We start from the raw sequence: 55,565 nt of genomic DNA, 5'->3' as shown, positions 1-55,565 counted from the left end.
GCCCTTGTTATCCACGCCGACCCAGACCGTCTTCGCCGCGCTGAGGCTGGCTTCCAGGCCTTGCAGCGACGACTGGCTGCGCCAGGCGTCGGCCTGGAAAGGTTGCGGCACGCCTTTGGTCTGACGGCCCATCGGGGTGCCGAGTTTCTTCTTCAATGTGTCGAGAGCAGTGACCTGGACCCGCAGCAGATCGGCGATCGCTTCGTGGGAGTCGGCGTAGCGCTGGTTCGGGAACTTGCTCATCTGGGCGAGCATGCCGTCGTTGGTGTTCCAGCGCGACAGGATCTCTTCGGCCAGTTGCTTCTGACGTTCACCGATGGCCATCAGCAGTGGGCAATACTTGGCTTTCTGCGCGCTGTCGGCCATGTCGATCTTGGCGTCGAACAGCAGGTATTCGTAGGCCGAGAGGCCTTGGACCACGACGCTGGATTTGGCCAGGGCGGCGGCGTCGATCTGTGGCTGGCTTTCGACCAGTTGCTCGACCTGACGGCCCACCAGGTTTTTCTTGTCCGGCCAGAACTGTACCTGCCAGGCGCGGTTGCCCTCGGCCAGCGGACCGATCAGCAGCGGTTGTAGCTCGGCCCAGGCCTTTTGTGCCTTGAGGAAGTCGGCGCGGGCGGTGTCCAGGTTTTCCTTGCCTTGGCAGAACGCCAGGGCGCTGCTCGCCAGTTGCCGGTCGGCATCGACCCAACGGCTGTAGGTCGGCAGGATCACTTGCTTGGCGATGGCGGCCGACGTGAGGGCTTGCGGGTCCTGCGGCGAGCAGGCGCCGAGGGCGATGGCGGCGAGGCTGGTGAACAACAGCTTGGGACGGAACATGTCGGACTCCCGTTTCGGAAAATTGTTTAAAGGGAATTCAGGAAAGCCAGCAACGCGGCGCGTTGCTCTGCATTGAATGCTAAAACCTGGCGCTGTGCCGCTTGCGCTTCACCGCCATGCCACAGCACGGCTTCGAGCAGGTTGCGGGCGCGCCCGTCGTGCAGGAATTGGGTGTGGCCGCTGACGGTTTCGGTCAAGCCGATACCCCACAGCGGCGGGGTCCGCCAGTCACGGCCACCGGCCTTGAATTCGCTGCGGTTGTCGGCCAGGCCTTCGCCCATGTCGTGCAACAACAGGTCGGTGTAAGGACGGATGACCTGGTTCGCCAGCTCCGGCTCGGCGGCGTTCGGGGACGTGGTGTATTTCGGTGTATGGCAGGACTGGCAACCGACCTGGAAAAACAGATTCTTGCCGGCCAGCACCTGGGGTGAACCCACGTCCCGGCGCGCCGGTACGGCCAGGTTGCGACTATAGAACAGCACCAGCCGCAGGATGTTGTCGCTCACCTCTGGTTCGCCGTCCGGGCCGTTGCCATTGGGCGCGCGCTTGCAATCGACCTGGGCCTCGGTGCAGTCGTCGAACGGCCGCAGGCTTGTCGTCAGGCCCATGTCGCCGGAGAACGCGTGGACGTTCTGCTGGTTGAGGTTGGGTTGTCCGGCTTTCCAACCGAAACGTCCCATGACGGTTTTCTGCTGGGCATCGTCCCAGACCTGGTTCGGTCGACCGGCAATGCCGTTCTTCTCCCGCGCCTGGGCCTCGGCGTTCGCCAGGATGGCTTCATCGGGAATGGCTTCCAGCAATCCCAGGCCGATCATCGGCGGCGCGACCCGGGCGGATAATCGTGTGTCAGGGTGCATCGGACCGTAGCCCAACTGGCTGATCTGCAGGCTCGGCTTGCGCAGTTCCACCACCGTGCCGTCGTTGAAACGCACCGGGACAGGCGCGTAGTCAACCCGCACCTTGCCTTCCGGGGCGACGCCGGGGACGGACATATCCTGTAGCTGCCCGCCGTAGACCGGCTCCGGCACCACGCCCAGGTGCTCGATGATCTTGGCGTAGGGCGGCGCATCGGGGATCGACAGGCGCACCAGCATCGACACCGCATTGGCCGCGTCCGGCGTTGGAGGATGGCCGCGACCGTCCTTGATATGGCAGTTCTGGCAGGCATTGGTATTGAACAGCGGCCCGAGGCCATCCCGGGCGGTGGTGGTCGACGGTGCGATCACCCAGGGGCTGCGGAAAAAACTGTTGCCGACGCTGAAGTCCACGCGCCGCGAGGGCGGCAGGTTGGCAGAAGGCAGGGAGAATGCGTTCTGGTCGGCCTTGCGTACTGTCGCGGCGCCGCCAGACCGGGCTTCACCGGGCTCGGCCTGGGTAAAGCGCGGCGCGTCGTCGCAGGCACTCAGGCCCATGGCCGTGGCCAGTGCCATGAACAGCGCGCATAGAAGAGGCAACGACGGCATCGAGCATCCCGGAAGACGAGTGAAACGAGGGCGCAAAGTCTAACAGGATGGGGGACTTTGAATAAGAGGAATTATCGTTTGGTTTTGGGGCGGCAGTCCTGTCGCCACAATCCCTGTGGGAGCGAGCCTGCTCGCGAGACGATGGTTCAGTCGATGATGATGTTGACTGACACGACCCTTTCGCGAGCAGGCTCGCTCCCACAATTGTTTTGCGGTGACTGCGGGCATGGGCTTAAGGCTGGACAACGGCCCCCGGCACCAACGGCAGTTCCAGGCTTGCGATGAACCCGCCCCCGGGATGATTGGCCAGTATCAACGTACCACCGTGGCGTTCGGCGGCACGGCGCGCAATGGCCAGGCCCAGGCCATGACCGGCGGCAGTCTGGCCCGGCGCACGATAGAACGGTTCGCCCAATTGGCCCAAGTGTTCGGCTTCCACGCCCGGGCCATGGTCGCGCACACTCACCATGACTCGTTCGCCCTGGCGCACCGCGCGCATCTCGATGGGTTGTCCGGCGGGATTGAAGCGCTGGGCGTTGCGCAGCAGGTTGTCTACTGCTCGCTCGATCATGGTCGGCCAGCCCTTTAGGGTCAGGTTCGGCTCGGCGTTCAGTTGTACGCTTTGCTCGGGAGAGGCCAATTGCGCATCTTTTTGCAGGGTGACCAGCAAGCCATTGAGGTCCACGTCTTCGGCGCTGGCGTTGTCGGCATCGACCCGGGCCAGTACCAGGATTTCACTGATCAACGCTTCCAGGCGATCGCATTCGCGGGTCAGGCGCGGCCATAGCGCTTCGCGCTCCTGTGGGCCGGCCCGCTCCGCCAATGCCAGGGCGATGCGCAGGCGGGCCAGGGGCGAGCGCAGTTCATGGGACACGTCCCGCAGCAACTGTCGCTGGCTGCCGATCAGGCTTTGCAAGCGCGCGCCCATGCGGTTGAAGTCTGTCGCCAGTACACCGAATTCGTCGCGGCGGTTGGCCAGTTTGGCGAGGCTGTTCTGCTGGTAGGTGGTCTGTCCCAGGTCATGCACGGCGCCGCGCAGTCGGTTCAACGGGCGAGTGATGGAGAGGGTCACCAGCAGACTGAACACGGTCAGTACCACCAGGGCGATCCCCAGGGCACTGAGGGGCCAGAGCAGGCTGTCACGGTGCCAGGCGTCCAGCTCGGGATGGGGGATGCGGTAGATGAACAGGTAAGTGTCGCCGGTCTTGGCGCTGGTGAACTCGTCGGTCAGGCGCCGCCAGGGCAGGCGTCGGTCGTCGTTGTTCTGTCGTGCCTCGAAGGCGGCCGCGCGATGGGGAAACGTGCCGCGCACCACCGGGTCGCCACTCTCGTTGAACACCTGAACGTCGATGTGATACTGGCGTTTGCGCTGCTGCAGAATATCCTGGGCGGCGTCTTCGCCCTGGCTTTCGTAGGTTTGCGTCCACTCTTCGGGCAGGGTGTTGAGCCCCGGATGGCGGCTGAGAATCCAGGCGTCCTGGTTCAGCATGTGCCCCAGCAGGATGGAGAGCCCAGCAACCAGCGTGATGGCCAGCCAGAAACTGGCCAGGATGCGCCAGAACAATGAACGCACGGTAAATCCTCGAAAACAGGGAAAGCCCAGCGGCGCGCAGCCGCTGGGCTGGGGGGTATCAGCGCATTATTGCGCTTTTTGCGGCTGTTGCGCCTTCCAGGCCTTGAACTCCGCCCACTCGGCGCGACGCTCGGCCTGTTTCTTCTGGATCGCGTCGAACTCTTTTTGCTGCTCGGGTTTCAACAGACCACGGATCTGGGCGTCGACTTTCTGATGGCGGGCTTCCATTTCATCCTGCATGGCCTTCTGGTCGGCCGGCGACAGTTTCGCCAGGTATTTTTCTACCAGCTCCTGACGTTCATGGCGCTGTTCGCCCATGATCCTGCGGATCTGCTGACGTTGTTCGTGGGTCAGGTCCAGTTGGCTGTACGGGCCTCTGTCGTGCATCTGGCCGCCGTGACGCGGGCCGTCCATCGGCCCCATCGGACCAGCGCCTTCCGGCATGGCCATGGCCACGGTTGGCAGGGCGGCAGCGAACATCAGAGCGGTAAGGGTCTTGCGCATGGTGTGTCTCCTTGTCTCGTTCCCGGTCATTCCGGATGTGTGCAGATTACGGAGATCAAGGTCAGCGGCGGTCAGGGGTGGGTAAAGCTTGGGTAAAGAGGTTTTGGCGCGATCCTGACAAAAAGTCAGTGAAGTGAATGGTTTCTTTGCGGCGAGGGGATTTAGCGAAACGTCGCACCGCCCCGTTGGGGTGCGAAGCGCCCCCAAGTCTGTCTGCCACCGCGTGACATCAGATAGATCTTAAGGGGGCTGCTGCGCACCCCAGCGGGGATAAATCCCCTCGCCACAGGGGGTTAGAGGCTGTAGTAGTAACCCCGGCTGCGCAACGCCACGATGCGCGGGCGGCCGTCGGGATGGGGGCCGATTTTCTTGCGCAGGTTGCTCACGTGCATATCGAGGCTGCGGTCGTACAAGGTCAGCTTGCGGCCCAGGGCGATCTGCGCCAGCTCCTGCTTGTCCAGCGGCTCGCCCGGCTGCTTGAGCAGCGCTTCGAGCAGGCGGCTCTCGGACACGGTGAGGGTCTGTTCCTGTTCATCGATGCTGACCACGCCACGTACCGGGCTGAAGGTCAGGTCGCCCAGTTCGATCTGGCTGGACACCGCCGTCGGATGACTGCGGCGCAGCACGGCGCGCAGGCGGGCGGTCAGTTCCCGTGGGTCGCAGGGTTTGGCCAGGTAGTCGTCGGCGCCCAGTTCCAGGCCAAGGATGCGGTCCAGCGGCTCGCCGCGGGCCGACAGCATCACCACCGGCAGTTCCGGATGGTCGTTGCGCAATTGCTTGAGCAATTCCAGGCCACTGCCGTCGGGCAGCATCACATCCAGCACCACCGCCGCCGGAGCGGTTTCGGTCAGGGCTTTGCGGGCACTTTGGCCATCGTGGCAGGCCCGTACCTGGAAACCTTCCTGACCCAGCCAACTGCCGAGGAGCTCACACAGCTCCTGGTCATCATCAATCAGTAACAGCTCGCTCATGAATCACTCAATTTAGCCATTGCCGACGCTGTCTACGTCCACCGCTGGCAAAGATACCGCAGAGTAGGGCCAATAGCGCTACCCCGGCGCCAATGACGAACCATTGCTGTTGATCAGTCAACAGGCGCGGCAGCGGGCTTGACTGGGCTTCCTTGAGTTGCAGCTTCAGGCGCTGGTTCTCCTGGCGCAACCGGCTCACCAGTGCGGTTTCACGCTCGCCGTTGGCGTTCTGCAATTGTTGGGTCAGTTCTTCGCGCAGGCGTTCGCTGTCTTTCAAACGTTGCTGCAGCTCGGTGATCTGGCCGCCTGCGCTCAGGGACAAGGGGGTCGAATGACTGCCCTCGGTGCTTTCTTCGCCATGGGCAGGTGCCCCGATCGACAACATGACCCATAACAGGCACAACGGACCTTTGCGCATTGTCACTCCTGAATTCCAATCGAGACTAAACAGATTAGACAGGTTGTCGGCAGGCAAACGGGAACAATGAGCAGTTGAGAGCAATGAGCCATGAAGGCTCATTGCTCCGCGGGTTACGGCAGGACTTGCTTGAACGGCTTGACCACGACATTGGCGTAGACGCCGGCGGTCACGAACGGATCGGCCTCGGCCCAGGCTTGTGCGGCGCCCAGGGAGTCGAACTCGGCGACGATCAGGCTGCCGCTGAACCCTGCGGCGCCAGGGTCATTGCTGTCCACCGCAGGGTGCGGGCCGGCCAGCACGATACGGCCTTCGGCCTTGAGCTGCTGCAGGCGCGCCAGGTGTTCGGGGCGGGCGGCCAGGCGTTTTTCCAGGGAGTTGGCGACGTCGGTGGCAATGATTGCGTAGAGCATGTCAGTCCTCGGTTTTTTGCGTGGGGGTGTCGGCATCGTGCAGATGACGGGACAGGTAGATGCCCTGGCCGATCAGGAACAGCAGCGTCATGCCCAGGCTGCCGAAGACCTTGAAGTCGACCCAGTAGTCCTGGAACGTGAACGCGACGAACAGGTTGGCGCCGCCGCAGAACAGGAAAAAAGCGATCCAGGCGATGTTCAGGCGGGTCCAGATCACGTCCGGCAGACTGACGGCATGACCCATGATGCGCTTGATCAGCAGGCTGTCGCCGATGAAATGACTGCCGATAAAGGCCAGGGCGAACAGCCAGTTGACCACCGGCGCTTTCCATTTGAGGAAGGTGTCGCTGTGGAAGGCCAGGGTCAGGCTGCCGAACACAAGGCAGGCAATCAGGGTCAGCCACTGGCTTTTTTCCAGCTTGCGCTGGGAGATGAACAACGCGCCGTAGACCACCAGGGAACTGATGATGAGCACCGCGGTGGCGCTGTAGATACCACCTACTGTGAGGGTCTGACCGGCAATGTCGACGGTGCGAGGGTCAAGTTTATAGGTGATGAAAAACAGCAGAAGCGGGATGAAGTCGATGAATTGTTTCACAATGGCAGCCAGAAGCAGGATGTGACGGCATAATAACAAACATCCCAGGCCGCGATAGGGCCAGCTGATTTGAGGTAACAAACCCCCGTGAATGTTGATTTGCACTGCCATAGCACGGCCTCCGATGGCGCCCTGGCGCCTGCAATTGTGGTGGCGCGGGCGTTCGAGCACGGCGTGCGAGTCCTGGCCCTGACCGATCACGACACCCTTGAAGGCCTCGACGAGGCCCGCTGCGCGGCGACGGCGTTGGGCGTGCAACTGGTCAACGGGGTCGAGTTGTCCTGCACTTGGGGTGGGGCAACCATCCATGTGCTGGGCTACGGTTTCGATGTCGATGCGCCGCCGCTGGTCCAGGCCATCGCCGAATTGCGCGACGGTCGCTGGCTGCGTGCCGAGGAAATCAGCCGCAAGCTGGCCCTCAAGGGCATGCCCGGTGCGCTGGAGGGCGCCCGGCAGATCCAGCAGGAGCTGGGAGACAGCGGCAATGCGCCGGCCCGGCCGCACTTCGCCGACTGGATGGTGCGCGAAGGTTTCGTCAAGGACCGTGCTGAAGCGTTTCGCAAATGGCTGGGGGCCGGCAAGCTGGGGGACGTCAAGCAGCATTGGCCTACGCTGGAGCAGACGGTTGAAACCCTGCGGGCCGCCGGGGCCTGGGTCAGCCTGGCGCATCCGTGGCACTATGATTTCACCCGCAGCAAACGTCGCCGCCTGATAGCCGACTATATTCAAGCAGGGGGCCACGCCATTGAGGTGGTCAATGGCCATCAGCCGGCCGAGCAGGTCGGCAGCCTGGCGATTCTGGCCCGGGAGTTTGGCCTGCTGGTCACGGCCGGCAGTGATTTCCATGGCCCTGGAGGCTGGTCCGAGATCGGCGAGTACCGCCCGTTGCCCGAAGATCTGCCACCGCTTTGGTGTAGATTCAAACATGATCTTGTTACCGACGCCGTCTGAACAGGTAGAACACGTGAGTCAATTTTTCCAGATTCATCCGGAAAACCCGCAAGCGCGCCTGATCAAACAGGCGGTGGAAATCATTCGAGGTGGTGGTGTGGTGGTCTATCCCACCGACTCCTCCTACGCCATCGGCTGCCAGATCGGCGACAAGAATGCCGTGGAGCGGGTCAGGCGCCTGCGCCAGTTGGACGACAAGCACAACTTCGCGCTGATCTGCAGTGACCTGTCGCAACTGGGCCTGTTCGCCAAGATCGACACCGGCACCTTCCGGCTGCTCAAGGCCCATTTGCCGGGCCCCTACACCTTTATTCTCAACGCCACCCGCGAAGTGCCGCGACTGTTGCTGCACCCGAAGAAACGCACCATCGGCCTGCGGGTGCCGAGCCATCCGATTGCCCTGGCGCTGTTGGCGGAACTGGGTGAGCCACTGATGAGCGTGACGCTGATCATGCCCGGTGAAACCGATCCCCTGACCGATCCCTACGAAATGCGTCAGTTGCTCGAACATCAAGTCGACCTGATCATCGATGGTGGTTACGGCGGTATGAAGGCCTCCACCGTGATCAACCTGGCCGACGGCGAACCGCAGGTGGTGCGCGTCGGTTGCGGCGATCCGGCGCCGTTCCTGGTCGAGGCCTGAATGTCCGCCGTGGAAACCGTGGTGGACAGTGTGGACAGTCAGGCCGGCGCCCAGCAGGAGCTGCCGTTCGCCATGGTCTATGGCCAGGCGGTCACCGAAATGCCCCTGGACCTGTACATTCCGCCGGACGCCCTGGAAGTGTTCCTCGAAGCTTTCGAGGGCCCGCTCGACCTGCTGCTGTACCTGATCCGCAAGCAGAACATCAATATCCTCGACATCCCCGTGGCGGAAATCACCCGTCAGTACATGGGCTATGTCGAGCTGATGCAGTCGGTGCGCCTTGAGCTGGCGGCCGAATACCTGGTGATGGCGGCCATGCTGGCCGAGATCAAGTCACGGATGCTGTTGCCGCGTTCGGCCGAGGTCGAGGCGGAAGAGGACGATCCCCGCGCCGAACTGATCCGTCGCTTGCAGGAGTACGAGCGCTTCAAGGGTGCTGCCGAAGGCATCGATGGCTTGAGCCGGGTCGGGCGCGACGTGGTGGTGCCCAAGCTCGATGCTCCCGAGGCTCGGGCACGCAAGTTGCTGCCGGACGTGAGCCTGGAAGAGTTGCTGATGTCCATGGCTGAAGTCCTGCGCCGGGGCGACATGTTCGAAAGCCATCAGGTCAGCCGCGAAGCGCTGTCCACCCGCGAGCGCATGAGCGATGTGCTGGAACGGCTCAAGGGCGGCGGTTTTGTACCGTTCGTCGAGCTGTTCACCGCCGAGGAAGGGCGGTTGGGGGTGGTCGTCACGTTTATGGCGATCCTGGAGCTGGTCAAGGAATCCTTGGTCGAGCTGGTGCAGAATGAGCCGTTCGCAGCGATTCACGTGCGGGCACGAGCCGAATAACGAGCAAATCAATGAATCTGACTGAACCCCGCGAGCTGGCCCCCTTGCTTGAAGCTTTCCTGTTGGCCTCGGGAAAGCCGCAATCGATGGAGCGTCTGTTCGAGCTTTTCGAAGAAGGCGAGCGGCCGGAGCCGGCCGTGTTCAAGAAAGCCCTGACCCTATTGGGTAAGTCCTGCGAGGGGCGGGCTTTCGAACTCAAGGAAGTGGCTTCCGGTTATCGCCTGCAGATCCGCGAGAAATTCGCGCCCTGGGTCGGGCGTCTGTGGGAAGAGCGGCCCCAGCGTTACTCCCGCGCCATGCTCGAAACCATGGCCTTGATTGCCTACCGCCAACCGATCACCCGTGGCGAGATCGAGGACGTGCGGGGCGTGGCGGTGAACAGCCACATCGTCAAGACGTTGCTGGAGCGCGAGTGGATCCGAGTCGTCGGCTACCGCGACGTGCCGGGTAAACCGGCGATGTTCGCCACCACCAAGGCTTTCCTCGATCATTTCAACCTGAAAAACCTCGATGACCTGCCGCCGCTGGCCGAACTGCGGGAGTTGGAGCCCGAGCCGATGCTCGAGTTCGACGACGCCCCGGTGCCCCAGGGGTTGCAAGACCTGGCCGACGCCAGTGCCGAACCGGAGGAGCCCAAGGAAGAAACCAGTTTTCATTCGTTGCTGCTGGAACTGGACACCATGGAGGAGGGGCTCAAGACCGATTTCGACGACTTGCTGCGTGACGGTCCGGAACCTGAAGGCGAGGCGCCTGATCATGCAGTTGAACCCGCGGCCGAGGCTGAACCCGAAGAGGACATTCTCGGGGTTGCCGAAGCCCGGGAAAAACTGTTGGCTGCTGTTGCTGCCCTTGAGCCGCACGTACCCGAGCCTGAGTTGAGCGACGAAGAAGCCGAAGCCCGGGCGCTGGCTGAAGCGATCGAAAACGAACGTCGCCAGTTTGAGGATTGATCCAGCTGACATCGCCCCCCATGTGGGAGCGAGCCTGCTCGCGATTGCGGTCGTTAAGCTTGCATCAACGTTGGACATGCAGCCGCCAGCGCGAGCAGGCTCGCTCCCACAGGAGAATGCAGGGACGGTAGACCACCGATCGGCGGAAAAACCACTGAGCACCCATCGATCAACTAGTCTCTGATGCGCAAACCCCTCAACGGGCGTATGATTCGCGACCCTTTGGCGAACCCTTCGCCAAACGACCCTTTTCAAGACCACACCGGGAGGTGCCCAGCATGAAAGACCAAGACCAGAACGACAGCCACGAAATCGGCCCCGCAGGCGAGAAACTGCAGAAAGTCCTCGCCCGTATCGGCGTCGGCTCGCGCCGTGACGTGGAAGCCTGGATCACTCAGGGCCGGATCAAGGTCAACGGCAAAGATGCCACCTTGGGCCTGCGCGTCGACATGCACGACGCCATCACCATCGATGGCAAGGTGATCAAGCGCGAAGAGGCCGCCGAAACGGTGCGCCGCGTGATCATGTACAACAAGCCCGATGGCGAGATCTGCACCCGTGACGACCCGGAAGGCCGTCCGACCGTGTTCGACAAGATGCCGCGTCCGAAAGAAGGTCGCTGGATCAACATCGGTCGCCTGGACATCAACACCACCGGTCTGCTGATGTTCACCACCGACGGTGAACTGGCCAACCGCCTGATGCACCCGTCCTACGAGATGGACCGTGAGTACGCCGTGCGTGTACGCGGTGAAGTCGACGACGAGATGATCGAGCGCCTGAAGGCCGGCGTCGTGCTGGAAGACGGCCCGGCGCGTTTCACCGACATCAAGCAGGCGCCGGGTGGTGAAGGTTTCAACCACTGGTACCACTGCGTGGTGATGGAAGGCCGTAACCGTGAAGTGCGTCGTCTGTGGGAATCCCAGGGGTTGGTGGTCAGCCGTCTGAAGCGCGTGCGTTTCGGCCCGGTGTTCCTCAACTCCGACCTGCCGATGGGCCGCTGGCGCGAAATGAGCCAGCAGGAAGTCGACATTCTGTCGGCCGAGGTGGGCCTTACGCCTGTGGCAATGCCGCAGATGACCGCCAAGAGCAAGGACAAGCTGGAGCGGATGCAGCGTAAATCCTCGCGTCCGATGGGCAAGACCGAGCGCGTGCGGACTTTGCGTCCAGCGGCTGAGGGCGCGGCGCCTGGTCCACGAGCTCCCCGCCAGCCGCAGATCGAAGGCGAACGTCCGGCCCGCAAGCCGGGCCCACGTCAGGATGGCGAACGCGGCCCAAGCACGCCACGCCCGGCCAACGGCCGGACTGAGCGTGGCGACGGTCGCGGTACGCCGGTGGCTGAACGTCCGGCCGACGTCAAGCGTCCGGCCAAGCCGACCTCGAAGAAACGCCCGGCCATTACCTTGGTGGATCGTGATGCGCCGTCGGGCAAGCGTCGTGGTGCACCGGCGGGCTCGGGGCAGCGTCCGGGGTTTGGTCGTCGTAAGCCGGAATGAGGCCGCTTTGAGTTTCTAGCGGCAAGCGGCAAGAAAAAACGCCAACCCTAGGGTTGGCGTTTTTTTTGGTCTGGCTTTAGTGATGGGGTGTAGCTGAGACCGCCATCGCGAGCAGGCTCGCTCCCACAGGGGAATGGTGACGAGCACAAGTTTTCCATTCAGTTGTGGGAGCGAGCCTGCTCGCGAAGAGGCCGGCATCACCAACCACAATCCCCAGCGGACTAAAGCACAAACCGCCCATCAAACATCGGCTCATTATCCAGCGCCAGCACACCGCTCTCGAAAATCAGATCCAGGTGATGACTGCCCTTGGCGCCGCCACCCAGTCCCAGGTGCAGGCCGCAATGGCGCTCCTCGAACCCGGCGTTTCGCGCATACAGGCTCTTGACCCCTTCGTTGGTGCCAATCCCCAACTCCTCGATGCGCCGGTTGGATGGGTTGGCGTCCAGGTATCGGTTGAAGTCATGTTCCAGGCCCGGCACTTCGGTGGCGATTTTCTGGATGGTGGAGTCTTCGATCCACAGTTCCAGCGGCGACTGCAGCACGCCATATTTGCGGGCGAACGGGATGGTGCTCAGGAATGTGCCGACGAAACTCACCCGACCATTGATGGTGTCGCTGTGGGTCGCGATTTCGCCGGGGGCCAGGTCGTAGTTGCCGAGGCCGTTGATGTCGGTCCATTTCTTGACGCTGTCCAGGGACGTGTCGAAGTACGAGCCGTGCTGGTCCTGGAAGCTCAATGTGCTGGCTTGGGACATGCGCTGGATGAGATGGCTGTTGAGCCCGGCGATACGTTGCGGGATGACGCTGAAGGTATCGTAGAAATAATCGCCGTAGTCCTTGAACAGCAGCGATTTCTTCCAGTTGTCCGCCATCACGCCTTGCAGGGCGCGGACAAAGTCCGGGCCGTCAGGCCGTGGATTAGGCAGGGTGGAAGAGTCGTAGAAGAAAATATACAGATCGCTGTCGGCGATGGCCTTGGACAAGCGCTCGGTGGGTTCAAGGTCCAGGCGCATGGCGCTGAACCGGAAGGGCGAGCCGCTGCCTGCCTGTTCGGCGATGGCGCCGGTCAGTGCTTCGTAGTCGGCGGTATGGCCGAGCAGTACCTTGGCGGGCTGGATACCGGCCAGGGCAGGGTGGTGTTCGAGGTAGTAAAGGAAATGAGAGATGGCTCGTTGTGTGTCCATACTTGTTTTCTTCCCTGATCGATTAGCGTCCCGGACAACCTGCTAAAAGTGGCGGAGCCGACCGGCCGGATCAACTCCGCCGGGTTGCGCTTACAGAGGCCACATCGCCGTGCCGAATGGAACGACGGCATCGGCTTGCATCATTTCTACGGCGGCTTCATGGGTTGGCGCTTCAAACCATTCGTCCAGTTGCAGTTCGGTTTCCAAGTCTTTGTCCAGTGCTTGCATAGTGAATCTCCTAGATGACTTTACGGAAAGTTGCGGGCAATCCGGTGAGTGAAAGCTGACCGTAGATAGCACCGCAGAGGCTTGCCGGCACGATGCCTGGGCAAGTCGCTAAAACCTAGTCGACGGGTTTTTGGAATGCAAAAAATAATTTTATTTTTTTGATATGAACTTTTTGTTCTATTTTTCGCGGATTTTTTTACCTATTTAAAACAGCCACCTGCAAGGTTTATTGAATAGGAAGCTTCCTACCGTCAATTTGCAGACGGCTTACAGAAAATTCCTACATGGAAAAAATTCGTTACGCATCGTAAAGAAAAGCTGACGAAAAAGAGGCGGGCGCCCGGTTAGAAATTCTCCTTCATGTGAATGTAAGAAAAACCTTCCAGCCGGCCTTCCACGCGTTGTGTCAGAGGGTGTTGGCCGGCTTGTTTCCAATCGATGAGGAGGGTCAGATGCGCCTCATACCTTGTCAGGGTGTCTAGTGGCCTGTGTGGCTAATTCGTGTACTCAACTTCGGCGCCAGGACTTGCCAGGCTGCGTTGCCATTCCTCGCCGTAGCGGGCTACGGCTCGTCATGGCGTCTTGCCTGGCGAGCCCTGGCACTCGAATTTGAGCACTCGAATTAGCCGTACAGGCCACTACAGCCAAGGGTCGGCGGTGTACAATGCGCCGCGTTTTACTGTGACCCTTCGCGTACCCACGCACCTTCAAGGTTATCCGCCTTGCTCATTCCGCCACGTCACAAGCGTGTCGGGTTCGATTTCGTCACAGATAAAAACAAACAGGTGACGCATGACCGGTGTAAATACAGGCGAGCTGAAACGCGGCCTGAAAAATCGACATATTCAATTGATCGCCCTCGGCGGCGCGATCGGTACCGGCCTTTTCCTGGGCTCGGCAGGGGTGCTGAAATCAGCCGGCCCGTCGATGATCCTGGGCTACGCCATCTGCGGTTTCATCGCCTTCATGATCATGCGCCAGTTGGGCGAAATGATCGTCGAAGAGCCGGTGGCCGGTTCTTTCAGCCATTTTGCCCACAAGTACTGGGGCGGTTTCGCCGGGTTCCTGTCGGGTTGGAATTGCTGGATTCTGTATATCCTGGTGGGCATGTCCGAGCTGACGGCGGTGGGCAAGTACATCCATTACTGGGCGCCGGACATTCCGAGCTGGGCTTCGGCGGCGGCGTTTTTCATCCTGATCAACGCCATCAACCTGGCCAACGTCAAAGTCTTCGGTGAAGCCGAGTTCTGGTTCGCGATCATCAAGGTCGTGGCGATTGTCGGCATGATTGCCTTGGGTAGCTACCTGCTGGTCAGTGGTCACGGCGGCCCGCAAGCGTCGTTGACCAACCTGTGGTCCCATGGCGGGTTCTTCCCCAATGGCGTGAGCGGCCTGGTGATGGCGATGGCGATCATCATGTTCTCCTTTGGTGGTCTGGAAATGCTCGGCTTCACCGCCGCCGAGGCCGACAAGCCGAAAACCGTGATCCCCAAGGCCATCAACCAGGTGATCTACCGGATCCTGATTTTCTACATCGGTGCCTTGGTGGTGCTGTTGTCCCTGACTCCTTGGGACAGCCTGCTGGCCACCCTCAATGCCTCCGGCGATGCCTACAGCGGCAGTCCGTTCGTGCAGGTGTTCTCGATGCTGGGTAGCAACACGGCGGCGCACATCCTCAACTTCGTGGTGCTGACCGCCGCGCTGTCGGTGTACAACAGCGGTACCTACTGCAACAGCCGCATGCTGCTGGGCATGGCCGAGCAGGGCGATGCGCCCAAGGCCCTGGCCCGGATCGACAAGCGTGGCGTGCCGGTGCGTTCGATCCTCGCTTCGGCGGCGGTGACGCTGGTGGCGGTCTTGCTGAACTACCTGATCCCGCAACATGCGCTGGAGCTGTTGATGTCGCTGGTGGTCGCGACCCTGGTGATCAACTGGGCGATGATCAGCTACTCGCATTTCAAGTTCCGCCAGCACATGAACCAGACGCGCCAGGTGCCGCTGTTCAAGGCGCTGTGGTACCCCTATGGCAACTACATCTGCCTGGCGTTCGTGGTGTTCATCCTGGGCGTGATGTTGATGATTCCCGGCATCCAGGTTTCGGTTTACGCGATTCCGGTGTGGCTGGTGTTCATGTGGGTGTGCTACGTGATCAAGAACAAGCGCAGTGCCCAGCATGAGTTGGCCGTGGCGGCTGCCAAGTAAGCATCCTTGAAATACCCCAAACCCGGCCGAGTGCCGGGTTTGTTTTTTCTGATTCACCCTCTGTGGGAGCGAGCCTGCTCGCGATGGCGTCGGGTCATAAGCGTCAATGGTGGCTGGCACACCGCAATCGCGAGCAGGCTCGCTCCCACAGGGATTGAGCGTTGTCCCTGGGATTCGGAGTATTCTGTGGGGCCTGATACCGGACACTTTTCATGCTGGCGATTTCCAACAACGTGCACATCCCCGATGCCGAGATCGAGCTGACGGCCATCCGCGCCCAGGGTGCCGGGGGGCAGAATGTCAACAAGGTGTCCAGCGCCGTGCACCTGCGCTTCGACATCCCGGCTTCGTCATTGCCCGAGTTCTATAAGGAGCGGTTGCTGGCCCTGCGTGACAGCCGCATCACCAGCGACGGCGTGTTGATCATCAAGGCCCAGCAGTATCGGACACAGGAACAGAACCGGGCCGATGCATTGGAGCGCCTGGTCGAACTGATCCTCAGTGCCACCAAGGTCGAGAAGAAGCGCCGCCCGACCAAACCGACCCTGGGGTCGAAGACGCGTCGCCTGGAATCCAAGAGCAAGCGTGGCTCGATCAAGGCCGGGCGGGGCAAAGTAGACTTCTAGTGGCCTGTGTGGCTGATTCGCGTACTCGAATTAACCGTACAGGCCGCTAGTTTCTGCTCCTTTCCTCGCGATACCTCGGCGCCTGCCGGTACAGGTAGATGCTCAACCCCAAGCCGCCGGTCGCTGCCAAGGCCGCGAACAGGAAGATCGAGGCAAAGCCAAACCCTGCCGCAATCGCACCGGCCAACGGTCCGGTGATCCCCAGCGACAAATCAATGAACAGCGAATAGGCGCCCACCGCCGCCCCACGGCTGGAAGCCGGCACAAGGTTGACGGCCTCGACACCCAGTGCCGGGAATACCAGCGAAAAACCGAAGCCACTCAACGCTGCGCCCGCCAATGCCCACTGCGCATCCGGTGCCAGCCATAAGAGCAACAAGCCAAGGGTTTCCACCGACAGGCAGGCAATCGCGACCCGAAAGCCCCCCAGGCGATTGATCAGATTGCCGAACAGCAAGCGGGCGCCGATGAAGCAGGCACCGAACAGGCTCAGGCACAGCACCGCGTTGTCCCAATGCCGGGTCGCGTAGTACAGGGTAATGAAGGTGGCGATGGTGCCGAAACCGATAGAGCCCAAAGCCAGGCCGCAGCCATGGGGCAGGACGCGCCCCAGCACATGCATGAATGGCAGGCGTTCGCCGACGACGATGGGGGCGGCGGTTTTTGGCCAGGCCAGCGCGACCCCCAGCACGGCCAGCAGGATGATGCTGACGCCCATGCTCCATAGTCCCAGAGACTTGACCAGCCATACCCCCAGCGGCGCGCCAATCGCCAGCGCGCCGTAACTGGCAATGCCGTTCCAGGAAATCACCTTGGCCGTATTCGCTGCGCCGACCCGGCCAATGCCCCAGCCAATCGAACCCGAACCCACCAGGCTTTCAGCGCTGCCCAGCACCAGGCGACCGATCAGCAGGCTGATCAGGCTCAGGGTCGGCAGCTCATGGGTCCAGGCGGACGCCAGCATGAACACGCCGCTCAACCCACATCCGGCGAGGCCGAAGATGACGGCGCGCTTGCTGCCCAGGTTGTCGATGATCTTGCCTGCGTAAGGGCGGCTGAGGAGGGTGGCCAGGTACTGGACGCTGATCACCAGCCCGGCGATCACCGCGCCAAAACCCAATTCGCCGTGGACGAACCCGGGCAGCACGGCCAGGGGGATGCCGATATTCAGGTAGCCGATGAAGGTGAAGAGGACGATGGAAACGACTTGCAGCGTGACCGCCAGGGGGCGCTGGGAATCTGACATGGGAAAAGGTCCACGGAGCAGCAGGATAGATAGGCTGCTTATGATAACGGCGCGCGCGGGGATGAGGCGTGGGAAAGTAAAACTATTTGCCGGTCAGCCGTCGTTTTGCCCAGCGACCAGGTGTGTGGTGACCAGCGCGGCGAGGGCATTTTCCTCGGTGCCGAAACGGGCGAGCAGCGCGGCTTGTTTCTCGGGTGAAAGGCGCATCCAGATCTCGACCATTTTTTCAGTGGTGCCGATCAGCACACTGGCCTGGGCTTCGCTGAAGTTGGAGGTGTCATCGGTCATGGTCGGGGCTCGGGATTCAGGCAGTGTGGAAAGCGCATCTTAGGCTCTGTACGAAAAGTCTTGAGACGAAGGTCAGGCAAGGCGAAAACAGCCGAGGAAGCGCAGTGTACTGGAGTACATGAGCATTCCGAGGCTGTTTTCAACGCAGCATGAACGAGTATCAAGGCTTTTCGTCCAGAGCCTGCGCTTTCCACACGGTCTGGTGGTGCGGGTGGATCAGTCTTCGCTGTCGGCCTGGCGGCGTTCAGTGGCTTCTTTGGGCTCGGGCTGCCGGGCGTCTGGTTGCCCTCCGGCCTGTAGCGTGGTCGTCTGCTCAGTGTCGTGCAGGCTTGGGAAGGGGAGATTAGGAATCTCGTGCATATCGCGCTCCTCGCAAAGTCTGTTGGTAGATCTGGTAGATCCTCGCTTTTGTAAAGCCCGGGCAGGATACCGCAGGAGAGATGACAAAAAGACTTTTAAATCCCGTTGCACCGACAAATGGGATTGTCTGGACAGGTCAAGGCAAGCTCATCGATGGCCCTGCGAAAGCTGTCGATAATCGGATAAACGGCGCTCGCGAAGGCTCAAGAACGGGGCCAGCAGGCCGATGCGAAAGACAGTATTCCCGCATGCATGCCGTGACGCCGGTTGCTTGAGACATGGACGGTCTAGACGTACTGGGCCGTGGGCCCGGCTTTATCATTCCCGGAGATTTACTTCCATGTTCCTGCAAAAATCCCTGAGAGCCCAGATCCTGGCTTTGCTAGGTGGCAGCCTGTTGGCGATGCTGCTGATCGCCCTGGCCTCCTTTCATTTCCTTTCCAATGGCCTGCAGGACTATCGGCGCCTGATCGATGGGCCTTTGCATGCCTCGCAGTTGATCGACGAAGCCAACCTGCAATTCAAGGTGCAGGTCCAGGAGTGGAAAAACGTCCTGCTTCGCGGCAAGCAACCGGCGGATCTGGAGAAATACTGGAAGCAGTTCGAGGAGCGCCAGCGTGAAGTCCAGGGCATCCTGGGTACATTGATCGCGCGTGAAGGTGTCCCCGCGAACATCAGGACGCGTATCGAGCAACTGCGCAACGAACATCTTCAACTGGGGGCGGCCTACCAGAAAGGACGTGATGCATTCGTGGCGGCAGGCGGCGATGCCTCGGTGGGCGATGCGGCGGTCAAGGGTGTGGACCGCGCGGCCAGCGACCAGATGAGCGAGCTGGTGGTGGAGTTGCACAAGTTGGGCAACGAGCAATCGGTGCTGATCAGTGCCGGTGCCGATCGTACGATTCTGTTGGGCATCGCGGTCATGCTGGTTTCTGGCCTGTTGATTGGGTTGCTCAGCCTTTGGCTGGTCAACCGCAATCTGGTGCAGCCGATCCGCAGCCTGATCGAATACGTTACCCAGCTGAGTCGCGGGCGTTTCGCCGATCGTGTGGTGAGCAACCGCCGGGACGAGTTGGGTGACCTGGCCCTCGCGGCCAATACCCTGCGTGACTTTCTGGCCGAGACTTTCACTCGCCTGCAACGCAGTGCCACGGAACTGGACAGCGCCAGCGGTGAACTCAATGCCATCGCCAGCCTGATGAGCCAGGGCACCCACGAGCAGTTCGAACGGACCGATCAAGTGGCGACGGCGATGAACGAAATGTCCGCCACGGCCCAGGAAGTCGCTCGCCATGCCGCCGATGCGGCGCGGGCGGCCGACGATGCCGACCAGTCGGCACAACAGGGTGAGAAGGTCATGCAGGGAACCATCCACACCATCACCCGGATGCGGGGGGAAATCGCTAACACGGCCACGGTGATTCGCCGTCTGGAAGCCGACAGCGGACGCATCGGCAAGGTGCTGGAAGTCATCCGCGGAATCGCCGAGCAGACCAACCTGTTGGCCCTCAACGCTGCCATTGAAGCGGCTCGTGCCGGTGAGGCCGGACGCGGTTTCGCAGTGGTTGCCGATGAAGTGCGCAGCCTGGCCCAGCGCACGGCCTCGTCCATCATCGAGATCAACCAGATCATCCAGACGGTGCAAACCGGTGCAGTGGACGCGGCCCAGGCCATCGAGAGCGGGCAGTCGCGCAGCGAAGAGAGCGTGGAGCAGGTGACCCAGGCCGGCGCGATGCTCGAACGCATCACCCAGGCAGTCGAGGCGATCCGGGACATGAACCGCCAGATCGCGACGGCGGCGGAAGAACAGACGTCGGTGGTTGAAGACATTTCGCGCAATCTGACTGAAATCACCTGTATCGCCAGCACCAATCAGGACAACGTGCAACGCACCGAAGCGGCCAGCGGGAACTTGCACAGCCTGTCGGGGCAGTTGAATGAAGTGACGGCGCGGCTGAGTGCCTGATGCATCATGGCGAGGGTGCTTGCTCCCTCGCCACAGGCTCAATAATCGCGTCGCTTGCGAAATGCCCAGCGGCCGGCGATCAGGGTGAAGGTCGCCACCAGGGCCACGAGGATCCAGAAACCCTCGGGATCAGTGGCCAATGGTACGCCGCCGACGTTCATGCCAAAGAAACCGGCAATGATGTTGATGGGCAAGGCCAGTACCGTGACCACCGTCAGGGTGAACAAGGTGCGGTTGGTCTGTTCGTTGAGGTTGGCGGCGATTTCTTCCTGCAACAGCTTGATCCGTTCGCCCAGCGCGGTCAGGTCGTTGATGATCAGAGCGAATTCCTCGGTGGATTTGCGCAACTCCTTGACGTCCTCTTTTTGCAGCCATTGCGGCGGGCGGTTGAGCAGACGCAGTAATGAGCCCGGCTCCAGCGCCAACAGGCGTTGCAGGCGCACCAGCACCCGACGTTGGGCGCCGAGCTCGGCGCGATTGGTGGACAGTCGCGAAGAGAGCAACTGATCCTCGATCTGGTCGACGCTGAGGCTGGTCTTGCGCACGATCTGGGTCAGCACTTCCCCTTGGTCGCGCAGCAGATGGACGAGCAATTCCAATGGGGAGCGAAAGCACTCGCCGGCCTTGACCGATGAGCGCAGCTTGTCGACCGAGTGCAGGGGTTGCAGCCGTGCGCTGACAATCAATCGACTGTGGACGCAGACCCATAAGGTGGAGACGTCTGAGGAGACCATGTTGCTCAGGTTGAACACGACATCGTTCACCACCGCCAGCAATGCCGAGTCCACATGCTCGATGCGGGTCGAACGCGAGCCTTCGTGCAGTGCTTCGAAAAACTCCTGTGGCAAGGCCAGCTGACTTTTCATCCAGCGCTCGCAGGCGGCATGGGCCAGATTCAAGTGGAGCCAGAGAAATTCATCTTCATCTTGCGGCTGTTGCAGGCGTCGCAAGGCCTGGGCTGAATCGAGCTCCTGTCCACGCTCGCCAGGACGGAAGCGAAATCCGTAGAGCAGGCCGAACAGGTCCGGGTCGCGGTGGCTTTGGTCAATGCTGTGGTTCATGCAGTCTCGCTGGCGGGAAGTGCCTGTCGCGGCTACAGGTTCACTTGAGTGGCATCATCGCAAGCTTTCTTGATGGTTTTGTGACAGTTGTGGGTGGCCAGCGGATTTCTTCCAGGTAAAAAAAGAGCCGCGCAACGAGAAAGTTGCGCGGCTCTTTTTTGGCCGATGAATCAAGTATCCTGCTTGTTGCTCAGGACTTTACCGGTGGTGGCGTCGAAGTCGACATCGAACTCTTTGCCGTCAGCGGTCTTCAGTTCAACTTCATACTCATAACCGTTGAAGTGATTGTCCAGGTCGGTATCGGTGATGGTCGCGCCCGGGTGCAACTTCAGGGCTTCTGCATTCATCGACTCAAGGGATTTGATTTTGCCTTCCTTGACCAACTGGGGAATCTGGTCGATCCGCACATCGGCTTGGGCAAGGCTGGCAGTCAGGGTCAGGGCGGCGGCGGTAAACAGGGCAGTCAAAGTTTTCATAAGGTCTTTCCTTGGGTGTGTCGTTTAAGTGGGACCAGATTAACTGTGGCAACTTAATTCACCCTTAATTCGAAAAAACCTTTGCCCGGGACTGCTGAAGCAAGGTTCGTTGGGACAAGAACAGTGAACGCCTGTGGGAGCAAAGCTTGCTCGCGACGAACGATAATGCGGTTGTACTGAAACCGCACCGCCCGTATCGCGAGCAAGCATTGCTCCCACAGTTGATCAATAACCGTTCTTTTCCAGCAACTGCGTCACACTGCCAGTTTCGGGACGCTTGAAGTACTTGAGCAATTCACTGGCCCGGTTGGTGAAAATGCCATCCACGCCGGCATCCATCACTTTCTTGAAGTCCACCGGCTCATCCACAGTGTAGACATGCACCAGCAAACCCTGGTCGTGGGTGTACTGGTTCATCCATGGCTGCACCAGGTCTGCATAGCTCTGGCTGCCGCCATGGGTCAGCGCGGCGGACGGTCCGGTGCCGATGGCGCCCTGGGCCTTGGCGTACTGGACCCATTTCTCGAACTCGGCGCGGTCCTTGGGTTGCTGCTTGGCGTAGTAGGCCGCCTTGTCGGTTTCTCCGGACTCGGCAAATGTCACCTTGGACTTGGGCTCGATGTTGCCTTCGCCCACCCACAACAGCAGGACCTTTGGCACCTTCGGCATTTCTTTGTGCAGCAGTTCCAGGCTGCTCTTCTCGAAGGTCTGCAAGACCACTTTGCCCTTGCCTTGGCCTACGCCGGTAGCGCTTTTGGCCAACTTGGAACCGGCCGGACTCAGCCAGCCGCGGTCCTGCAATTTGTCCTTGAGGTCGCGTTCGATGCCGGGGAACAGTTTCGGCTCCTTGGTTTCGATGTACAGGCCCGGTTTGTGTTGCGGATTACTCTCGGCGATGTCGATGACTTCATCGAGGGTCAGGATCTTCAGCCCCGCGAACCCGGGGCGCGCGCGGTCCGGGTAGGCGGTGTTGAACCAGCTGCCGGCATCGAGGGTCTTGAGCTCGGCCATGGTGAATGCGTTGGCGCTGCTGTCCTTGCGCTCGGGGAACTTGGTCGCGACGTCCGTGGTACGCAGCAGGCTGTCATCGTGCAGGACGAACAGCACACCGTCCTTGCTGCGTTGAAGGTCCAACTCCAGGTAATCGGCGCCGAGGTCTCGGGCCAGCTTGTAGGACGCGGCGGTGGATTCCGGTGCATCGAACGAAGCACCACGGTGAGCGATCACCGCCGGATGGGGGATACCTTGGCGGGCGGCCAAGGCCTTGGGGTTCGGCGCCTCGGCGGCCTGTGTCTGACCGAAGCCGAGCAACAGGCTCAGCATCAACGCGCTACGGGTGAAGGTGACGGGCATGCTCGAGATCCTTTCGTCGTTGTGTAAAACCTATCTTTTAACAACTGAATGCTCTGAGCGCTATCGCCAAACCGATATAAAACCGTGGGAAACAGATTTTTCCCACGCCTTTGCGGGCAGGTTTGCAGTACCCTTGGTCGTAGCAGTTTCCCCGGCAGAGGGAAACCGGAACCAACATTTGCCTGCCCTGCGTGTAAACCATCGATCAGACGTCCCGCGGGACGCATCCATGAGGTTTACCATGCGCACCACTTCAACCTTCATCTGCCAGGCCGCCGACCAACTCAAGGGTTTTGTCGGCCTGAACCGCAAGACCGGCCAATACATCGTGCGCTTCAGCGAAGACGCCTTCGGCATGGACGTGGCCGACGACGGCATCATTCCTACCTGCGAATTCGTCTGGACGCCCGCCACGGACGGCACCATGACCCTCAAGCGCGAGCGAATCCAGCTGCTGCTGGACCAGAACATCGACGACCGCATCAACCTCACCGAACCTCTGCGGGTATACATGGCACGCAGCGACCTGCCGGAAATCGTGGCGATGCGGCAATTGGTCGAGGGCTGACTCCTTGCCGCAAATCCTGTGGGAGCGAGCCTGCTCGCGATGGCGTCAGTACCATCGGCATGGATGCAGGCAGGCCCACCGCTATCGCGAGCAAGCTCGCTCCCACAGGGGATGTGTGGCGGGGCATGATTCGGGTGCACGACGCTGGAAAAAAGTGTGGGAGCGAGCCTGCTCGCGATGGCGTCGGCACAGTCGGCATGGATGCAGGCAGGCCCACCGCTATCGCGAGCAGGCTCGCTCCCACAGGGGATTTGTGGTGGATGTCAGGGCTGGCGTTGGAACGCGTAGTCCCGTTCGACCTTGCACACCCGTGTATGGCAATAGGCATACCAGGTAGAACGGCCACGCTCGCGGATTGCGCTGTGTTCGGGATGTTGCTTCCAGGCCAGAATCGCCGCCTCGCTGCTCCAGTACGACACGGTAATACCCAGGCCTTCTTCGCCCCGGGCCGATTCGATGCCGAGAAATCCTGGCTGCTCTCTCGCCAGCGCCACCATGCGCTCGGACGCTTCGGCATACCCCTGATCTCCCGCAGTACGCAGGGAGGTGAAAATCACGGCGTAATACTGACCGTTCATGGCATCTCCCTCGCACATGCCTGGACAAAGGCTTTGACCAGCGGCGGTACGCGATCTTCCAGCGCTGCGCGTTCGGGCTGGAACAGGGTTGCGACAAAGAATGGATGATCCCGCAGTTCCACGGCCCGCAGCTCGCCGGCTGAGTCCCGGGCGACGGCATGCAGGCGGTCGCTCAGCAGATCCCGCTCAAACGCCGGGTTGACCCCAAAGCGGCACCGGTAACCTTCGAACACTGTCCGGCGGCCATAGGCTTCGGCCATCAACGACTGCGCATCCAGCTGAAGGCTGTCGATGGTTTCGACCAAGGCACAACTCAGCGGCGTCAGCAGCGCCCGTTCTGCCTCGGGGGAGGTTTCGCCGTGAGCGGCATCGGTCCAGCCCATCACGTGGCGCGCGTATTCCAGCACGGCGTGCTGAAACCCACCGCAGGTGCCGAGGAACGGACGGCGCTGTTCGCGGGCAAAGCGAATGGCGTGCAAGGCGCCATGTTCGTTTCGGTAGGGGCTGCCGGGTACGCACCAAATGCCGTCGAAGTCGTCCAGAGAGGTAGCGTCGGTGATCAGATCCGTTGCCAACCATTGAAGGCCAATGTCATGGCCGGTTTGCCTACTGGCTAGCTCAAGTGCAATGGGGATAGCCCGATGGGCCGTTATCTGCGGATCGTAGTCGCCGATCAGGGCGATGTGCAAAGGACGCTGGATTTTCATGGAGGGCTCGCCGCTTGTTGATTCCTGGCCGCCACTATAGATTGGCGTTCGTGCACTCAATATTGGCGTGTAACCAAGTGATCAATGCAGCGACGCACTATCGTCTGGACTATCCCGATCTCTCCCTGATCCTGGCGTTGGTCCGTGGCGGCTCGCTGGCTCGGGCGGCGCGGTTGCTGAGCGTGGATGTGTCTACGGTGTTCCGCTCGGTGCGCCGGCTTGAGGCGGCCCTGGGCCAACCCTTGTTCGAAAAAAGCCGTGCCGGGTATTTGCCCACGAGCCTGGCCCAGACGCTGTCCGAACAGGCCGAGCGCGCCGAACAGGCTCTGGAGGCGGCACGTATCGGTGTGGAGCAGGGCGGTGAGGTGGTCACTGGCACCGTGCGCCTGACCTGTACCGATTCGGTCCTGCAAGCGTTGCTGCTGCCCGCGCTGGCGCGGTTCATGCCGGCCTATCCAGCATTGACCCTCGAATTGAGTACCTCGAACGACTTCGCCAACCTGAGTCGCCGCGATGCCGACATCGCCTTGCGCCTGACGCGTACGCCGCCGGAACATTTGGTGGGTCGGCACCTGGGCGATGTCGTCTACCGAGTCTGCGGGAGTCCGGCCTACCTGCCCGGCGCGAATCTGGATGACTTGGCGTCCCTGACCTGGATCGCGCCGGACGACTTCCTCCCCGATCACCCCACCGTGGCCTGGCGCCGACAACATCTACCCGCGGTGATGCCAGCCTATCGCTGCAACAGCATGCTCTCAGTCGCCGAGTTGGCGCGGGCCGGTTTGGGTGTCGCCGCGTTGCCGGACTTTCTGATCGGTGAAGACCAGGGCCTGATCCCCTTCGGCGAACCGCTGGAGGGATATGACACGGCGCTCTGGCTGCTGACACGTCCAGACTGCCGCGCCTTGCGTTCGGTGGTGACACTGTTCGACGAGTTGGGGCGTAGTTTGCGGCAGCGCTGATGTTTCAACAGCGGAGCGCGCTGGGTTAGATGATGATCGTCCAGCGGTTATAGTGCCTTTAGCACCAGTCCCAGGCGGAGAACATCATGGCGACCCCTTACCAACCCACCCCCACAGCTCCCGTTGATCACTTGCGTTTTCATCGGCCTCACGCGCATCTGGGACCCACCTTCGGGAATGATCGTTTTGCGTTGCGAGCGGAGGCGTTCGCGCGTTTTTTCGGCACGCCGATGTTCCTCGGCGCACAAACCCTGATCGTGCTGATCTGGATAGGCTTGAACCTGTCGGGCGTCGTGCATTTCGACGCTTACCCGTTCATCTTGCTCAATCTGGCGTTCAGTCTGCAGTCGGCCTACGCCGCCCCGCTGATCCTGCTGGCGCAAACCCGCCAGGCCGCTCGGGACAAAGCCCAGGCGGAAGCCGATGCACAACACCGTGAAGCCCTGGCCATTGCCAACACTGAGCGTCAAGCCCAGGCCGCGCACAATACGGCGCAACTACTCGAATTGTTGGAGCAGAACACCCGCCTGACGGAAATGACCAAGGCACTGACCGAGCGTATCGACAGCCTGACCACAGAAATGCACCAGAAATTTGTCAACACGCCCCCGGGGCGGTAATCCTCATACCGCGTTCGTGGCGGGGCGTTCAAGCCTGGTAACAAATCAGGAACATATCGAGAGCCGACTCGATAACCTGCACTTGTTCATCCAGGCTCAGGCTCGGTTGCCCCATGGAGATCTGTGGCCAGAATGCGAACGTCTTGATCAACCCGTGCATTTGCTGGGCAGCAAATATCGGCTCCACGGGCTTCAGTCGTCCATCGACCTGGGCTTGGCGAATCCAGGTGGTGAGGCCTTCTTCACGCTGCCCCATACGCGAAACCATGTTCTGGGCCCGCTCGGGAGAATGTATGGTCGCAGCGATGGCGATTCGTGCCAGATCGAGGAAGTTCTCGTCCGACATCAGCCGCAGCTTGGCTTGCAGTAACCGGCGCAATTGCTCACGCAAAGGCTCCAACGGGTTGTACGCCATCTCCTGCTCAGCGGTAATGCTGTTCCATAGACGATTCAGGATTTCGGCGAACAACTCTTCCTTGCTGGGAAAGTGGTTGTACACCGTACGCTTCGACACACCGGCGGTCGCCGCGATCCTGTCCATACTGGTGATCTCGAAACCGCTGCTGCGAAACTCGGCAATCGCGGCCTGGAGAATGGCCTCGCGTTTTCGTTCGGTAAGGCGTTGCGGTACGGTCATGGGCATTCGTCGGTTGAAAAGGGGGAGTTACACTCGGTAGTTTACTTGCCTCCAGGATTCATGCAATCTAGAAACTACACCGAGTGGTGTAGATTTAGTGTGAGCGGCTGAGCGTAAACCTCGCAGCCACCCATGTCCCGCAACGGCGAAGCGCACTTTCGGCGACGCCCTTGGAGTTATCGCACCATGAGCATTCCTGCTTCCTCGACCGACAGTACGGCTGCCAGCCCTGCCTCCCGACACGAACAAGGGAAGTATCGCAATCACGCCCATACCCCGCGAGAAGGGTTCGGCCAGATGCTGCGTATCATCTGGAACATGCTGCTCCACAAACCGCGCACCACCCGTCCGGCGGGCGCCATCACCGTTCAGCCGCTGACACGCGCCGAGTTGCTGGCAGCACCGAACCAGAGTGTGTTCCGTCTTGGCCATTCCACGGTTCTGCTCAAGCTGCGCGACAAATTCTGGATCACCGACCCGGTTTTCTCTGACCGTGCGTCGCCCGTGCAATGGGCCGGTCCCAAGCGTTTCCATCAACCGCCCATCAGCCTGGAGGATCTACCGCCGATCGAGGCGGTGATCCTTTCCCATGACCATTACGATCACCTCGACCACCAGGCCATCCTCAAGCTTGCCGCCAAGACCCGGCACTTCCTGACGCCCCTTGGCGTGGGTGACACCCTGGTCAAATGGGGCATCGAGGCCAGCAAGGTTCGTCAGCTGGATTGGTGGCAAGGTACCGAAGTGGACGGCATCGAGTTCATAGCCACGCCGTCGCAGCATTTTTCCGGTCGCGGTCTGTTCGATGGCAACAGCACGCTGTGGGCGTCATGGGTGATGATCGACGGCGGCACGCGGATCTTCTTCAGCGGCGACACGGGTTATTTCGACGGTTTCAAACGCATCGGCGAGCGATACGGTCCCTTTGACCTGACGCTGATGGAAACCGGCGCCTATAACGTCGATTGGCCCCATGTCCACATGCAGCCGGAGCAGACCCTCCAGGCTCATATCGACCTCAGGGGCCGTTGGCTGTTGCCGATCCACAATGGCACCTTCGACCTGGCGATGCATGCCTGGTTTGAACCCTTCGACCGCATCCTGGCCCTGGCCTGGGAGCGCAACGTGTCCATTACCACGCCGCAAATGGGCGAAGCCTTCACCCTGACCCATCCCCAACGCGGCTGTGCCTGGTGGCTGGATGTGGAGACCTCGGCCTATGAAAGCCAGGCTGACGCGGCCTGATACCTGATGCAACGATCCCGCTATTCGATCATCGCGTAGTCGGGCCGTCCCGCCGGATCCGGTGTGGCGCCCTTGATGTTCATGCCACGCCCCGGTGCAAAGCCGGGGAAGAACACCAGGCCTTCGGCTTCAAGGCAGAACGCGAGCGCCAGGCGTGTCACATCGAGCAATTCGCCTCCCGCTTCGAAGCGCCGGATAGCCTTGACCGAAACCCCGGACTGCCGGGACAGTTCCTCGACGCTCCAGCCGAGCATGGCTCGGGCCTGTGCGCTGTGGGCAGGAGTGAATTGATAGACAGCGATGCGTTCCAGGGTGGTTTTGATTGCGAGAGAGGCCATGGGATACTCCAAAGCAGTGGATTCAAAAATACTGTGTTTTTGTACAGTTGTTTTGAGGCCGGATCAATCTCATTTTTTTGATGGGTGACCAGTGGCCTGCTCCAGCCAAGCGCTCGGTGTACCCTGGTGTCTAGCGAAGGAGGGTGGTATGTCGATTTCCGACAGTGACTGGAAAAATTACAATGAGCTTTACAAGCTGGCACTGGACCGCTTCTGCCAAGGGGTTCTTGCTGATGCCCAGACGATCGCTCAGAACGAAGCTCTATCGGCCCACGCTCGATACGCAACGCTGTATGGCCTCATACGCAATCGAGACAAGGACCTGGCGATGGCCTTCAACGGGCGTCGACGCAAAGAAGTTTCGCTATCTTTGAGGCTGATGGTCGCCTATGACCTGCTGAGCGATCAGGAGCTGATGGTTCTGAGCGACGAGTTACGAGAACGGATTTCCGACGCTGTTCGTCAGCCCTATGAAATCGAATGGGTCACAGACGCATAGTCCTTTTCAAGCAGAGAACAGCATGTTGATCTTCAATTGCACCGAAGCGGCTTGTAACTTCTTTAGCCGCGTGCACAAAGGCAAGAAAATCACTCCCATGGAGAAGCCACCGTCACCCGTTATCGAGGACGATGAGGTGGTTGAATTCGCCGAACAGTGGCTGGTCCATGCCATCACTGTGCAACGCAAGCACGTATTGTTCGTCATCCACGTGCATACACGTTATTGCATGATCTTCGCTGACGCCAAAAAAGCTGACGTGGAAGGTTTTATTCATCGGTTTTCCGAGCGTTGGATCAATGGCTTGATGCGCCACGCCGGGCAATATGACCTTTTGCACTGGATCGATGACGAGCCAATGATGGCCCGCTTCCAGGAAAGTTGTCATGAGTACGTTTTTTACAAGCGCGGCCATCGCGGTGCGCAAAAGCACATCAACGAAATCTCCTGGGTTTTCGAGGACTGCGCCGCAGAGTGGGGAACGTTGCCTTCTGATGAATTCTCCGCAGGCCGCTTTGATGGTGATATGAACAACACGCCGAGAAGCAGCAAGGGGCACAAGGACTATTACTTCCCCGATGAGGAAATGATCATTCACTGGTTGCGGCGTTATGGTGGCCTGGATGAGCCCAGCCTCCAGAAAGCCTGTGCACGACGTATGGAAGTGAAACGGGAAATGTGGGCATTCGAGCGGCAACTTGCCCAAGATGCACTATGAACAGAATACCGACGCGTGCAGGGTTGCTGTCAGCCCAAGGCGAGATCAGCTATCGGCCAACCCCGGCGCTTCACGAATGATGAAGTGATCCAGGTTCTCGATCTGGGCGCTGAACACCCCGAACGTCTGTTCGGGGTTTTTCTTGCTTGGCACCTGTTTCAGCTCCGGCGTCACGCCATAGAAGAAGCAGTACAGATCCCGCTCGCTCTCGGCGGCATGCTTGATCTCTTCCAGAAACGCTTTGCGCTTACGGTACTGATCGATCAGCTTCTTGCTCAGGTAAACGTTGACCGAATAGGGCCGCTTCTTCGCTTCGCCCGGTAACTTGACCCAGACCTTTTGCTCGAAGTCGACACGAAAACTGGCGCTGTGATAATCCTCGATCTTCTTGATCTTGCCCCAGTAGATCAGCCCCTTGTTGTCCAGCAGGTATTCGATCTTCTTGAAGAACGATGCATAGGGCGCCGTGTGCTTGCCAATCTTCAGCGGCCTGCGCTTGAGCAGGTCCTTGTCCGCGAAGTTCGATACAAAGCACTCCACCGGATGGGCGAAGACACTGGTCTTGTCCGGCGCCGAATCACGGCTGGTGTGCTCGCCATGTCTGGCGGCTGAAGGCACTCGCTCATCGCGCGTCACGTCCGCCGCCACTGCCGGTCTGGAAGGCTTGCGCACATACTCGCGCCCGGTCAGTAACAGCTCCGAAGGAAAGTGTTCCTCCCGACCGTCATCCGCTTCCGACGCGTCCGTCTCCAGGCTTGTCGGAGTTTTCAGGCTGGCATAAGGACAACCCTCGACATGCCGCGTACTGGGGGTGTTCTTGAAGTGCGGTGTGCGCACGTAATTCACATTCTTGGCGTTGAACGTCACCAGCACATTCGCCGCATCGAACGCCGCTCGACAGGCATCGTTGGGACATTGGAATTGTTCCTTCGCCGAATCGAAATTCACCGTTTCGTCAAAATTCAAATCGCGCACGTCATAGATCGACAACTTGTCGTCGAGGCTGCGGCAGTAGGCGAGGTCGAATTTCATGGCGGGCTCGGGTCCTTGAGTAGAGGAGGGTATTAATAGCGGGTGGAGAGGTGGGTTGCACTGAATGTTTTCAATTCAAAATCGCAGCTATTCACCCACCAGTGGCCAGGGCGTGTAGGACAGAATGCAAAAAACCCCGTTTTCACGGGGTTTTTAGTAAGGCGTCAGCCGACAGGTCAGCTTGGGATTTTTCTCTCGACATCAATCCCAGCTAAGCGCACCACCGGTCTGATACTCAATCACCCGCGTCTCAAAGAAATTCTTCTCTTTCTTCAAGTCCATGATCTCGCTCATCCAAGGGAACGGGTTAGTCGTGCCTGGATACTCTTCTTTCAGACCAATCTGCGACAGACGACGGTTAGCGATGAACTTCAGATAGTCTTCCATCATCGCCGCGTTCATGCCCAATACGCCGCGAGGCATGGTGTCACGGGCGTATTCGATCTCCAACTGAGTCCCTTGCAGGATCATCTGGGTCGCTTCTTCCTTCATCTCGGCATCCCACAGGTGCGGGTTTTCGATCTTGATCTGGTTGATCACGTCGATGCCGAAGTTCAGGTGCATGGATTCGTCGCGCAGGATGTACTGGAACTGCTCGGCGACGCCGGTCATTTTGTTGCGACGGCCCATGGAGAGGATCTGGGTGAAGCCGCAATAGAAGAAGATGCCTTCCAGGACGCAGTAGTAGGCGATCAGGTTGCGCAGCAACTCTTTGTCGGTTTCCGGGGTGCCGGTTTCGAATTTCGGATCGGAGATCGAACGGGTGTACTTCAGGCCCCAGGCGGCTTTCTTCGCGACCGATGGGATCTCGTGGTACATGTTGAAGATTTCGCCTTCATCCATGGCCAGCGATTCGATGCAGTACTGGTAGGCGTGGGTATGGATCGCCTCTTCGAACGCCTGGCGCAGGATGTACTGGCGGCATTCCGGGTTGGTGATCAGGCGGTATACGGCCAGGACCAGGTTGTTGGCGACCAGGGAGTCTGCGGTGGAGAAGAAGCCCAGGTTGCGCATTACGATGCGGCGCTCGTCGTCGGTCAGGCCTTCCGGGTTTTTCCAGAGGGCGATGTCGGCGGTCATGTTGACTTCTTGCGGCATCCAGTGGTTTGCGCAACCGTCCAGGTACTTCTGCCAGGCCCAGTCGTATTTGAACGGCACGAGCTGGTTGAGGTCGGCGCGGCAGTTGATCATGCGCTTTTCATCGACGGCGACACGGGCGGAGGCGCCTTCGAGTTCGGCGAGGCCTTCGGCAACGTCGAGTTTATCGAGGGCGGCCTTGGCGCGAATGATCGCGGCCGAGTCGCTGGCCGTCACGGCGCGGGCTTCGAGCGCGGCGGCACCGCCGGCGCTGTCGAGGCGGTCCATGTTGGCTTCAGAAGCGTGGCCGGCATTGGCGCCTTTTACAGCGACTTCGCCGTCTTCTTTGTCGAATTCGTCCCAGCTCAGCATGACGTGTCGTCTCCTGCGTGAGGGCCAGAAGCCTGGTGAAGGCCTGCTGGCGGCGGTGGATCTTGGAAAATCGTTTCTTGCAGCTGACGCAGGCAATAAACAGAAAAATGTACGGGTCATGCTGAAGCGGCTGTGAACGCGAAGAGGCGAGGGGCCTTTGCGTGGGCTTCAGGCTGGCTTGATCCCCTGTAAGGGAATATTGCAGGCCCGTTTAAGGCGGCATTATAAGGACTTTTTTGCCTACGTGGTGCGGCGAAATCGCCCACGGAGGGCGCGGTGGGGGGCTGATTCGCGTTGGAGCGAGGGTTTACAAGGCTTTGGCGGTTATAGATTTTTTTTGCATGAATCGGATGGCGTGTTTTTTTGATCAAAAAACGACCTGTTTTTGCGTTTTTACACTACATGTTGTGTTTGGGGAGGGTTTTCTTCGGTTCCAGACACAACCAGGCCCGACCGGAGTCGGGCCATGGAAACTGCCAATAATGATCAATCGGTATGGGCCGAGCCGGAGCGGTCGCTGCCATCGGCGGCGACGGTCCTCGGATCGGTAGGGGCGTGGTGGTCGGTATCGACCGTGGCGGCGTTGGCGAGGTCGTGACGGTTCATTGCGGCGGCTGAACCGGTGTGATCGAAGCCGTCGGCGGCGAAGCTATTGGCGGCCAGTACGGACAGGGCCAAGGCGCAGAACAGTTTGTATTTCAAAGTGGATAACTCCTGGTTCGTTCACACACTGGTTAGCCGTTGGAGCAACCGTTGCCCATGACGCTGTAGCGCAGGATATGGAGTTGGCCCTTGGAGTCTTGGTATTCCATTTTTGCCGGGACCACTTCGCAGACATCCGGGACCGCGCTCATGGAAATGACTTTGGCGATGTCCAGGTGGGTGGAGTAGGTGTATTCCTCAATGGCAGGTTTTTGCTGAGCGACATCGGTCGGGGCCTCGTCTGCCATCGCCATTGCGCTGAGGCTGCCGAGGACCAGAACCCATAAAGCTTTCATCTGATTTCACCTTTTCTGAGGTCGAGTGGGGGCACGCAACCTTTTTGGGGTTGCGTGTGGAGCAGGTTTGGGAAGTTTGATTAACGGCCTTCGTGGGGGCTGTGTTGCGTCAATTGTATTTGCCGGTTGGCGAGGTGGATTCTAGGGAGTGGGGGTGGATGCAAACAGACCGGGTTTTGATAAAGACTTTTGGTGGATTTGGTAATAATCGCCAGGAGTCGAAGACTTCCTGTTGGATCTGTTTTGGATTGGCTGGCGTCATCGCGAGCAGGCTCGCTCCCATGGGGGATCTATGTTGGTGACAAAAACAGGTATTCACTGAAATTCATGTGTGGATGGGTCTTGCACGTTAGTACCGACATTTTGTAGGGACTTGTTACTACCATCGTCGAATGGTTCTATAGGCCCGCCCCGGGCTACAACGGGACCATACAAAAACAACTATGTCACCGAGGTAAGAAACATGAGTGCGGCTTCTGTGTATCCCGTTCGTCCCGAGGTAGCAGCCAATACGCTGACTGACGAGGCGACCTACAAGGCCATGTACCAACAGTCGGTGGTCAACCCGGATGGTTTCTGGCGCGAGCAGGCCAAGCGCCTCGACTGGATCAAGCCGTTCACCACGGTGAAGCAGACGTCCTTCGACGATCACCATGTCGATATCAAGTGGTTTGCCGACGGCACCTTGAACGTTTCCTACAACTGCCTCGACCGTCACCTGGCCGAGCGTGGCGATCAGGTCGCGATTATCTGGGAGGGCGATGACCCGGCCGAGAGTCGCAAGATCACTTATCGCGAACTGCACGAAGAAGTCTGCAAGTTTGCCAACGCCCTGCGCGGCCAGGACGTGCATCGTGGCGACGTGGTGACGATCTATATGCCGATGATCCCGGAGGCTGTGGTCGCCATGCTGGCCTGTGCCCGGATCGGCGCGATTCACTCGGTGGTGTTCGGTGGTTTCTCGCCTGAAGCACTGGCCGGTCGCATCATCGACTGCAAATCCAAAGTGGTGATCACCGCCGACGAAGGCGTTCGCGCAGGCAAGAAGATTCCCCTCAAGGCCAACGTCGACGACGCGCTGACCAACCCGGAAACCAGCAGCATCCAGAAAGTCATCGTGTGCAAGCGCACCGCGGGCAACATCAAGTGGAACCAGCACCGCGATATCTGGTACGAAGACCTGATGAAAGTCGCCGGTACCGTTTGCGCGCCGAAGGAAATGGGTGCTGAAGAGGCGCTGTTCATCCTCTACACCTCCGGTTCCACCGGCAAGCCAAAGGGCGTACAACACACCACGGCCGGCTACCTGCTGTACGCAGCCCTGACCCATGAGCGCGTGTTCGACTACAAGCCGGGCGAGATCTACTGGTGCACCGCCGACGTCGGCTGGGTCACCGGCCACAGCTACATCGTCTACGGTCCGCTGGCGAACGGCGCGACCACGCTGCTGTTCGAAGGCGTGCCGAACTACCCGGACATCACCCGGGTGGCCCAGGTCATCGACAAGCACAAGGTCAATATCCTCTACACCGCACCAACCGCTATCCGCGCGATGATGGCCTCGGGCACCGCCGCCGTCGAAGGCGCCGATGGCAGCAGCCTGCGGCTCTTGGGTTCGGTGGGTGAGCCGATCAACCCGGAAGCCTGGGACTGGTACTACAAGAACGTCGGCAAGGAGCGTTGCCCGATCGTCGACACCTGGTGGCAGACCGAAACCGGTGGCGTGCTGATCAGTCCGCTGCCAGGTGCCACGGCGCTGAAACCGGGTTCGGCCACGCGTCCGTTCTTCGGCGTGGTGCCGGCCCTGGTGGACAACCTCGGCAACCTGATCGAAGGCGCGGCCGAAGGCAACCTGGTGATCCTCGATTCGTGGCCAGGCCAGGCGCGGACGCTGTACGGCGACCATGACCGTTTCGTCGACACCTACTTCAAGACCTTCAGCGGCATGTATTTTACCGGCGACGGCGCGCGCCGCGATGCCGATGGCTACTACTGGATCACCGGTCGGGTGGATGACGTGCTCAACGTGTCCGGCCACCGCATGGGTACCGCCGAGATCGAAAGTGCCATGGTCGCCCACCCGAAAGTCGCCGAAGCGGCGGTGGTCGGTGTGCCGCACGACATCAAGGGGCAGGGCATCTATGTCTACGTCACCCTCAATGCCGGCGAAGAAACCAGCGAAGCCCTGCGCCTGGAGTTGAAAAACTGGGTGCGCAAAGAGATCGGGCCGATTGCTTCGCCGGATGTCATCCAGTGGGCACCCGGTTTGCCGAAGACCCGTTCCGGCAAGATCATGCGCCGCATCCTGCGCAAGATCGCCACGGCGGAATACGACGGGTTGGGTGATATCTCCACGTTGGCCGATCCGGGTGTGGTGGCGCATTTGATCGAGACGCACAAGACCATGAACGTCGCCTGACGACGGTTTGTGATCCCTGAAAGCCCCGCCCGGTAAATGCCCGGCGGGGCTTTTTCTTGGGAGCTGACTGACGTTCCCACGCTCCGCGTGGGAATGCCTCTACGGACGCTCCGCGTTCGGCTCTCAGGGACGCAGAGCGTCCTTGGCTGCATTCCCACGCGGAGCGTGGGAACGATCAGTGTGGAAAGGTCTACGAATAAATATCGACGTTCCGCGTCAGATCTTTCGAAGCGTTACCGATGTTTCTAAATGTGTAACCAAAGGCACCCTACCGAGGCGATGGGAAACGCCAGGCCCCGTTTCAGGGCGTTCGCAGCCTCTCGATAAAATTTGCCGACACGCTGTGCTTGCCGGATTAGAAGGGTTTGCGAATAATGGGCCCGCAATTTGCAACGTGTATTGGTTTCCTTTCTTTCGCTCTTGCATGAATTTGCTGGGCTGTCAATGTGCTCGAACTGCTTTCTCGGTGCTTCTGTAATTTGTTGTCGCATTGAAGAAATATCGGCTTCGGGCCTGTCGTTAGAATGCCGATCACTCGCTCGTCGTGGCCTGCGTTGATAAAAACGCCCGCTTCCTAGGACGCAGCACCTACGTTCGTTTCACCCATTCGCATATTGGGCTGTTGCTCACTCTGCCGTTTTGCCCTTTACCGATGGAGTCCCAAGATGAAGAAACTTGTGCTGCTTGGCGCCCTGGCACTGTCCGTGCTGTCCCTGCCGACATTCGCCGATGAAAAGCCCCTGAAGATCGGTATCGAAGCGGCTTACCCTCCGTTTGCATCCAAAGCCCCGGACGGCAGCATCGTCGGTTTCGACTACGACATCGGCAACGCGCTGTGCGAAGAGATGAAGGTCAAGTGCGTGTGGGTCGAGCAGGAATTCGACGGCCTGATCCCGGCGCTCAAGGTGCGCAAGATCGACGCGATCCTGTCCTCCATGTCGATCACCGAAGATCGCAAGAAGTCCGTGGACTTCACCAACAAGTACTACAACACCCCGGCGCGTCTGGTGATGAAGGCCGGTACCCAGGTCAGCGATGGCCTGACCGAGCTCAAGGGCAAGAACATCGGCGTGCAGCGCGGTTCGATCCACGAGCGTTTTGCCCGTGAAGTCCTCGCCCCGCTGGGTGCCGAGATCAAGCCATACGGTTCGCAGAACGAAATCTACCTGGACGTCTCCGCCGGTCGTCTTGATGGCACTGTGGCAGACGCTACCCTGCTGGATGACGGTTTCCTGAAGACCGACGCCGGCAAAGGCTTCGCGTTCGTGGGCCCGGCCTTCACCGACGTCAAATACTTCGGCGACGGCGTAGGGATCGCGGTTCGCAAAGGCGATGCCTTGAAAGACAAGATCAACGGCGCAATCGCCGCGATTCGCGAGAACGGCAAATACAAGCAGATCCAGGACAAGTACTTCGCCTTCGACATCTACGGCAAGTAATACCGTCCCGCCACTCGTGCGAAATGGCGCAAGCAACAGGCTCCCTGCGGTTTGCGCCATTTTTTCATCCCACTTTCGAGGACCTGAATCATGTTGAAAGGCTACGGGGCTGTCATCCTCGATGGCGCATGGTTGACGCTTCAGCTCGCCTTGTCGTCCATGGCCCTGGCCATCGTCCTGGGACTGATCGGTGTCGCGTTGCGCCTCTCGCCAGTGCGCTGGCTGGCGTGGCTGGGTGACCTGTATTCCACGGTCATCCGCGGTATTCCCGACCTGGTGCTGATCCTGCTGATTTTCTACGGCGGCCAGGACCTGCTCAACCGCGTGGCGCCGATGCTCGGTTATGACGACTACATCGATCTCAACCCCCTGGCGGCCGGCATCGGCACCCTGGGCTTCATCTTCGGCGCCTACCTGTCGGAAACCTTTCGTGGCGCGTTCATGGCGATCCCCAAGGGGCAGGCCGAGGCGGGCATGGCGTATGGCATGAGCGGGTTCCAGGTGTTCTTCCGGGTGCTGGTGCCACAGATGATTCGCCTGGCGATTCCGGGCTTCACCAACAACTGGTTGGTGTTGACCAAGGCGACCGCGCTGATTTCGGTGGTGGGTCTGCAAGACATGATGTTCAAGGCCAAGCAGGCGGCGGATGCCACCCGCGAGCCTTTCACCTTCTTCCTGGCAGTGGCGGCGATGTACCTGGTGATCACCAGCGTCTCGTTGCTGGCATTGCGTCACCTTGAGAAGCGCTACTCGGTAGGCGTAAGGGCGGCTGATCTATGATCTTCGACTACAACGTCATCTATGAAGCCTTGCCGCTGTACTTCGGCGGTCTGCTGACCACCTTGAAGTTGCTGGCACTGTCGCTGTTCTTCGGTCTGCTGGCGGCGCTGCCCCTGGGGCTGATGCGGGTGTCCAAGCAGCCGGTCGTGAACATGACGGCCTGGCTCTACACTTACGTGATTCGCGGCACGCCGATGCTGGTGCAGCTGTTCCTGATCTACTACGGGCTGGCGCAGTTCGAGTTCGTGCGCGAGAGCTTCCTCTGGCCGTGGCTGTCCAGCGCGACATTCTGTGCGTGTCTCGCGTTCGCCATCAACACCAGTGCCTACACCGCTGAGATCATCGCCGGCAGCCTGCGGGCCACGCCCAATGGCGAGATCGAGGCGGCCAAGGCCATGGGGATGTCGCGCTTCACGCTGTACCGCCGGATCCTGCTGCCGTCGGCCCTGCGCCGGGCACTGCCGCAATACAGCAACGAAGTGATCATGATGCTGCAGACCACCAGCCTGGCCTCCATCGTGACCCTGATCGACATCACCGGTGCCGCGCGCACGGTAAACGCCCAGTATTACCTGCCGTTCGAGGCCTACATCACGGCCGGCGTGTTCTACCTGTGCCTGACCTTCATCCTGGTGCGCCTGTTCAAGCTGGCCGAGCGTCGCTGGCTGAGTTACCTGGCCCCGCGCAAGCACTGATAACGCGTCGACCCGATCGACTGCCCAACGACTGACGTTTTGTGAGAACCGACCGCATGTACAAGCTCGAAGTCCAAGACCTGCATAAACGCTATGGCAGTCACGAAGTGCTCAAGGGTGTGTCCCTGAAAGCTGCCGCCGGCGATGTGATCAGCATCATCGGTTCCAGCGGCTCCGGCAAAAGTACCTTCCTGCGTTGCATCAACCTGCTTGAGCAACCTCATGCCGGCAAGATCCTGCTCAACAACGAAGAGCTGAAGCTGGTGGCCGGCAAAGACGGCGCGTTGAAGGCCGCGGACCCCAAGCAGCTGCAACGCATGCGTTCGCGGCTGTCGATGGTGTTCCAGCATTTCAACCTGTGGTCCCACATGACTGCGCTGGAAAACATCATGGAAGCGCCGGTGCATGTCCTGGGCGTCGCCAAGGCCGAGGCTCGCGAGAAGGCCGAGCATTATCTGAACAAAGTGGGCGTGGCCCATCGCAAGGACGCCTATCCGGGCCACATGTCCGGCGGCGAGCAGCAGCGCGTGGCGATTGCCCGGGCGCTGGCGATGGAGCCGGAAGTCATGTTGTTCGACGAGCCGACCTCGGCCCTCGACCCTGAGTTGGTGGGCGATGTGCTCAAGGTGATGCAGGCCCTGGCCCTGGAAGGCCGGACCATGGTGGTGGTGACCCACGAAATGGGCTTTGCCCGCGAAGTGTCGAACCAGCTGGTGTTCCTGCACAAAGGCATCGTCGAAGAAAGCGGCAACCCGCGTGAAGTGCTGGTCAATCCGCAATCGGAGCGCCTGCAACAATTTCTTTCGGGCAGCCTCAAGTAATTGCTCCCGTTACGCACCTGATTTGGGTCATGCTGCGCACCACGTGCCAGATGGTCTAATTTGGTTGCAGCCGCTTTTGGCTTTAACACTGTTTTCGTTTCGGATCGCCCGCCATGACTGCCCATCGAATTGGTTTCCTGATTTGGCCCAGCACTAAAGCCTTGACGCTGGCGCTGGCTGAGGAGGCCTTGCGTGTCGCTCAGCGGGTGCATCCGGAAGTGGTCTACGAATTGTCGTTCCTGCAGGCCGAACCGGCGGGCGAGGGGGCCTGGCAGTTACCCGGCGAACCCTGGGCGGGCAAGCTCGAAGGTCTCCAGAAGCTTTTCCTGGTGGCCGATGAGCCCCCGGCTGCGCTGGCCTCCAACCTGAGTAGCGCGCTCAAGCAACTGGTGCGTGCCGGTTGTGTGATTGGTGGCTTGTCGGCAGGGGTCTATCCCCTGGCTCAATTGGGCTTGCTCGACGGTTACCGCGCCGCCGTGCACTGGCGCTGGCAGGATGATTTCTCCGAGCGCTTCCCCAAGGTCATCGCCACCAGCCATTTGTTCGACTGGGATCGCGACCGTCTTACGGCCTGCGGTGGCATGTCGGTGCTCGACCTGCTGCTGGCGGTGCTGTCGCGTGATCACGGTGCGGAACTGGCTGGGGCGGTGTCGGAAGAGCTGGTGGTCGAGCGCATCCGTGAGGGCGGCGAGCGCCAGCGCATTCCGCTGCAGAATCGTCTCGGCTCCAGCCATCCGAAGCTCACCCAGGCGGTGCTGCTGATGGAGGCCAACATTGAAGAACCGTTGACCACTGACGAAATCGCCCAGCATGTGTGCGTATCCCGCCGGCAACTGGAGCGGATCTTCAAGCAATACCTCAACCGCGTGCCGAGCCAGTACTACCTGGAACTGCGCCTGAACAAGGCCCGGCAGATGCTGATGCAGACCAGCAAATCCATCATCCAGATCGGCTTGTCCTGTGGTTTCTCCTCGGGGCCGCACTTCTCCAGCGCCTACCGCAACTTCTTCGGCGCCACGCCGCGGGAAGATCGCAACCAGCGACGCAGCAGCAGCCCGTTCGAATTGTCGTCGGTGCCGGCCGAGCGCGGTTAGGCAGCTCCCGCCGGAGGGCAGGGGGCGCAAAAGTAGGGCGGTCTACGCAAAACACCTGTGGGAGCGAGCCTGCTCGCGATGGCGTCGGTTCAGTTGGCATCGATGTCGACTGACAATGCGCTAACGCGAGCAGGCTCGCTCCCACAGGTGATCTGTGTCTGGCAATGGAAATGTGGACGTCGACGCCTAAAGTCCCCCGACAACGTTTAAACTGCGCCTTTGCGACGCTATTTGTCGCATTGCCATAAACCCAATGAAAACGGGGGTTGGCGCTATAAGAAGTTGTCGCTTGGCGGCAAGGCCGGGCTGAAAACTGTCCTTACAATCCTCACCAAGCTCGCCATTTCCAGGCGAGTGTTTCTCTTCAGGAGACTCCGATGTCCGTTGAGCAAGCCGCGGTACAACGCGCCGATTTCGACCAGGTAATGGTCCCCAACTATGCGCCTGCTGCCTTCATCCCCGTGCGTGGCGCCGGTTCCCGTGTGTGGGACCAGTCCGGCCGCGAGTTGATCGATTTCGCCGGCGGTATCGCAGTCAACGTGTTGGGCCACGCCCACCCGGCGCTGGTTGGCGCGCTCACCGAGCAGGCCAACAAACTGTGGCATGTCTCCAACGTATTCACCAACGAACCAGCGCTGCGCCTGGCCCATAAACTGGTCAACGCGACATTCGCCGAGCGTGCGTTCTTCTGCAACTCCGGCGCCGAAGCCAACGAGGCCGCCTTCAAGCTGGCCCGTCGTGTTGCGTTCGATCGTTTCGGCACGGAAAAGTACGAAATCATCGCCGCGCTCAACAGTTTCCACGGCCGCACGCTGTTCACCGTCAATGTCGGCGGGCAGTCGAAATATTCCGATGGCTTCGGTCCCAAGATCACCGGCATCACCCACGTTCCCTATAACGACCTGGCAGCCCTGAAAGCGGCCATTTCGGACAAGACCTGCGCCGTGGTGCTGGAACCGATCCAGGGCGAAGGCGGCGTGCTGCCGGCCGAGCAAGCCTACCTGCAAGGCGCCCGCGACCTGTGCGATGCGCACAATGCGCTGCTGGTGTTCGACGAAGTACAGACCGGCATGGGCCGCAGCGGCAAACTGTTCGCCTATATGCATTACGGCGTGGTTCCGGACATCCTCACCAGCGCCAAGAGCCTGGGCGGTGGTTTCCCGATCGCGGCGATGCTCACCACCGAAGCGCTGGCCAAGCACCTGGTGGTCGGTACCCACGGCACCACCTACGGCGGCAACCCGCTGGCGTGCGCGGTGGCCGAGGCAGTGATCGATGTGGTCAACACCCCCGAGGTGCTCGACGGCGTCAAGGCCAAGCATCACAAGTTCAAGGCCCGCCTGGAGCAGATCGGCGAGAAGTACGGCCTGTTCACCCAGGTACGCGGTCTGGGCCTGTTGATCGGCTGCGTGCTGAGCGACGCCTGGAAAGGCAAGGCCAAGGACATTTTCAACGCCGCCGAACAGGAAGGCCTGATGATCCTGCAAGCCGGCCCGGACGTGATCCGTTTCGCCCCGAGCCTGGTGGTGGAAGACGCCGACATCGACGCCGGCCTGGACCGTTTCGAGAAGGCCGCGGCGAAGCTGACCCAAGCCTGATTCTGAAAGCTGGCTCCATGGGAGCCAGGTTCCTGTGGGAGCTGAGCTTGCTCGCGATGGGATCGCCTCGTTGTGAAAGGTGAAGCCCAGTGTCTGCATCGCGAGCAAGCTTTGCTCCCACATGAAGTCGTTTTTTTCTTTGTGTCGACCTTTTGGTCGAACCCTTTATTTCAAGTTAAGGAGTGACACCATGCTGGTGATGCGCCCCGCGCAAATGGCGGATCTGGGCGAGGTACAGCGTCTGGCTGCGGACAGTCCGATCGGTGTCACTTCCTTGCCGGATGACGTGGAACGCTTGAGCGACAAGATCGCCGCGAGTGAAGCCTCGTTTGCCGCCGAAGTCAGTTTCAACGGTGAAGAAAGCTATTTCTTCGTCCTTGAAGACACGGCCACCGGCAAGCTGGTGGGCTGTTCGGCCATCGTCGCGTCGGCCGGTTATTCCGAGCCGTTCTACAGTTTTCGCAACGAGACGTTCGTCCATGCCTCCCGTGAGCTGAAGATCCACAACAAGATCCACGTGCTTTCCCAGTGCCACGACCTGACCGGCAACAGCCTGCTGACCAGTTTCTATGTGGTCCGGGACCTGGTGGGAACGCCGTGGGCGGAACTCAATTCCCGCGGGCGCCTGCTGTTCGTCGCCAGCCATCCGGAGCGGTTCGCCGATTCGGTGGTGACCGAGATCGTCGGCTACAGCGATGAAAATGGCGACTCGCCGTTCTGGGACGCCATCGGCCGCAATTTCTTCGACCTCAACTACGCCGCCGCCGAGCGCCTGTGTGGGTTGAAGAGCCGTACCTTCCTTGCCGAATTGATGCCCCATTACCCGATCTACGTACCACTGCTGCCGGACGCCGCTCAGGAAGCCATGGGGCAGGTCCATCCGCGTGCGCAGATCACCTTCGACATCCTGATGCGCGAAGGCTTCGAGACTGATCATTACATCGACATCTTCGATGGCGGCCCGACCCTGCATGCCCGCGTCTCGGGGATTCGCTCGATTGCCCAGAGCCGCGTGGTGCCGGTCAAGCTCGGCGAGCCGGTCAAGGGTGCCGGTCGGCAATACCTGGTGGCCAATGCCCAGTTGCAGGATTACCGCGCGGTGTTGCTCGAGCTCGATTACGCGCCGGGTAAACCGGTGACCCTGGACATGGAAGCGGCCGAGGCCCTGGGCGTTGGCGAAGGCGCCAGCGTGCGCCTGGTGGCGGTTTAAGTCTGAGTTTCGCGGGTGGCATGAGCGGCCCGTCTGAGGAGATAGCATGATCGTTCGTCCCGTACGCAGCAGCGATTTACCCGCTCTGATCGCCCTGGCCCGCAGCACCGGCACCGGCCTGACCACCTTGCCGGCCAACGAAGAGCGCCTGGCCCATCGGGTTGGCTGGGCCGAGAAGACCTTTCGCGGCGAAGCCGGGCGTGGCGATGCGGACTACCTGTTCGTGCTCGAAAACGATGATGGCCAAGTGGTAGGCATCTCCGCCATCGCTGGCGCCGTGGGCCTGCGTGAGCCCTGGTACAACTTCCGCGTGGGCCTGACGGTGAGCGCTTCCCAGGAGCTGAACATCTACCGGGAAATCCCGACGCTGTTCCTGGCCAACGACCTGACCGGCAATTCCGAGCTGTGTTCGCTGTTCCTGCATGCCGATTACCGCAATGGCCTCAATGGCCGCATGCTGGCCAAGGCGCGGTTGCTGTTCATTGCCGAATACCCGCAGCTGTTCGGCAACAAGATCATTGCCGAGATGCGCGGCATGTCCGACGACACCGGCCGTTCGCCTTTCTGGGAAAGCCTGGGCCGGCACTTCTTCAAGATGGAATTCAGCCAGGCCGATTACCTGACCGGGGTCGGCAACAAGGCGTTCATCGCCGAACTGATGCCCAAGTTTCCGCTGTATACCTGTTTCCTGTCCGAGGATGCCCGCGCCGTGATCGCCCAGGTTCATCCGGACACCGAGCCGGCCTTGTCGATGCTCAAGAGCGAAGGGTTCAACTATCAAGGCTACGTCGACATCTTCGATGCCGGCCCGGCCGTGGAATGCGAAACCGCCAAGATCCGTGCTGTCCGTGACAGCCAGGCCCTGGTGCTGGCCATCGGTACGCCGGGCGACGACGCCACGCCGTTCCTCATCCATAACCGCAAGTGCCTGGATTGCCGCATCACGGCGGCACCGGCGCGCTTCGCCTCGGGCACCCTGGTGGTCGATCCGTTGACCGCCAAACGTCTTCAACTCAATGCCGGCGATCAAGTGCGCGCCGTTGCGTTGTCTGCTGCTCGGGAGTCGAAATGATGAACTCGCTGTATATCGCTGGAAGCTGGCTGGAAGGCCAGGGCGACATGTTTGAGTCGTTGAACCCGGTGACCCAGCAAGTGCTGTGGTCGGGCAAGGGCGCCACGGCCGCGCAGGTCGAGTCGGCGGTGCAGGCTGCGCGTCAGGCGTTCCCGGATTGGGCCCGGCGTTCCCTGGATGAACGCATTCAGGTGCTGGATGCCTTTGCCGCGGCGCTGAAGAGCCACGCTGACGAACTGGCCCACTGCATCGGCGAGGAAACCGGCAAGCCGTTGTGGGAAGCGGCCACCGAAGTCACCAGCATGATCAACAAGGTCGCCATTTCGGTGCAGAGCTACCGCGAGCGGACCGGCGAGAAGAGCGGCCCCCTGGGCGACGCCACTGCGGTCCTGCGGCATAAGCCCCACGGTGTGGTGGCGGTATTCGGCCCTTACAACTTCCCTGGCCACTTGCCCAACGGCCACATCGTGCCGGCGCTGCTGGCAGGTAACTGTGTGCTGTTCAAACCGAGCGAGCTGACCCCGAAAGTCGCCGAGCTGACGGTCAGGTGCTGGGTCGAAGCCGGTTTGCCGGCGGGTGTGCTGAACCTGCTGCAAGGCGCACGGGAAACCGGCATCGCCCTGGCGGCGAATCCGGGCATCGACGGGCTGTTCTTCACCGGCTCCAGCCGCACCGGTAATCTGCTGCATCAACAATTCTCCGGTCGCCCGGACAAGATCCTGGCGCTGGAAATGGGCGGTAACAATCCGCTGGTGGTGGACGAAGTGGCGGACGTCGATGCGGCGGTCTACACCATCATCCAATCGGCATTCATTTCCGCCGGCCAGCGCTGCACCTGCGCGCGCCGGTTGCTGGTCCCGGAAGGGGCGTGGGGCGATGCCCTGCTGGCGCGCCTGGTGGCGGTCAGCTCTGCGATTGAAGTCGGTGCTTTCGACCAGCAACCGGCGCCGTTCATGGGCTCGGTGGTTTCCCTGGGCGCGGCGAAAGCCTTGATGGACGCACAGAATCACCTGTTGGGCCTCGGCGCCGTGGCGCTGCTGACGATGACTCAGCCACAGCCTCAGGCCGCGTTGCTGACGCCAGGGATTCTCGATGTGACGGCGGTGGCCGAACGTCCTGACGAAGAGCTTTTCGGGCCATTGCTGCAAGTGATCCGCTACGCGGATTTCCCAGCGGCCATCGCCGAGGCCAACAACACCCAATACGGCCTGGCCGCCGGCTTGTTGTCCGACTCCCAGGAGCGCTACCAGCAGTTCTGGCTGCAAAGCCGTGCCGGTATCGTCAATTGGAACAAACAGTTGACCGGCGCTGCCAGCAGCGCGCCGTTCGGCGGCGTCGGTGCTTCTGGCAACCATCGCGCCAGCGCCTATTACGCGGCTGACTATTGCGCGTACCCGGTGGCATCCCTGGAGACGCCGAGCCTTGTCATGCCAGCCAGTCTCACGCCGGGTGTGCGAATGGTATGAATCCATCGCGCGCAAGCCTTGGTCCCACAGGTTCCATGCCGTCCCTGGGGGAACTGACCTTGGCCCACAGGCTTTGTATGAATCCCCTGTGGGAGCAAGGCTTGCCCGCGATGGCCGCGCCGCAGTTGCTACTTGATGCCTATAAAAAACAGATCCTCGTGGAGCCTCGCTGATGAAATCCTTTGAAGTCAACTTTGACGGTCTAGTGGGGCCGACCCATAACTACGGCGGGCTCTCGTACGGCAACGTCGCGTCCCAGAGCAACAGCCAGGCGTGCTCCAACCCCAAGGAAGCGGCGTTGCAGGGCCTGGCGAAAATGAAAGCGCTGATGGACATGGGCTTCCAGCAAGGTGTGCTGGCGCCACAGGAGCGTCCTGACGTGGCAGCCCTGCGCCGGTTGGGTTTTGCCGGCAGCGACGCCGAGGTCATCCAGCAGGCCGCGAAAGAAGCGATGCCGCTGCTGGTCGCCAGTTGCTCGGCCTCCAGCATGTGGGTGGCGAATGCCGCTACCGTCAGCCCGAGTGCCGACACCGCTGACGGCCGCGTGCATTTCACCGCCGCCAACCTGAACTGCAAGTACCATCGCAGCATCGAGCACCCGACCACCAGTCGCGTACTGGGGGCGATGTTTGCCGATCAACAGCACTTCGCCCATCACGCCGCGTTGCCCGCGGTGGCACAGTTCGGCGACGAAGGGGCAGCCAACCACACCCGTTTCTGCCGCAGCTACGGTGAGGCAGGTGTCGAATTCTTTGTGTTCGGTCGCAGTGCTTTCGACACTCGCTACCCGGCGCCGCAGAAATACCCGGCTCGCCAGACCCTCGAAGCGTCCCGTGCGGTCGCCCGTTTGCATGGCCTGCGGGAAGAGGGCGTGGTGTACGCCCAGCAGAACCCGTCGGTGATCGACCAGGGCGTGTTTCACAACGACGTGATCGCGGTCGGCAATGGCGAAGTGTTGTTCTATCACGAGGACGCGTTTCTCGAGACCGACCGGATGCTGGCCGAACTGAGCAGCAAACTCGCCAAGGTCGGTGGGACCTTTCAGTCGGTGTGCGTGCCGCGCTCCGCAGTCAGCGTCGATGACGCGGTACGTTCCTACCTGTTCAATAGCCAGCTGCTGTCGCGTCCCGACGGCTCGATGCTGTTGATCGTGCCGGAAGAGTGCCGCAGCAATCCGCGCGTCTGGCAATACCTGCAAGGCCTGACGGGTTCTGGTGGGGTGATTCGCGAAGTGAAGGTCTTCGACCTCAAGCAGAGCATGCAGAACGGTGGCGGCCCGGCTTGTCTGAGGTTGCGCGTGGCTCTCAATGAAACCGAGCTGGCGGCCGTCAACCCAGGGGTTATCATGACGGCGCCGCTGTACGATTCGCTGACCCAGTGGGTCGAGCGGCATTACCGCGACCGTATGACCGAAAGCGACCTGGCGGACCCGCAATTGCTGCTCGAATGCCGGTCGGCACTGGATGAATTGACACAAATCCTTAAACTTGGCGCGGTCTATCCTTTCCAGATCAATTGAAAGCGCGCGCGACCTGACTACAGTCAAAGCAGGGCGCGTGGCCTTATCTCCAGACGAGAACGTAAAAACATGAGCGATGCACTGCAGCTGATTCTTGAAGACACCGACGGCACCCAACTGGAAACCTCTTGCACCCGCGTGGCGGTGATGTGGCAGGGCAAGGAGTTGTGGATCCAGCAGGACGGCCGCGGTCAGCTGCTGATCGGCGTGGACGTCGAGGAAGGGGATGAGGAATACGCCAACCTGTTGTTGCGTCCGCTGGCAACCAACCTGGTCAGCCTGCAGCTGGAAATGGAACCGGCCGACCTTGGCGACGACGACCATGTCCATGGCCCGGATTGCGGCCACGACCATTAAGGAAACCGCGCTATGCTCGCCCTCGGCAAACTGCTTGAACTGACCCTCGCCGGCCGTGAACCGGCGGAGAAGACTCAACTGACTGTCGAAGGCGTACGGATGCGCTGGTTGAGCGAGGGCGCGCTGGAGGTCAAGCCGCCCGAAGCCCGGGATAATGGCCTGGACCTGCTGTTATCGGCGGGGATCCACGGTAACGAAACCGCGCCCATCGAATTGCTCGACCGCCTGCTGCATGACATCGCCCGTGGAGACGTGAAGCCTCGGGCACGCATTCTGTTCCTGTTCGGCAATCCCGAAGCCATCCGCCGCGGTGAGCGTTTCGTCGAACAGGACGTCAACCGGCTGTTCAATGGCCGTCATGAACTGAGCGGTGGCCCGGAAGCGCTGCGGGCTTGCGAGCTGGAGCGGTTGGCCGCCAGCTTCTTCAACCGGCCAGAGCGCAGTCGCTTGCATTACGACCTGCACACGGCCATCCGTGGCTCGAAGATCGAGCAGTTCGCCCTGTACCCCTGGAAGGAAGGTCGCCAGCATTCACGTCGTGAACTGGCCCGCCTGCGTGCGGCGGGTATGGAAGCGGTGCTGCTGCAGAACAAGCCGTCCATCGTCTTCAGTGCCTACACCTACGACCAGCTCGGCGCAGAATCCTTCACCTTGGAACTGGGCAAGGCGCGGCCGTTCGGGGAGAACGAAGGCGTCAATGTCAGCCTGCTGGAAACCCGCCTGAAGCAGATCATCGAAGGCAACGAGCCTGAGCTGGACGACGGGCTGGATGGCCTCCAGCTGTTCAGCGTGGCCCGGGAGATCATCAAGCACAGCGACAGCTTCCGCCTGAACCTGCCGGCGGACATCGAGAATTTTTCGGAGCTGGGAAAAGGCTACGTGCTGGCCGAAGATATCGCCCAGACCCGTTGGGTGATCGAAGAAGAGGGCGCGCGGATCATCTTCCCGAATCCCAAGGTGAAGAATGGCTTGCGGGCGGGCATCCTGATTGTGCCGGCCACCGGCGAAAACCTGGCCTGACCCAACACCGAACCCTTGTGGGAGCGAACCTGCTCGCGATAGCGGTGTATCAGTCGGCATTGATAGCCTGACACTCCGTCATCGCGAGCAGGCTCGCTCCCACATCGGGGCGGTGCTTAGACGGCTAAGGCGCGCTGTTCGCTACGGCGTAGCGCCCGGGTCTTGTGCAAGGTGTCAGCGCAGGTCTTCGCCGCTTCCTGGCCCTTGTGCACGAAATGCTCGAAGAAAAACTTCTGGTGCTCTTCCCCGGCATGGAAGTGGTGCGGCGTGAGCACCACCGAGAACACGGGTACCTCGGTTTCCAGCTGTACCTGCATCAGGCCGCTGATCACCGATTGGGCGACGAATTCATGCCGGTAGATGCCGCCATCCACCACCAGGCCGGCGGCGACGATGCCAGCGTAGCGGCCGGATTTGGCCAGCAGCTTGGCGTGCAGCGGGATCTCGAAGGCGCCACCGACTTCGAAGAGGTCGATGTCACTTTCCTGATAACCCTGGTTGATCATTTCCGCGACGAAGCCGTTACGGCTCTGGTCGACAATTTCCTTGTGCCAGCAGGCCTGGATGAACGCAATGCGCTCGCCCGGATGTTTGATTTTGCTGTCGATTGCAGTGGGTTGCATGTTCTGGTTCCTGTTTGTGTGAAAAACAGGGCGTCATGAATCGAAGGGGAGTCGAGGATGCGCCGCGCACAAACAGCCGCAAGCGGTCCTTGGGTGCCGATCCCGTTCTCTCTTCATCCGGACTATGACCGTCGGCCCCGGGATCACACCGGGTCTGCTGACCTTGCCGCCGCACCGCAAAAAGCCGTGCCTCGCCAAGCGCTCGCGGGCTATGCACCTTGCGTGCAATTACCGCCGGTGGGGAATTACACCCCGCCCTGAGAACGTTTTTGCCGCTACGCTGTGTGGCGGCGCAGGATTTTTAACACATAACCCCTGTGGGAGCGAGCGGTGGGAGCAAAGCTTGCTCGCGATGGCACCGGGTCAGGTTGTATTGATGTTGATTGACCCACAGCTATCGCGAGCAAGCTTTGTTCTCACTGCACACAAGGGTTTTATTGTCCTTTCCTTCGATCAGTCTTGATTATTCGTCGCCGTGACCGCAGTAATTGCCATTCGAAAGGGAATTCCCCCGCACCCACACCCGAGGCCCGATTCATGAGCGTTATAGACCTTCGCAGCGACACGGTCACCCAACCTTCCGCCGCCATGCTGGATGCCATGGCCGGCGCGCCGACCGGCGACGATGTGTATGGCGAGGATCCGACGGTCAATCGTCTCGAAGCCGAGCTCGCCGGACGCCTGGGGTTCGCGGCGGGGCTGTTCGTGCCCAGCGGCACCATGAGCAACCTGCTGGGGTTGATGGCTCACTGCGAGCGTGGCGATGAATACATCGTCGGCCAGCAGGCCCACACCTACAAATACGAAGGCGGTGGCGCGGCAGTGCTCGGTTCGATCCAACCCCAACCCCTTGAGGTGCAGGCGGATGGCTCCCTGGACCTGGCGCAGGTCGCCGCGGCGATCAAGCCGGATGACTTCCATTTTGCCCGCACCCGTCTGCTGGCCCTGGAAAACACCATGCAAGGCAAGGTGCTGCCGCTGGAATATCTGGCCCATGCCCGGCGTTTCACCCAGGAACACGGCCTGGCGCTGCACCTGGACGGGGCGCGGTTGTACAACGCGGTGGTCAAGCTCAATGTCGATGCGCGGGAGATCACCCAGCACTTCGACTCGGTGTCGGTGTGCCTGTCCAAAGGCCTGGGCGCGCCGATCGGTTCAGTCCTGTGCGGCAGCGTCGGGTTGATCGACAAGGCGCGCCGGCTGCGCAAGATGGTCGGCGGTGGCATGCGTCAGGCCGGAATTCTGGCGGCAGCGGGGCTGTATGCCCTCGATCATCAGGTCCAGCGCCTGGCCGACGACCACGCCAATGCCCGGCGTCTTGCCGAAGGGTTGCAGGCGGCGGGTTATGAGGTCGAGCCGGTGCAGACCAACATGGTCTATGTGCAAATGGGCGAGCGGGCCGAGGCGATCAAGGCATTTGCCGCTGAGCGAGGCATCAAACTCGTTGCCGCACCGCGCCTGCGGATGGTGACCCACCTGGACGTCAGCGCTGCGCAAATCGACCGGGTGATCGCCACTTTCGTCGAATTTTCCGGCAACTGATCGCCCAAGCGGCCCAATTGACAGTTTCTATCGCATAACACGCTGTACCCCAAGCGCAGGGCCGATATAATGCGGCCCTTTGCCGTTGCTTCGTCTGTTGACGTTTTGCACAGGCCTTTGGCCGCAGCCTCCGTGGAAGAACCTAATGAAAAGCGCAGAAATCCGTGAAGCCTTCCTTCGCTTCTTCGAAGAGCAAGGCCACACCCGAGTAGCCTCCAGCTCTTTGATCCCGAGCAATGATCCGACCCTGCTGTTCACCAACGCGGGGATGAACCAGTTCAAGGACTGCTTCCTGGGCCAGGAGAAACGTGCCTATACCCGCGCGGTGAGCAGCCAGAAATGCGTGCGTGCCGGCGGCAAGCACAACGACCTGGAAAACGTCGGTTATACCGCTCGTCACCACACGTTCTTCGAAATGCTGGGTAACTTCAGCTTCGGCGACTATTTCAAGCGCGACGCCATCACCTTCGCCTGGACCTTCCTGACCTCCGACAAGTGGCTGAACCTGCCCAAGGAGAAACTCTGGGTAACGGTCTACGCCACCGATGACGAAGCCTATGACATCTGGACCAAAGAGGTCGGTGTCCCGGCCGAGCGCATGGTGCGCATCGGCGACAACAAGGGCGCGCCTTACGCCTCCGACAACTTCTGGACCATGGGCGATACCGGCCCGTGCGGCCCTTGCACCGAGATCTTCTACGATCACGGCGCCGATATCTGGGGTGGTCCACCCGGCTCGCCGGAAGAAGACGGCGATCGTTACATCGAGATCTGGAACAACGTCTTCATGCAGTTCAACCGCACCGCCGACGGCGTGTTGCATCCGCTGCCGGCACCGTCGGTCGACACCGGCATGGGGCTGGAGCGGATCAGTGCGGTGCTGCAGCATGTTCACTCCAACTACGAAATCGACTTGTTCCAGAGCCTGCTGGACGCTTCGGCCAAGGCCATCGGTTGCACCAACGACAACCAGGCTTCGCTGAAAGTGGTGGCCGACCATATCCGTTCCTGCGGCTTCCTGATTGCCGACGGCGTGCTGCCATCCAATGAAGGCCGTGGCTACGTGCTGCGCCGGATCATTCGTCGCGCCTGCCGTCACGGCAACAAGCTGGGCGCCAAGGGCAGCTTCTTCTATCAGATCGTCGCGGCCCTGGCGGCCGAGATGGGCGACGCCTTCCCGGAACTGAAAACCCAGCAGGCGCATATCGAGCGCGTGCTCAAGGCCGAAGAAGAGCAATTCGCCAAGACCCTGGAGCAGGGCCTGAAGATCCTCGAGCAGGACCTGGCCGAGCTCAAGGGTAACGTGGTACCGGGCGACGTGGTGTTCAAGCTGTACGACACCTACGGTTTTCCGATGGACCTGACCGGCGACATCGCCCGCGAACGCAACCTGACCCTCGATGAAGAAGGGTTCGAGCGTGAGATGGAAGCCCAGCGGGTGCGTGCGCGCTCCGCCAGCGCCTTCGGCATGGACTACAACAGCCTGGTCAAGGTTGACGTGGCCACCGAGTTCACCGGTTATGCCGGCACCACCGGCTCGGCCAAGATCGTGGCTATCTATAAGGACGGCCAATCGGTCGACATCCTGAGCGAAGGCCAGGAAGGCGTGATCGTGCTCGACACGACCCCGTTCTACGCCGAGTCCGGCGGCCAGATCGGTGATAGCGGTTACTTGCAGGCTGGCAGCTCGCGTTTCGACGTGCGCGACACCACCAAGACCGGCGGTGCGTTCCTGCACCACGGCGTGCTGGCTTCGGGCAGCCTGATGATTGCCGCCCCGGTGTCCGCCCATGTCGACGCCGAAGTGCGTCACGCCACTTCGCTGAACCATTCCGCCACGCACTTGCTGCATGCTGCGTTGCGCCAGGTGTTGGGCGAGCATGTCCAGCAGAAGGGGTCGTTGGTGGATAGCCAGCGCCTGCGCTTCGACTTCAGCCACTTCGAAGCCATCAAGCCGGAGCAGCTCAAGGCCCTGGAAGACATCGTCAACGCCGAGATTCGCAAGAACTCCCCGGTGGAAACCGAAGAAACCGACATCGACACCGCCAAGAAGAAAGGCGCGATGGCGTTGTTCGGCGAGAAGTACGGCGACAGCGTACGCGTGCTGAGCATGGGCGATTTCTCGGTGGAACTGTGCGGTGGCATCCACGCCAACCGGACTGGTGACATCGGCCTGCTGAAGATCATCAGTGAAGGCGGTGTGGCCTCCGGCGTGCGCCGTATCGAGGCGGTCACCGGTGCCGCGGCACTGGCGTACCTCAACGCTGCCGAAGAACAACTCAAGGAAGCGGCGAGCCTGATCAAGGGCAGCCGTGACAACCTGATCGACAAGCTGTCGGCAGTGCTGGAGCGCAACCGCCTGCTGGAGAAGCAACTCGAGCAGTTGCAGGCCAAGGCTGCCAGCGCCGCGGGCGACGATCTCTCGGCCCAGGCCGTGGACGTCAAGGGTGTGAAAGTGCTGGCCGTGCGTCTGGACGGTCAGGACGGCAAGGCCCTGCTGGGGCTGGTCGATCAGCTGAAAAACAAACTCGGCCGCGCAGTGATCCTGCTCGGCAGTGTCCATGAGGAAAAGGTCGTTCTCGTCGCAGGCGTGACCAAGGACCTGACCGGCCAACTCAAAGCCGGTGATTTGATGAAGCAGGCCGCTGCGGCAGTGGGCGGCAAGGGCGGTGGTCGTCCGGACATGGCGCAAGGCGGCGGTACCGACGTTGGCGCACTGGACGCAGCACTGGCCCAGACTGTTGCATTTGTAGAACAGGGTATTTAAGGCGGTGCTTCGGGCTCGCGGTCTAGTCGCGGGCCCGACCGCCGTAGTAACTATTGGGCGCCCTTCATGGGCAGAGGCGGCTTTGAAATGGCTTTGATCGTACAGAAATTTGGAGGCACCTCGGTCGGCACTGTCGAGAGAATCGAACAAGTTGCCGACAAGGTTAAGAAATTCCGTGATGCGGGCGATGACCTGGTGGTTGTGCTGTCGGCAATGAGCGGCGAAACCAACCGTCTGATCGATCTGGCCAAGCAAATCAGCGGCGAGCAGCAGCCGGTTCCTCGTGAACTGGATGTGATCGTGTCCACTGGCGAGCAGGTGACTATCGCCTTGCTGGCCATGGCGCTGATGAAGCGTGGCGTGCCGGCGGTGTCCTACACCGGCAACCAGGTGCGTATCCTGACGGACAGCGCGCACAACAAGGCGCGTATCCTGCAGATCGACGATCAGAAGATCCGCGGTGACCTGAAGGCCGGCCGCGTTGTGGTGGTCGCCGGTTTCCAGGGCGTGGACGAGCACGGCAACATCACCACCCTCGGTCGCGGCGGTTCCGACACCACCGGTGTTGCGCTGGCGGCGGCTCTCAAGGCTGATGAGTGCCAGATCTACACTGATGTGGATGGCGTCTACACCACCGATCCGCGAGTGGTTCCCGTGGCTCAGCGCCTGGATAAGATCACCTTCGAAGAGATGCTGGAAATGGCCAGTCTCGGCTCGAAGGTGCTGCAGATCCGTGCGGTCGAATTCGCTGGCAAGTACAACGTTCCGCTGCGCGTCCTGCACAGCTTCAAAGAGGGTCCGGGCACCCTCATTACTATTGATGAAGAGGAATCCATGGAACAGCCGATCATTTCCGGCATCGCCTTCAACCGCGATGAAGCCAAGCTGACCATCCGTGGCGTGCCAGACACCCCCGGCGTGGCCTTCAAGATTCTCGGCCCGATCAGTGCCGCGAACATCGAAGTCGACATGATCGTGCAGAACGTCGCGCACGATAACACCACCGACTTCACCTTCACCGTGCACCGCAACGACTACCAGGCCGCTGAAGCGGTGCTGAACAAGACCGCAGCCGAAATCGGTGCCCGGGAAGTGGTGGGGGACACCAAGATCGCCAAGGTTTCGATCGTCGGCGTCGGCATGCGCTCCCACGCAGGCGTGGCCAGCCGGATGTTCGAAGCCCTGGCCAAGGAAAGCATCAACATCCAGATGATCTCGACGTCGGAAATCAAGGTTTCCGTGGTGATTGAAGAGAAGTACCTGGAACTGGCCGTGCGCGCCCTGCACACGGCTTTCGAGCTCGACGCCGCCGCCCGACAGGGCGAATAAGGCGTTGTCCCAAGGGCGCGGTTTTACCGCGCCCTTTTGTTTTTTTGAATGGCGCGTCTCAAAACTGTTCTTTTGCTCGCGCTGGTCAATACTGAGGCCTGTAGGCTGCGACCGTTGCGGTTGCAGGTCCGACGTCCTTGTTTTGCAGACTTGTAGTCCCTGAACTGAATTGCGTGAGGAGAAAGGTATGCTGATTCTGACTCGTCGGTGCGCAGAGAGCCTGATTATTGGCGATGGCGAAATCACCGTGACCGTGCTCGGCGTCAAAGGAAACCAAGTGCGTATTGGCGTCAATGCCCCGAAAGAGGTCGCGGTGCACCGGGAGGAAATTTACCTGCGTATCAAGAAAGAGAAGGACGACGAACCAAGCCATTAATTTTTATCGATTTTTATGTTTGCAAACGGGGAGGAAGGTGGTTAATATACGCCCCGTGTTGCGGAGAGCTGGCCGAGTGGCCGAAGGCGCTCCCCTGCTAAGGGAGTACACCTCAAAAGGGTGTCGGGGGTTCGAATCCCCCGTTCTCCGCCATTATTCATGTAGTGCGTTGTAATCTGGCTTGTTCGGTAAGTTGTTGAAATTACTAGAAAAAAGCGCTTTACAAAAAGATTCGACGACCTATAATGCGCGGCAACACATGCACTCGTAGCTCAGCTGGATAGAGTACTCGGCTACGAACCGAGCGGTCACAGGTTCGAATCCTGTCGAGTGCACCATTTAAGAGTCGTTTGCAGCAATGCAAATAACTTGGCTTCAACCAGTTGTGATCTGGTATAAAACCACAACCTGCACTCGTAGCTCAGCTGGATAGAGTACTCGGCTACGAACCGAGCGGTCACAGG

56 protein-coding genes, 2 tRNA genes, 1 pseudogene and 1 riboswitch (1 of these 60 running past the window's edge) are annotated in these 55,565 nt (G+C 60.6%); of the genes and pseudogenes, 34 read left to right on the top strand and 25 right to left on the bottom strand.

Annotated features, from left to right (window positions below; genetic code table 11):
- The 8 genes from ACODTO_RS15055 to ACODTO_RS15020 all read right to left on the bottom strand — a co-directional run.
- Nucleotides 1–819, bottom strand: the 5' portion of a protein-coding gene (locus tag ACODTO_RS15055) for an imelysin family protein (protein ID WP_489106665.1). It extends 246 nt beyond the left edge of the window; 819 of the gene's 1,065 nt are visible here — the first part of the coding sequence; the start codon lies at nt 817–819; its stop codon lies off the left edge, out of view.
- A 26-nt stretch (nt 820–845) separates the two neighbouring features.
- Complete coding sequence (locus ACODTO_RS15050) at nt 846–2,282, bottom strand: di-heme oxidoreductase family protein (protein ID WP_489106664.1); 1,437 nt, start codon at nt 2,280–2,282, stop codon at nt 846–848.
- 232 nt (nt 2,283–2,514) lie between these two features.
- Nucleotides 2,515–3,855, bottom strand: coding sequence for a sensor histidine kinase (locus ACODTO_RS15045; RefSeq protein WP_139647788.1), 1,341 nt, complete (start codon nt 3,853–3,855; stop codon nt 2,515–2,517).
- Nucleotides 3,856–3,921: 66 nt separating this feature from the next.
- Nucleotides 3,922–4,359 carry a Spy/CpxP family protein refolding chaperone gene (locus ACODTO_RS15040; protein WP_139647790.1) on the bottom strand — a complete coding sequence of 146 codons (438 nt, stop codon included), beginning with the start codon at nt 4,357–4,359 and terminating at the stop codon, nt 3,922–3,924.
- A 293-nt stretch (nt 4,360–4,652) separates the two neighbouring features.
- Nucleotides 4,653–5,330 carry a response regulator transcription factor gene (locus ACODTO_RS15035; protein ID WP_139647792.1) on the bottom strand — a complete coding sequence of 226 codons (678 nt, stop codon included), beginning with the start codon at nt 5,328–5,330 and terminating at the stop codon, nt 4,653–4,655.
- Between the two features lie 7 nt (nt 5,331–5,337).
- Nucleotides 5,338–5,748 carry an SH3 domain-containing protein gene (locus tag ACODTO_RS15030; RefSeq protein ID WP_055137744.1) on the bottom strand — a complete coding sequence of 137 codons (411 nt, stop codon included), beginning with the start codon at nt 5,746–5,748 and terminating at the stop codon, nt 5,338–5,340.
- 113 nt (nt 5,749–5,861) lie between these two features.
- Entirely contained in the window at nt 5,862–6,161 is a 300-nt protein-coding gene (locus ACODTO_RS15025; RefSeq protein ID WP_139647795.1) for a YciI family protein, read from the bottom strand.
- Nucleotide 6,162: 1 nt separating this feature from the next.
- Nucleotides 6,163–6,759, bottom strand: a complete 597-nt coding sequence (locus ACODTO_RS15020; protein WP_139647796.1) for a septation protein A — start codon at nt 6,757–6,759, stop codon at nt 6,163–6,165.
- Between the two features lie 87 nt (nt 6,760–6,846).
- Here ACODTO_RS15020 and ACODTO_RS15015 point away from each other — a divergent pair, with 87 nt between their 5' ends.
- The 5 genes from ACODTO_RS15015 (at nt 6,847) to rluB (ending at nt 11,630) form a co-directional block, all read left to right on the top strand.
- Nucleotides 6,847–7,710, top strand: a complete 864-nt coding sequence (locus ACODTO_RS15015) for a PHP domain-containing protein (protein WP_139647798.1) — start codon at nt 6,847–6,849, stop codon at nt 7,708–7,710.
- Between the two features lie 13 nt (nt 7,711–7,723).
- The gene (locus ACODTO_RS15010; protein WP_024779546.1) at nt 7,724–8,353 is read left to right on the top strand and encodes an L-threonylcarbamoyladenylate synthase; all 630 of its coding nucleotides are present in this window, start codon (nt 7,724–7,726) and stop codon (nt 8,351–8,353) included.
- A complete protein-coding gene (locus ACODTO_RS15005; RefSeq protein ID WP_024779547.1) occupies nt 8,354–9,184 on the top strand; it encodes a segregation and condensation protein A in 831 nt (276 codons plus the stop codon). It abuts the gene before it with no gap.
- Between the two features lie 11 nt (nt 9,185–9,195).
- On the top strand, nt 9,196–10,134 hold the full coding sequence (gene scpB / locus ACODTO_RS15000) for an SMC-Scp complex subunit ScpB (RefSeq protein WP_139647800.1): 939 nt from the start codon (nt 9,196–9,198) through the stop codon (nt 10,132–10,134).
- Between the two features lie 278 nt (nt 10,135–10,412).
- Nucleotides 10,413–11,630, top strand: a complete 1,218-nt coding sequence (gene rluB, locus ACODTO_RS14995; protein WP_489106663.1) for a 23S rRNA pseudouridine(2605) synthase RluB — start codon at nt 10,413–10,415, stop codon at nt 11,628–11,630.
- A gap of 221 nt (nt 11,631–11,851) precedes the next feature.
- Here rluB and ACODTO_RS14990 read toward each other — a convergent pair whose 3' ends face one another.
- Entirely contained in the window at nt 11,852–12,817 is a 966-nt protein-coding gene (locus ACODTO_RS14990; RefSeq protein WP_175363315.1) for a M29 family metallopeptidase, read from the bottom strand.
- 90 nt (nt 12,818–12,907) lie between these two features.
- On the bottom strand, nt 12,908–13,045 hold the full coding sequence (locus ACODTO_RS14985; RefSeq protein WP_003178782.1) for a hypothetical protein: 138 nt from the start codon (nt 13,043–13,045) through the stop codon (nt 12,908–12,910).
- A gap of 792 nt (nt 13,046–13,837) precedes the next feature.
- Here ACODTO_RS14985 and ACODTO_RS14980 point away from each other — a divergent pair.
- Both ACODTO_RS14980 and arfB read left to right on the top strand, forming a co-directional pair.
- Nucleotides 13,838–15,247 carry an amino acid permease gene (locus tag ACODTO_RS14980; protein WP_139647808.1) on the top strand — a complete coding sequence of 470 codons (1,410 nt, stop codon included), beginning with the start codon at nt 13,838–13,840 and terminating at the stop codon, nt 15,245–15,247.
- Between the two features lie 212 nt (nt 15,248–15,459).
- Nucleotides 15,460–15,873 (top strand): alternative ribosome rescue aminoacyl-tRNA hydrolase ArfB, encoded by a 414-nt coding sequence (gene arfB, locus ACODTO_RS14975; RefSeq protein ID WP_024779552.1) that lies wholly within the window; start codon nt 15,460–15,462, stop codon nt 15,871–15,873.
- A 46-nt stretch (nt 15,874–15,919) separates the two neighbouring features.
- Here arfB and ACODTO_RS14970 read toward each other — a convergent pair whose 3' ends face one another.
- The 3 genes from ACODTO_RS14970 to ACODTO_RS14960 form a co-directional block, all read right to left on the bottom strand.
- Nucleotides 15,920–17,119, bottom strand: a complete 1,200-nt coding sequence (locus tag ACODTO_RS14970; RefSeq protein WP_489106662.1) for an MFS transporter — start codon at nt 17,117–17,119, stop codon at nt 15,920–15,922.
- A 93-nt stretch (nt 17,120–17,212) separates the two neighbouring features.
- A complete protein-coding gene (locus ACODTO_RS14965; RefSeq protein ID WP_175384711.1) occupies nt 17,213–17,407 on the bottom strand; it encodes a hypothetical protein in 195 nt (64 codons plus the stop codon).
- A gap of 216 nt (nt 17,408–17,623) precedes the next feature.
- On the bottom strand, nt 17,624–17,767 hold the full coding sequence (locus ACODTO_RS14960; RefSeq protein ID WP_162843596.1) for a hypothetical protein: 144 nt from the start codon (nt 17,765–17,767) through the stop codon (nt 17,624–17,626).
- 226 nt (nt 17,768–17,993) lie between these two features.
- Here ACODTO_RS14960 and ACODTO_RS14955 point away from each other — a divergent pair.
- Nucleotides 17,994–18,848, top strand: a pseudogene (locus ACODTO_RS14955) (methyl-accepting chemotaxis protein); the annotation flags it as partial.
- Between the two features lie 117 nt (nt 18,849–18,965).
- A complete protein-coding gene (locus tag ACODTO_RS14950; RefSeq protein ID WP_489106679.1) occupies nt 18,966–19,733 on the top strand; it encodes a methyl-accepting chemotaxis protein in 768 nt (255 codons plus the stop codon).
- A gap of 38 nt (nt 19,734–19,771) precedes the next feature.
- On the opposite strand, the gene ACODTO_RS14945 is transcribed toward ACODTO_RS14950, so the two are convergent.
- From ACODTO_RS14945 to ACODTO_RS14935, 3 genes are all read right to left on the bottom strand, one after another.
- Nucleotides 19,772–20,794, bottom strand: coding sequence for a transporter (locus ACODTO_RS14945; RefSeq protein WP_139647814.1), 1,023 nt, complete (start codon nt 20,792–20,794; stop codon nt 19,772–19,774).
- A gap of 170 nt (nt 20,795–20,964) precedes the next feature.
- Complete coding sequence (locus ACODTO_RS14940; protein ID WP_489106661.1) at nt 20,965–21,270, bottom strand: PepSY domain-containing protein; 306 nt, start codon at nt 21,268–21,270, stop codon at nt 20,965–20,967.
- Nucleotides 21,271–21,495: 225 nt separating this feature from the next.
- Complete coding sequence (locus ACODTO_RS14935) at nt 21,496–22,623, bottom strand: glycerophosphodiester phosphodiesterase (RefSeq protein ID WP_139647815.1); 1,128 nt, start codon at nt 22,621–22,623, stop codon at nt 21,496–21,498.
- A gap of 241 nt (nt 22,624–22,864) precedes the next feature.
- Here ACODTO_RS14935 and ACODTO_RS14930 point away from each other — a divergent pair, with 241 nt between their 5' ends.
- Nucleotides 22,865–23,191, top strand: coding sequence for a DUF2025 family protein (locus ACODTO_RS14930; protein ID WP_139647816.1), 327 nt, complete (start codon nt 22,865–22,867; stop codon nt 23,189–23,191).
- A gap of 263 nt (nt 23,192–23,454) precedes the next feature.
- On the opposite strand, the gene ACODTO_RS14925 is transcribed toward ACODTO_RS14930, so the two are convergent.
- Both ACODTO_RS14925 and ACODTO_RS14920 read right to left on the bottom strand, forming a co-directional pair.
- Nucleotides 23,455–23,769, bottom strand: coding sequence for an antibiotic biosynthesis monooxygenase family protein (locus ACODTO_RS14925; protein WP_139647818.1), 315 nt, complete (start codon nt 23,767–23,769; stop codon nt 23,455–23,457).
- On the bottom strand, nt 23,766–24,476 hold the full coding sequence (locus ACODTO_RS14920) for a CTP synthase C-terminal region-related (seleno)protein (protein WP_139647819.1): 711 nt from the start codon (nt 24,474–24,476) through the stop codon (nt 23,766–23,768). The genes ACODTO_RS14925 and ACODTO_RS14920 overlap by 4 nt, the downstream gene beginning before the upstream one ends.
- A 14-nt stretch (nt 24,477–24,490) precedes the next feature.
- Here ACODTO_RS14920 and ACODTO_RS14915 point away from each other — a divergent pair, with 14 nt between their 5' ends.
- Nucleotides 24,491–25,438, top strand: a complete 948-nt coding sequence (locus tag ACODTO_RS14915; RefSeq protein WP_489106660.1) for a LysR family transcriptional regulator — start codon at nt 24,491–24,493, stop codon at nt 25,436–25,438.
- 86 nt (nt 25,439–25,524) lie between these two features.
- Nucleotides 25,525–26,058 (top strand): DUF1003 domain-containing protein, encoded by a 534-nt coding sequence (locus ACODTO_RS14910; RefSeq protein ID WP_139647821.1) that lies wholly within the window; start codon nt 25,525–25,527, stop codon nt 26,056–26,058.
- Between the two features lie 28 nt (nt 26,059–26,086).
- Here the strand turns inward: ACODTO_RS14910 and ACODTO_RS14905 are convergent, their stop codons facing one another.
- Nucleotides 26,087–26,695: a TetR/AcrR family transcriptional regulator gene (locus ACODTO_RS14905; protein WP_489106659.1), complete on the bottom strand. Its 609-nt coding sequence runs from the start codon at nt 26,693–26,695 to the stop codon at nt 26,087–26,089.
- Nucleotides 26,696–26,881: 186 nt separating this feature from the next.
- On the opposite strand from ACODTO_RS14905, the gene ACODTO_RS14900 reads away from it, so the two are divergent.
- Nucleotides 26,882–27,940, top strand: a complete 1,059-nt coding sequence (locus ACODTO_RS14900) for an MBL fold metallo-hydrolase (RefSeq protein WP_139647823.1) — start codon at nt 26,882–26,884, stop codon at nt 27,938–27,940.
- A 20-nt stretch (nt 27,941–27,960) separates the two neighbouring features.
- Here ACODTO_RS14900 and ACODTO_RS14895 read toward each other — a convergent pair whose 3' ends face one another.
- Nucleotides 27,961–28,278, bottom strand: coding sequence for a helix-turn-helix domain-containing protein (locus ACODTO_RS14895; RefSeq protein WP_024779566.1), 318 nt, complete (start codon nt 28,276–28,278; stop codon nt 27,961–27,963).
- Between the two features lie 148 nt (nt 28,279–28,426).
- On the opposite strand from ACODTO_RS14895, the gene ACODTO_RS14890 reads away from it, so the two are divergent.
- Nucleotides 28,427–28,777 (top strand): hypothetical protein, encoded by a 351-nt coding sequence (locus ACODTO_RS14890; RefSeq protein WP_139647824.1) that lies wholly within the window; start codon nt 28,427–28,429, stop codon nt 28,775–28,777.
- Between the two features lie 22 nt (nt 28,778–28,799).
- The gene (locus tag ACODTO_RS14885; RefSeq protein ID WP_139647825.1) at nt 28,800–29,495 is read left to right on the top strand and encodes a DUF6933 domain-containing protein; all 696 of its coding nucleotides are present in this window, start codon (nt 28,800–28,802) and stop codon (nt 29,493–29,495) included.
- 45 nt (nt 29,496–29,540) lie between these two features.
- Here the strand turns inward: ACODTO_RS14885 and ACODTO_RS14880 are convergent, their stop codons facing one another.
- The 4 genes from ACODTO_RS14880 to ACODTO_RS14865 form a co-directional block, all read right to left on the bottom strand.
- On the bottom strand, nt 29,541–30,527 hold the full coding sequence (locus ACODTO_RS14880; protein WP_489106658.1) for a hypothetical protein: 987 nt from the start codon (nt 30,525–30,527) through the stop codon (nt 29,541–29,543).
- A gap of 201 nt (nt 30,528–30,728) precedes the next feature.
- Entirely contained in the window at nt 30,729–31,976 is a 1,248-nt protein-coding gene (locus tag ACODTO_RS14875) for a ribonucleotide-diphosphate reductase subunit beta (RefSeq protein WP_024776511.1), read from the bottom strand.
- Between the two features lie 486 nt (nt 31,977–32,462).
- On the bottom strand, nt 32,463–32,678 hold the full coding sequence (locus tag ACODTO_RS14870; protein WP_139647827.1) for a hypothetical protein: 216 nt from the start codon (nt 32,676–32,678) through the stop codon (nt 32,463–32,465).
- 32 nt (nt 32,679–32,710) lie between these two features.
- The gene (locus tag ACODTO_RS14865) at nt 32,711–32,974 is read right to left on the bottom strand and encodes a DUF2790 domain-containing protein (protein ID WP_139647828.1); all 264 of its coding nucleotides are present in this window, start codon (nt 32,972–32,974) and stop codon (nt 32,711–32,713) included.
- Between the two features lie 463 nt (nt 32,975–33,437).
- Here ACODTO_RS14865 and acs point away from each other — a divergent pair, with 463 nt between their 5' ends.
- The 13 genes from acs (at nt 33,438) to astE (ending at nt 48,464) form a co-directional block, all read left to right on the top strand.
- On the top strand, nt 33,438–35,393 hold the full coding sequence (acs, locus tag ACODTO_RS14860; protein ID WP_139647829.1) for an acetate--CoA ligase: 1,956 nt from the start codon (nt 33,438–33,440) through the stop codon (nt 35,391–35,393).
- Nucleotides 35,394–36,058: 665 nt separating this feature from the next.
- Nucleotides 36,059–36,832 (top strand): ABC transporter substrate-binding protein, encoded by a 774-nt coding sequence (locus ACODTO_RS14855; RefSeq protein ID WP_047701101.1) that lies wholly within the window; start codon nt 36,059–36,061, stop codon nt 36,830–36,832.
- Between the two features lie 90 nt (nt 36,833–36,922).
- Nucleotides 36,923–37,612, top strand: a complete 690-nt coding sequence (locus tag ACODTO_RS14850; protein WP_025215109.1) for an ABC transporter permease — start codon at nt 36,923–36,925, stop codon at nt 37,610–37,612.
- Entirely contained in the window at nt 37,609–38,307 is a 699-nt protein-coding gene (locus ACODTO_RS14845) for an ABC transporter permease (RefSeq protein WP_041023510.1), read from the top strand. The genes ACODTO_RS14850 and ACODTO_RS14845 overlap by 4 nt, the downstream gene beginning before the upstream one ends.
- A gap of 56 nt (nt 38,308–38,363) precedes the next feature.
- Nucleotides 38,364–39,128, top strand: a complete 765-nt coding sequence (locus ACODTO_RS14840) for an ABC transporter ATP-binding protein (protein WP_018612663.1) — start codon at nt 38,364–38,366, stop codon at nt 39,126–39,128.
- A gap of 113 nt (nt 39,129–39,241) precedes the next feature.
- Nucleotides 39,242–40,222, top strand: coding sequence for a transcriptional regulator ArgR (gene argR, locus ACODTO_RS14835; protein WP_139647831.1), 981 nt, complete (start codon nt 39,242–39,244; stop codon nt 40,220–40,222).
- 377 nt (nt 40,223–40,599) lie between these two features.
- On the top strand, nt 40,600–41,820 hold the full coding sequence (locus ACODTO_RS14830) for an aspartate aminotransferase family protein (protein ID WP_139647832.1): 1,221 nt from the start codon (nt 40,600–40,602) through the stop codon (nt 41,818–41,820).
- Between the two features lie 190 nt (nt 41,821–42,010).
- Nucleotides 42,011–43,030, top strand: coding sequence for an arginine/ornithine succinyltransferase subunit alpha (aruF, locus tag ACODTO_RS14825; protein ID WP_041023506.1), 1,020 nt, complete (start codon nt 42,011–42,013; stop codon nt 43,028–43,030).
- Between the two features lie 46 nt (nt 43,031–43,076).
- On the top strand, nt 43,077–44,102 hold the full coding sequence (astA, locus tag ACODTO_RS14820) for an arginine N-succinyltransferase (protein WP_041023505.1): 1,026 nt from the start codon (nt 43,077–43,079) through the stop codon (nt 44,100–44,102).
- Complete coding sequence (gene astD / locus ACODTO_RS14815) at nt 44,099–45,568, top strand: succinylglutamate-semialdehyde dehydrogenase (RefSeq protein ID WP_175384715.1); 1,470 nt, start codon at nt 44,099–44,101, stop codon at nt 45,566–45,568. The genes astA and astD overlap by 4 nt, the downstream gene beginning before the upstream one ends.
- Before the next feature lie 172 nt (nt 45,569–45,740).
- Complete coding sequence (gene astB / locus ACODTO_RS14810) at nt 45,741–47,087, top strand: N-succinylarginine dihydrolase (protein ID WP_175363329.1); 1,347 nt, start codon at nt 45,741–45,743, stop codon at nt 47,085–47,087.
- A 69-nt stretch (nt 47,088–47,156) separates the two neighbouring features.
- Complete coding sequence (locus ACODTO_RS14805) at nt 47,157–47,444, top strand: hypothetical protein (protein WP_024776525.1); 288 nt, start codon at nt 47,157–47,159, stop codon at nt 47,442–47,444.
- Nucleotides 47,445–47,456: 12 nt separating this feature from the next.
- On the top strand, nt 47,457–48,464 hold the full coding sequence (astE, locus tag ACODTO_RS14800) for a succinylglutamate desuccinylase (protein WP_139647835.1): 1,008 nt from the start codon (nt 47,457–47,459) through the stop codon (nt 48,462–48,464).
- 116 nt (nt 48,465–48,580) lie between these two features.
- Here astE and ACODTO_RS14795 read toward each other — a convergent pair whose 3' ends face one another.
- Nucleotides 48,581–49,087: a 6,7-dimethyl-8-ribityllumazine synthase gene (locus tag ACODTO_RS14795; RefSeq protein WP_139647837.1), complete on the bottom strand. Its 507-nt coding sequence runs from the start codon at nt 49,085–49,087 to the stop codon at nt 48,581–48,583.
- 100 nt (nt 49,088–49,187) lie between these two features.
- Nucleotides 49,188–49,356, bottom strand: a riboswitch (FMN riboswitch).
- 268 nt (nt 49,357–49,624) lie between these two features.
- Here ACODTO_RS14795 and ltaE point away from each other — a divergent pair.
- From ltaE to ACODTO_RS14765, 6 genes are all read left to right on the top strand, one after another.
- Nucleotides 49,625–50,629, top strand: coding sequence for a low-specificity L-threonine aldolase (ltaE, locus tag ACODTO_RS14790; protein ID WP_139647840.1), 1,005 nt, complete (start codon nt 49,625–49,627; stop codon nt 50,627–50,629).
- 145 nt (nt 50,630–50,774) lie between these two features.
- On the top strand, nt 50,775–53,396 hold the full coding sequence (alaS, locus tag ACODTO_RS14785) for an alanine--tRNA ligase (protein WP_139647842.1): 2,622 nt from the start codon (nt 50,775–50,777) through the stop codon (nt 53,394–53,396).
- Nucleotides 53,397–53,483: 87 nt separating this feature from the next.
- Nucleotides 53,484–54,725 carry an aspartate kinase gene (locus ACODTO_RS14780; protein ID WP_139647844.1) on the top strand — a complete coding sequence of 414 codons (1,242 nt, stop codon included), beginning with the start codon at nt 53,484–53,486 and terminating at the stop codon, nt 54,723–54,725.
- 187 nt (nt 54,726–54,912) lie between these two features.
- On the top strand, nt 54,913–55,101 hold the full coding sequence (gene csrA / locus ACODTO_RS14775) for a carbon storage regulator CsrA (RefSeq protein WP_003178872.1): 189 nt from the start codon (nt 54,913–54,915) through the stop codon (nt 55,099–55,101).
- A gap of 62 nt (nt 55,102–55,163) precedes the next feature.
- Nucleotides 55,164–55,254 (top strand) — tRNA-Ser (locus ACODTO_RS14770).
- A 108-nt stretch (nt 55,255–55,362) separates the two neighbouring features.
- A tRNA-Arg gene (locus ACODTO_RS14765) sits at nt 55,363–55,439 on the top strand.
- Nucleotides 55,440–55,565 lie beyond the last annotated feature (126 nt).

The sequence above is a fragment of the Pseudomonas sp. FG13 genome (assembly GCF_057809755.1).
Note: the sequence above shows the minus strand (reverse complement) of the source record. Positions and strands in the feature narration are given on the sequence as shown.

Bases quoted from the DNA above. Each gene is read 5' to 3' on its own strand.
- ACODTO_RS14885 (WP_139647825.1), top strand. From the start codon at position 28,800: ATGTTGATCTTCAATTGCACCGAAGCGGCTTGTAACTTCTTTAGCCGC.
- ACODTO_RS14890 (WP_139647824.1), top strand. From the start codon at position 28,427: ATGTCGATTTCCGACAGTGACTGGAAAAATTACAATGAGCTTTACAAG.
- ACODTO_RS14990 (WP_175363315.1), bottom strand. From the start codon at position 12,817: ATGGACACACAACGAGCCATCTCTCATTTCCTTTACTACCTCGAACAC.
- ACODTO_RS14910 (WP_139647821.1), top strand. From the start codon at position 25,525: ATGGCGACCCCTTACCAACCCACCCCCACAGCTCCCGTTGATCACTTG.
- ACODTO_RS14865 (WP_139647828.1), bottom strand. From the start codon at position 32,974: ATGAAAGCTTTATGGGTTCTGGTCCTCGGCAGCCTCAGCGCAATGGCG.
- ACODTO_RS14960 (WP_162843596.1), bottom strand. From the start codon at position 17,767: ATGCACGAGATTCCTAATCTCCCCTTCCCAAGCCTGCACGACACTGAG.
- ACODTO_RS14795 (WP_139647837.1), bottom strand. From the start codon at position 49,087: ATGCAACCCACTGCAATCGACAGCAAAATCAAACATCCGGGCGAGCGC.
- ACODTO_RS14980 (WP_139647808.1), top strand. From the start codon at position 13,838: ATGACCGGTGTAAATACAGGCGAGCTGAAACGCGGCCTGAAAAATCGA.
- ACODTO_RS15035 (WP_139647792.1), bottom strand. From the start codon at position 5,330: ATGAGCGAGCTGTTACTGATTGATGATGACCAGGAGCTGTGTGAGCTC.
- ACODTO_RS14935 (WP_139647815.1), bottom strand. From the start codon at position 22,623: ATGCCCGTCACCTTCACCCGTAGCGCGTTGATGCTGAGCCTGTTGCTC.
- ltaE (WP_139647840.1), top strand. From the start codon at position 49,625: ATGAGCGTTATAGACCTTCGCAGCGACACGGTCACCCAACCTTCCGCC.
- ACODTO_RS14900 (WP_139647823.1), top strand. From the start codon at position 26,882: ATGAGCATTCCTGCTTCCTCGACCGACAGTACGGCTGCCAGCCCTGCC.
- acs (WP_139647829.1), top strand. From the start codon at position 33,438: ATGAGTGCGGCTTCTGTGTATCCCGTTCGTCCCGAGGTAGCAGCCAAT.
- ACODTO_RS14845 (WP_041023510.1), top strand. From the start codon at position 37,609: ATGATCTTCGACTACAACGTCATCTATGAAGCCTTGCCGCTGTACTTC.
- ACODTO_RS14780 (WP_139647844.1), top strand. From the start codon at position 53,484: ATGGCTTTGATCGTACAGAAATTTGGAGGCACCTCGGTCGGCACTGTC.
- alaS (WP_139647842.1), top strand. From the start codon at position 50,775: ATGAAAAGCGCAGAAATCCGTGAAGCCTTCCTTCGCTTCTTCGAAGAG.
- ACODTO_RS15040 (WP_139647790.1), bottom strand. From the start codon at position 4,359: ATGCGCAAGACCCTTACCGCTCTGATGTTCGCTGCCGCCCTGCCAACC.
- ACODTO_RS14920 (WP_139647819.1), bottom strand. From the start codon at position 24,476: ATGAAAATCCAGCGTCCTTTGCACATCGCCCTGATCGGCGACTACGAT.
- ACODTO_RS14805 (WP_024776525.1), top strand. From the start codon at position 47,157: ATGAGCGATGCACTGCAGCTGATTCTTGAAGACACCGACGGCACCCAA.
- ACODTO_RS14985 (WP_003178782.1), bottom strand. From the start codon at position 13,045: ATGCAAGCACTGGACAAAGACTTGGAAACCGAACTGCAACTGGACGAA.
- ACODTO_RS14945 (WP_139647814.1), bottom strand. From the start codon at position 20,794: ATGAACCACAGCATTGACCAAAGCCACCGCGACCCGGACCTGTTCGGC.
- arfB (WP_024779552.1), top strand. From the start codon at position 15,460: ATGCTGGCGATTTCCAACAACGTGCACATCCCCGATGCCGAGATCGAG.
- astA (WP_041023505.1), top strand. From the start codon at position 43,077: ATGATCGTTCGTCCCGTACGCAGCAGCGATTTACCCGCTCTGATCGCC.
- aruF (WP_041023506.1), top strand. From the start codon at position 42,011: ATGCTGGTGATGCGCCCCGCGCAAATGGCGGATCTGGGCGAGGTACAG.
- ACODTO_RS14965 (WP_175384711.1), bottom strand. From the start codon at position 17,407: ATGACCGATGACACCTCCAACTTCAGCGAAGCCCAGGCCAGTGTGCTG.
- ACODTO_RS14855 (WP_047701101.1), top strand. From the start codon at position 36,059: ATGAAGAAACTTGTGCTGCTTGGCGCCCTGGCACTGTCCGTGCTGTCC.
- ACODTO_RS14840 (WP_018612663.1), top strand. From the start codon at position 38,364: ATGTACAAGCTCGAAGTCCAAGACCTGCATAAACGCTATGGCAGTCAC.
- ACODTO_RS14970 (WP_489106662.1), bottom strand. From the start codon at position 17,119: ATGTCAGATTCCCAGCGCCCCCTGGCGGTCACGCTGCAAGTCGTTTCC.
- ACODTO_RS14940 (WP_489106661.1), bottom strand. From the start codon at position 21,270: ATGAAAACTTTGACTGCCCTGTTTACCGCCGCCGCCCTGACCCTGACT.
- ACODTO_RS14925 (WP_139647818.1), bottom strand. From the start codon at position 23,769: ATGAACGGTCAGTATTACGCCGTGATTTTCACCTCCCTGCGTACTGCG.
- ACODTO_RS15050 (WP_489106664.1), bottom strand. From the start codon at position 2,282: ATGCCGTCGTTGCCTCTTCTATGCGCGCTGTTCATGGCACTGGCCACG.
- csrA (WP_003178872.1), top strand. From the start codon at position 54,913: ATGCTGATTCTGACTCGTCGGTGCGCAGAGAGCCTGATTATTGGCGAT.
- ACODTO_RS14950 (WP_489106679.1), top strand. From the start codon at position 18,966: ATGAGCCAGGGCACCCACGAGCAGTTCGAACGGACCGATCAAGTGGCG.
- ACODTO_RS14880 (WP_489106658.1), bottom strand. From the start codon at position 30,527: ATGAAATTCGACCTCGCCTACTGCCGCAGCCTCGACGACAAGTTGTCG.
- astB (WP_175363329.1), top strand. From the start codon at position 45,741: ATGAAATCCTTTGAAGTCAACTTTGACGGTCTAGTGGGGCCGACCCAT.
- ACODTO_RS15030 (WP_055137744.1), bottom strand. From the start codon at position 5,748: ATGCGCAAAGGTCCGTTGTGCCTGTTATGGGTCATGTTGTCGATCGGG.
- ACODTO_RS15005 (WP_024779547.1), top strand. From the start codon at position 8,354: ATGTCCGCCGTGGAAACCGTGGTGGACAGTGTGGACAGTCAGGCCGGC.
- ACODTO_RS14875 (WP_024776511.1), bottom strand. From the start codon at position 31,976: ATGCTGAGCTGGGACGAATTCGACAAAGAAGACGGCGAAGTCGCTGTA.
- scpB (WP_139647800.1), top strand. From the start codon at position 9,196: ATGAATCTGACTGAACCCCGCGAGCTGGCCCCCTTGCTTGAAGCTTTC.
- ACODTO_RS14930 (WP_139647816.1), top strand. From the start codon at position 22,865: ATGCGCACCACTTCAACCTTCATCTGCCAGGCCGCCGACCAACTCAAG.
- ACODTO_RS15025 (WP_139647795.1), bottom strand. From the start codon at position 6,161: ATGCTCTACGCAATCATTGCCACCGACGTCGCCAACTCCCTGGAAAAA.
- argR (WP_139647831.1), top strand. From the start codon at position 39,242: ATGACTGCCCATCGAATTGGTTTCCTGATTTGGCCCAGCACTAAAGCC.
- astD (WP_175384715.1), top strand. From the start codon at position 44,099: ATGATGAACTCGCTGTATATCGCTGGAAGCTGGCTGGAAGGCCAGGGC.
- rluB (WP_489106663.1), top strand. From the start codon at position 10,413: ATGAAAGACCAAGACCAGAACGACAGCCACGAAATCGGCCCCGCAGGC.
- astE (WP_139647835.1), top strand. From the start codon at position 47,457: ATGCTCGCCCTCGGCAAACTGCTTGAACTGACCCTCGCCGGCCGTGAA.
- ACODTO_RS14830 (WP_139647832.1), top strand. From the start codon at position 40,600: ATGTCCGTTGAGCAAGCCGCGGTACAACGCGCCGATTTCGACCAGGTA.
- ACODTO_RS14850 (WP_025215109.1), top strand. From the start codon at position 36,923: ATGTTGAAAGGCTACGGGGCTGTCATCCTCGATGGCGCATGGTTGACG.
- ACODTO_RS14895 (WP_024779566.1), bottom strand. From the start codon at position 28,278: ATGGCCTCTCTCGCAATCAAAACCACCCTGGAACGCATCGCTGTCTAT.
- ACODTO_RS14905 (WP_489106659.1), bottom strand. From the start codon at position 26,695: ATGACCGTACCGCAACGCCTTACCGAACGAAAACGCGAGGCCATTCTC.